Below are 56,507 nucleotides of genomic sequence, written 5' to 3' on the forward strand. Positions count from 1 at the left end.
ATCAACGGCAAGGTCGTCGGTGAGGCCACCGGCGCGGCGGTCGCCAAGGGCGCGGCGAGCACGTCTTCACCGCGGCGCAAGAACACCGAATCTTGACGCGCTGAACCGGCCGTGCGGGCCCGAACGAGGCCCGCACGGTCGCTAGCGTTGAGGCATGACCGACGACGTTCTCGCCCAGCGCGATGCCTGGAAGGCTCGCGAGACCCTCGCCGAGCAATTGATTCCGCTCATCGGACGCCTGTATCGCGAGCACGGCGTGATCACGTCGATTCACGGTCGCCGTCTCATCAACCAGTCGGCGATCGGCGTGATCAAGGCGCATCGCTATGCCCACCACGTCACGGGAGCAGCTCTGCCGCTCGAGCAGACGAAGCGGGTGCTCGATGCCCTGCTCACGCTCGACCACGGCCCCGCGTCGCTCGATATCGCGCGACTGCTGCTTGACTACGACGAGCACGGCGACGGGCGGTCGCTCGTCGACTACCTGCGCGACGCCCTCGCGTCCACGCAGCGGGCCCCGCGCAACGCGGGCGGCACCGACGTCGTGCTGTACGGCTTCGGGCGCATCGGGCGACTGCTCGCGCGCATCCTGATCGCTCACGCCGGCAACGGTGCCGGGCTGCACCTGCGGGCTATCGTCGTGCGCCGCGGCGGCGAGAACGACCTCGTCAAGCGGGCAAGTCTGCTGCGTCGTGACTCGGTGCACGGGCCTTTCGATGGTTCGATCTCGGTCGACCAGAAAGCGGGCACCATTCTCGCCAACGGCACGCTCATCCAGGTCATCTACGCCGACGACCCGGCCGCGATCGACTACACCGCCTACGGCATTCACGACGCGATCGTCGTCGACAACACGGGCCGCTGGCGCGACGAGGAGGGGCTCTCGCAGCACCTGCGGTCGACAGGAGTCGCGCGCGTGCTGCTGACAGCACCCGGCAAGGGTGCGCTGCCGAACGTCGTGCACGGCATCAACCACGAGTCGATCGAGCCCGAGCATCGCATCGTGACCGCAGCCTCCTGCACCACGAACGCGATCACGCCCGTGCTCAAGGTGCTCGACGACGAGTACGGCATCGTGCACGGGCACGTCGAGACGGTGCACTCGTTCACCAACGACCAGAACCTCATCGACAACTTCCACAAGGGCGACAGGCGTGGCCGCTCGGCCGCGCTCAACATGGTCATCACCGAGACGGGGGCCGCGAAGGCGGTGGCCAAGGCACTGCCTGCGCTCGAGGGCAAGCTGACGGGCAACGCCATCCGCGTGCCAACGCCTGACGTCTCGATGGCGATTCTCAACCTGCGGCTCGAGCGCCCGACGACGCGCGACGCGGTCAACCATTTCTTGCGCGAGACGTCGCTGCACTCAGAGCTTCGCCAGCAAATCGACTACATCGAGTCGCCCGAGGTCGTGTCGACCGACTTCATCGGCTCGCACCGTGCCGGCATCGTCGACGGGCTCGCGACCATCTGCACGGGCGACAATCTCATCGTTTACGTCTGGTACGACAACGAGTACGGGTACAGCTCGCAGGTCGTGCGCGTGCTCGAGACGATGGCGGGCAGTCACCCGACCGTCGTGCCGGAGCGCGTCGGCGCCTAGCGCTCACGCCGAGTGTGCCTGTTGCGCGCGAGTGAGCCCCGGCTGGGCAGGCACAGTGGAGCGCAACGGGTACCTTCGCGCCCCGGTCAGCGAAAGGCAGCGATTCCCGTGATCGCGTTGCCGAGAATGAGCGTGTGCACGTCGTCGGTGCCCTCGTAGGTGCGCACCGACTCGAGGTTGTTGGCGTGCCGCAGCGGCGAGTGCTCGAGCGTGATGCCGTTGCCGCCGAGCATCGCCCGTGCCTCGCGCGCGATGGCAATCGCCTCGCGCGTGTTGTTGAGCTTGCCGACTGAGATCTGGTGCGGCTGCAGCTGGCCGGCATCTTTCAACCGCCCGAGCTGCAGCGCGAGCAAGAAGCCCTTGTCGATCTCGAGGGCCATGTCGACGAGCTTTTGCTGCGTGAGTTGATATGCGGCGACGGGCTTGCCGAATACTTCGCGCTGCTGCACGTAGGCGAGGGCGGCGCGGTAGCTGTCGAGCGCCGCACCCATGACCCCCCACATGATGCCGTACCGCGCTTGGTTGAGGCACGTGAAGGGGCCGCGCAGTCCCTCCGCTCCCGGCAGCTGGGCGTCGGCGGGCACGCGCACCTCGTCGAGCACGATGTCGCACTGGATCGACGCCCGCATCGACAGCTTCTGCCCGATCGGCGTGGCGGTGAAGCCTGAGCTGTCGGTGGGCACGATGAAGCCGCGGATGCCCGCCTCGGTCTGCGCCCAGATCACAGCGATGTCGGCGATCGACGCGAGGCCGATCCAGCGCTTCGACCCCGAGATGACCCAGTCGTCGCCATCGCGGCGTGCGACGGTCTGCATCGAGGCCGGGTCGCTGCCTGCATTCGGCTCAGTGAGGCCGAAGCATCCGATGATCTCGCCCGCCGCCATGCCGGGCAGCCACTGCTGCTTGTGCTCCTCCGAGCCGAAGGTGTGGATCGCGGTCATGGCGAGCGAGCCCTGCACCGACACGAAGGTGCGAATGCCGCTGTCGCCGGCCTCGAGCTCGGCGGCCGCGAGGCCGTACTCGACCGCGGAACGACCGCCGCCGCCGTAGCCCTGCAGGTGCATGCCGAGCAAGCCGGCCTCGCCCATGGGCGCGATCAGTTCACGAGGGAACTCGCCGCGGTCGTACCATTCGGCGATGCCCGGGCGCACGTGGCTCTCGACGAACGCCCGCACGCGGTCGCGCGTCGCGCGCTCGTCGTCGCTCAGCAGTGCATCGAAGCCGATGAGATCGAGGGGCGAGTCGGTCATGAAGGTCCTCTCTGACGTGCACTCATCGTGGCGCACCGCCTCGTCTTTGTCCACTTGGATAAGAGGCGCGCGGTCACGGTGCCGGGGGCGGCGCAGCGGCTCGCGCGACGGCATCGCGCGCGAGCAATGTGGAACCGACGACGGCGGCCGGCATCACGAACACGGCCCCGCCCGGCACGAGGTAGAGCAGTTGCGTCGCGATGCCGAAGCCCAGCGCGCGAGCACGTGAGCCGCGCATGACGCTCGAGCGTGCGGTGCCGTCGATGCCCCGCGCCTCGAGCGGGCGGGTCGTTAGCTCGCGTTGAATGAGGTGCCCGCCGAGCAGCACGCCCGTGACCGGACCCGCCACGGCACCGATGAGGGGGATCAGCCCGGCCACAAAGGTCAGCAGGCCGTAGGCCATCGCTCGTAGCACGAGCAGCAGGCCGTCGCCGAACGAGCGCCAGAACCGCACGGGGTTCGGGGCGAAGTCGCCGAGGTCTTCTTCGGTGCGGCGCCAGACGCGCTCGTAGAAGGGGTCGCCGATGAGCAGGGTGAGCGTCGTGAAGCCGTAGATCGCGCCGATGAGCACCCCGGCGACGAGGGTGATCGCCACGGCCGTGCGCAGGGCATCACGCCAATCGCTCTGCCACCCCTCGGCGAAGCCCGTGATGGCCGTCGCCCACTGCTCGGCGTTCAGCCCGAGGGTGACCAGCAGAGCGATGATGACCGCCGCCGCGATGGCGGCCGGCAGCATGCCGAAGAGCATGAGGCCGGGGCGGCGTCGCCAGGTCGCGAACCCGCGCAGCACGAAGAGGGCGCCCGTGGCGAGATCGCGCGCGACTGCGGTCACGCGGGATGCGCGAGGGTGCGTGCGGGTGCGCCGGGCCATGCGACCAGCGTAGGCGCGCCCGATGGCTGACGGCCCTGGCGTTGCGCGCGCGTCTACAGTGGCACTCGTGACGCACCCCTCCGCACCGACGGCCGGGCCGAGCGATGTCATCGACGTGCTGACCGCGCTCGTGGCCATCGACTCGGTCAACAGCGATCTCGTGCCCGAAGCGTCGGGTGAGACCGCGATCGTCGACTGGTGCGCCGCCTGGCTGACGCAGCGCGGGTTCGAGGTGACGCGCCTCGAGGGCCGCACCGGGCATCCGTCGATCATCGCGATCGCTCGCGGTAGCGGGGGAGGCCCCGCGCTGCTGCTCAACGCCCACCTCGACACCGTCGGCGTCGAGAGCTACGAGGGCGACCCGTTCTCGGCCAGCATCGAGGGCGACCGCCTCTACGGGCGCGGAGCCTTCGACACGAAGAGCGGGGTGGCGGCGGCCATGGTCGCCGCGGCCCGCGCGCAGGCCGAGCTCTCACTGCGCGGAGACATCGTGTTGGCACTTGTCGCTGACGAAGAGTTCGGCAGCACGGGCACGGTCGAGACGCTCGCCCACCTGGCTGCGACGGGTGTCATGCCGACCGCGGGTCTCGTCATTGAGCCCTCGGCGCTCGAGCTCACCGTGGCGCACCGGGGCTTTGCGTGGTTCGAAGTGGTCTTCAGCGGGCTCGCGGCGCACGGCTCGATGCCCGAGCAGGGCGTCGATGCCCTCGTTGCCGCCAGCAGCTTCGTGCACAGCCTCGGCGAGGTGCGCGCGCGACTGCTGAACGACGCACCGCACCCGCTGCTCGGGCACGGCACCGTGCGGGTGTCGACCATCAACGGGGGAACCGACGCCGCGACCGTCGCCGACCGCTGCGTCATCACCGTCGAACGTCGCACCCTGCCCAACGACGACCTCGACGACGTCGAGCGCGAGCTGCACGAGCTCGTCGAGCACGCGGCCGGCGCGGTGCCCGGAGCTCTCGGTGCGCTGCGCCGACTGGTCGCGCGAGCCGCCTTCGAGGCCCAGCCGAAGAGCGCGATCGTCGAGCTCGTCGCGCAGCAGGTCGAGACGGTGCTCGCCACCCCGGCCCGACGTCGGGGCGAGCCGTTCTGGACAGACGCGCGACTGGTGCACGAGGCGGGCATACCGTGCCTCGTGATCGGCGCCGATGGCGGAGGAGCCCACGCCGATGTCGAGTGGGCCAGCATCCGCTCGGTGCGAGAGCTCGAGGCCGTGCTGCTCGGGGTGATCGAGGCGCACGTCGGCCGCGGCTGAGCGCAGTGCTTCACGGTGCCCGCGCGGCACCATAAACTGGTGCCCACGGGTGCACCGCCGCCACCGTCTCGCCCACCGGCGCGATGCGAGGTGCCCAGCGCGAATTCACGAGGAGCCTCATGAGCAAGTACGCAGTGACCAACCCCGCGACCGGGGAGACGATCACCACGTATCCGACGGCGACCGACGCCGAGATCGCGTCGGCGGTCGATGGAGCCGACAAGGCCTACCGCGAGTGGGCCCGCACGACTACGGTCGAGCAGCGCGCCGCGCTCATCGCGAAGGTCGCCGACTTGCACCGCGAGCGCCGCCAACACCTCGCCGAGACGATCGTGCGCGAGATGGGCAAGCCCATCGGCGACGCTTTGGGCGAGGTCGACTTCTCGGCCGACATCTACCAGTACTACGCCGACAATGGCCCCGCCCTGCTGAAAGACGAGCCGATCGAGCTCGCCGAGGGCAGCGAGGGCTCGGCCTTTATCCGCAAGAGCCCCATGGGCGTGCTCATCGGCATCATGCCCTGGAACTTTCCGTACTACCAGGTCGCCCGCTTTGCCGGCCCAAACCTCATTCTCGGCAACACGATCCTGCTCAAGCACGCAGCCCAGTGCCCCGCCTCGGCCGAAGCCATTCACCAGATCTTCGCCGACGCCGGTTTCCCGGTCGGCGCGTACACGAACATCTATGCGACGACCGACCAGATCGCCACGATGATCGCCGACCCGCGCGTGCAGGGCGTCTCGCTCACCGGTTCAGAGCGCGCCGGTGCGGCCGTCGCCGAGCAGGCCGGCCGGCACCTCAAGAAGGTCGTGCTTGAGCTCGGCGGCAGCGACCCCTTCATCCTGCTCAGCACCGACGACCTCGACGCCACGGTCGAGATGGCCACGAACGCGCGTCTCGACAACAGCGGCCAGTCGTGCAACGGTGCCAAGCGCTTCATCGTCATCGACGATCTCTACGACGCCTTCCTCGAGAAGTTCGTCGCGCAGATGTCGGGCACCCAGGCGAGCGACCCGATGGTCGAAGGCGGCGCTTACGGTCCGCTGTCGTCGTCGTCGGCCGCCGAAGGCCTCGAAGACCAGGTCAAGCGCGCCGTCTCAGGCGGTGCGACCGTGCTCACGGGCGGCACGCGCGACGGCAACTTCTTCTCGTCGACCGTGCTTGCCGACGTGAAGCCGGGCAACGACGCCTACTACGAAGAGTTCTTCGGCCCCGTCGCCCAGGTGTTCAAGGTGGCGAACGAGGCCGAGGCCGTGCAGCTCGCCAACGACACGCCGTTCGGTCTCGGCTCGTACCTCTTCACGACCGATTCTGAGCAGGCGGCCCGCGTCGCCGACCAGATCGAGGCCGGCATGGTCTACGTCAACTGCGTGCTCGCCGACAGCCCTGAGCTGCCCTTCGGCGGCATCAAGCGCTCGGGCTCGGGCCGCGAACTCGGCACGCTCGGCATCGACGAGTTCGTCAACAAGAAGATGATCCGCATCGCCTGATGCTCCGCTTCGAAGAGCTCGCCCATGAGCAGACGCCCATGGGCGAGCTCTCGTTGCGGCGTCGGCACGAGCCCGTCGTCGGCGTCGACGTCTATGAGGTGAAGCTCGGCGATGAGTACCTCATGTCGAGCCTCTTCACCGTGGCTGAAGAAGAACTGGCCCGGCTCGGTCTGGCTGCCGTGGCCGGCACGGCACCGCTCAGCGTCGTGGTCGGCGGGCTCGGGCTCGGCTACACGGCCGTCACGGCGCTCGACGACCCTCGCATTCGTTCGCTCGCGATCGTGGATGCACTGCCCGAGGTCATCGGCTGGCACGACCGTCGACTGCTGCCGGTGAGCGACCGACTCGTTGACGACCCTCGCACCACCCTCGTGCAGGCCGACTTCTTCGCCATCATGCGGGGCGAGCCGGGTGACGTCGATGCCGTGGCGCGCGATCTCGACGCGATTCTGCTCGATGTCGACCACACGCCAACCTTCACGCTCGACGCGAGCCACGCCGATCTGTATACCGTCGAAGGAATGCGTCGGCTCTCTCGCCACCTCGCGCCCGGTGGCGTCTTCGCACTGTGGTCAGACGAGGTGCCCGACGAGTCGTTCCTCGCGGTGCTGCGAGAGGTGTTCGCGTCGGTCGAGGGTCACACCGTCGAGTTCGCCAACCCTCTGACCGAGGGTGTCTCGCGCAATGGTGTGTACGTTGCGACTCTTGCGCAGCGGGGTGCCGGCTCGTAGCCTCGAGGCGCCGAGAGGAGCCACGATGTTCCGCGATCGCATCGACGCCGGTGAGCAGGTGGCGAGACTGGTGGCCGATCTGCGCGACGAGAATCCCGTGGTGCTTGGTCTGCCGCGAGGCGGGGTGCCGGTGGCCGCCGTCGTGGCGCAGGCGCTGGATGCTCCGCTCGACGTCATCATTGTGCGCAAGATCGGCGTGCCAGGCGAACCCGAGTACGCGCTGGGCGCGCTGGGTGAGGGCGGAGTGCGCGTGCTTGACGAGCGGCTCGTCGACCGACTGCGGCTTGACCCCCTCCAGGTCGCGCGGGTCGAAGATGAGGAGCGCAGCGAACTCGCCCGACGGGTCACCGCGCTGCGGGGCGAGCACCCCATGGTGGAACTCTCGGGGCGCACCGCGCTCATTGTCGACGACGGTCTCGCCACGGGGGCCACCGCGCGTGCGGCGAGCCAGGTGGCGCTCGCCCGCGGTGCGTCGCGGGTAGTGGTGGCCGTGCCGTGCGCGCCCCGCGATGCCGCGCTTGGCCTGCCCGAGGCGGACGAGCTGCGCTCGGTCATCCTGTCGGAGGCATTCGGCGCCGTCGGGCAGTTCTACGCGCACTTCGATCAGGTGAGCGACACCGAGGTGGTCGACCTGCTGCGTCGGGCGCGCGAGTCGTGACGGGCTAGAAGACCTTGCCGGGGTTGAGAATGCCCCGTGGGTCGAACGCGGCCTTGATGCGCCGTTGCAGTGCGACTTGCTCGTCGCCCAGTTCGTCAGCGAGCCATCGACGCTTGAGGGTGCCGATACCGTGCTCGCCGGTGAGCGTGCCCCCGAGTGCGAGTGCTGCCTCGAACAGCTCGCCCGCCGCGGCCCAGATCACCTCGGGAACCTCGTCGCCCGTGTAGATCAAGTTGGGGTGCAGGTTGCCGTCGCCCGCGTGCGCCACGGTCGGTATCGCCACGCCATAGCGCTCGCTGATGCGACGGATCGCGGCGAACATCGCGACGAGCTGCGAGCGCGGTACCGCGATGTCTTCGATGAGCACTTGCCCCTGCGCCTCCATGGCGGGGTGCATCGCGCGGCGCACGGCGAGCAGGCGTTCGCCCTCCTCAGGGTCGGTTGTCACACTCGCCGTTCCTCCGAGCCGGGAGATGATCGCGAGCGCGTCCCGCCCCTCCTCTTCTGCCGCATCGCCGTCAGTCTGCACGAGGAGATGCGCGCTGCCGGCCTGCCGCTGAGGAAGGCCCAGATACTGCAGGATGCCCGCGAGCGCCTGCGGATCGACAAGCTCCATCGCGGCGGGGCGGAGGCGGGCCGCAGTGATCGCCGCCGACGCGGCGGCCGCCTGCTCGATGGTCGAGAAGTACGCGGCGATCGTCGCGACGGCTCCCGTCGGCAGGGGCGTCAGCTTGAGGGTTGCCCCGACGATGACGCCGAGCGTTCCCTCTGATCCGATCATGAGGGCGGTGAGATCGAGGCCAGTCACGCCCTTCACGGTGCGATGCCCAAGCCGCAGGAGCGTGCCGTCGGCGAGCACGACCTCGAGGCCCAGCACCGCCTCACGGGTGACGCCGTACTTCGCGCACAGCAGGCCGCCGGCATTCGTCGCGATGTTGCCCCCGACGGTCGAGATCTCGCGGCTCGCCGGGTCGGGGGCCCAACGCAGGCCGAGCGGTTCGAGCGTGCGGTTGAGATCGGCGTTGAGGATGCCCGGTTCGACCACGGCCACCTGGTCAGCCTCGTCGATCTCGAGCACGCGAGTCATGCCGGCCGTCGAGAGCACGAGCTCGCCGCCACGTGCCATGGCGCCACCCGTGAGCCCCGTGCCGGCACCGCGGGGCACGACGGGGATGCGGTGCTCGTGGGCGATGCGCATCACCGCCTGCACCTGCTCGACACTGCGCGCCGTCACGACGGCGAGCGGTGGAGAAACGCTGCGCTGGCCCGACTTGTCGCTGCGGGCAGACTCGAGCATGACCGGCTCGATCGACAGCGAGCCACCGACGGCAGACTGCAGCTGGGCGAGAACGTCGGTCATGACCGGATCGACGTGCCGAGAAGAGTCTCGAGAAACAGCCGTCGGTACGGCTCGGCGTCGACGTCGAGCACGACCGTCGCGGGCGCAATCGCGCGAGCAGCCGTGATGTCGGCGCCGACCATGGTGCGCAGGTCGACGACCGTCTGCCCGCGGGTCGGGCCCGGAGAGAGGGCGACTTCGACGGGGGCGAGTCGCGTCACGAGCGGGCTCGGATCGATGGCGGCGCAGACGGCGCCCGCGTCGCCGATCGCGACTCGCTCGTCGGCCACGCGATCTTCGGTCGCGTCGATGCCGATCAGGTGGGTCAGCAGGGCGCCCGCGAGGCGAGCACCAGCGTCGGCGGAGTCGGAGAGGCGACGTGCGTCGTCGTGCGTGACCGAGACGCGGTAGAACGGCTCGAGACCGTACATGAGCACGTCGAGCCCATCGCCGAGCACGATCGCCGCCGCTTCGGGGTCGTGCCAGACGTTGAATTCGGCGGCGGCCGTCGCGTTGCCCGAGCCGACGGCCCCGCCCATCATGACCACGCGCGCGATGCGCTCGGTCACGTCGGGGTGCAGTCGCAGCAGCATCGCGATATTTGTCAGGGGTGCGAGGCTGATGATCGTCACGGGTTCAGCGCTGTCGGCGAGAGTGCGCCGCAGCAGCTCGACCGCGTGACCATGCTCGGGTGCGCGGGCAGAGCGGGCCAGGGCGAGGTCGGCGAGGCCGTCGGCTCCGTGGATGGCGGCCGCGTGCTGCGGTGCTTCGAGCAGGGGCCGGTGCGCCCCGGCGGCCACAGGGATGTTGCCAGCATCGGCCGCATCCAGCACCGCCAGCGTGTTTGCGACGACCTGGGCGAGCGGCGCATTGCCGCCCGTGCACGTGATCGCCCGCACGTCGAGGGCGGGGTGGCGCACGGCGAGCAGAATCGCAAGGGCATCGTCGACCCCGGTGTCGACGTCGAGAATCACCGGCTGGGCGGTCATCGGTTGCGGGTGCGGTCGGCGAACCAGAACAGCGCGGCGACCATGATGAGTGTCGCGGCGATCAGCAATCCGGTCGTCGGGTCGAACTCGACATATCGCGACACAGCGCCAGGCGGCACGGGCGGCCCGGCGAGAGCGACCCGCACCGAGCCCAGGGCGACTCCGGCTCCGACGACGGCGAAGCCGAGCGCGATGCCCGTCAGGGTGATGCCGGCGTCGGTGCCGCGGGCGAGGCGGCGTACGCGTGTGCGGGTGAAGCCGATGGCGGCCGCGGTCACGACGATGAAGCCTGTGGTAAAGGGTTCGAGCATCGCTTCGACCCACGACTGGCCGAGCACGAGCACGCGGAATAGCAGCGAGATGACGACGGCCATGACGCCGGCGAGTGCCACCCAGCGGAAGCGCTGATCGATGGTCTGCCAGCGGAACACGCTGAGCAGCACGGCGGCAGCAGCGAACCAGAGCACCGGAGCGACATCGACGAAGAGCAGGGCGAGTTCGCCCGGCCGGTTGAAGACGGTGTCACCGATGCCGAACTGGAAGGCGAGAGCCATGAGCGCCGTTGCGACGAGCGCGGCGAGCAGCAGGGTGCGCGCCACCGAGCCCGACCGGGTCGGCATGCCTCCCACCGGAATCTCGTCAGCTGCCGAGTGGCCTGCCTCGCTCATGCCCCGATGCTAGATCACCCGCGCTAGATGAACAGTGTGGTGGTCGACTCAGACGCCTCGCCGAGGAAGGTGGCGACTCCACCGAGCTCGACACCGTCAATGAGGTCGCTGTGCGCGATGCCCAGCAGATCCATCGTCATCGTGCAGCCGATGAGCCGGGCACCGCCAGCCTGCGCCGAGGCGATGAGCTCGGGCAAACTCGGCACGTTGTGCTGCTTCATGACGTTCTTGATCATGACCGGGCCCATACCCGCCATGTTCATGGTCGAGAGCGGCAGGTCGTTCGCACCGGAGGGCATCATCATGCCGAACATGCGGTCCATCATCTTCTTCTGACGCTTCGGCGGTTGCTCGCGACGCAGCGCGTTGAGCCCCCAGAAGGTGAAGAACATCGAGACCTGCTCGCCCATGGCGAGAGCCCCGTTGGCGATGATCATCGAGGCGAGCACCTTGTCGAGATCGCCCGAGAAGACGACGAACGAGTTCTTGCCCGGGCCTGAGACGGTCGCGCCGCCGACCGGACGCGCCGAGGCCATCGCGCCTGCTCCGCCCTTGCGGATCACCGCCACGTAGCCGGGGCCTTCCGGCTCGATCGAGACGAGCTCGTGGCCATTGCGCTTGACCCAGGCGGGAGCATCCGCCGCGAATCCGGGGTCGCTGACGTGAATGGTGATCTCGTCGCCCGCGTCGGCCGCGGTCGCCGCCTCGGCGAGCTTCATGATCGGGCCAGGGCACGCGAGGCCGGTGACGTCGAGGTCGATGGATGCGCCGATTCCCGTCGGGGCGAGCGCGAACAGCGAGTGTGTCTCGGCGTAGTTCTCCATCGGTGCGCGCTGCACGGGTGCGTCGGCCTCGTCGAGCTGGTGCCACGCCCGGAAGGTTGTCGAGCCGCCCGAGAGCGTCTTGAGGTCGGTGAAGCCGCGCTGCCGCAGAGCGCGGTACGCCAGGTAGGAGCGGAATCCGACGGCGCAGTACAGCCGAATCGGTGTGCTCGTGTTCCACTCGACGCAGGCCGTGCGCAGCGTGTCGAGCGGCACGTTCTCGGCGCCGGGCAGGTGCCAGATGCCGAACTCTTCTGCCGTGCGCACATCGATGATGCGTGCGCCCTCGACGGCCGCCGGGTAGTCCTCGGCGTACCAGAGCGAGAGATCGCCGCGCACGACGTTCGCCGCGACGAAACCGGCCATGTTCATGGGGTCTTTCGCCGAGCCGAACGGGGGAGCGTAGGCGAGTTCGAGCTCTTCGAGGTCGAAGACCGTCATGCCCATGCGCACCGCCGTGGCCAGCACGTCAATACGCTTGTCGACGCCGTCGAAGCCGGCCGCCTGGCCACCGAGCACCCGGCCCGTCTCGGGGTCGAAGACGACCTTGAGGTGCATCATCGCGGTGCCCGGATAGTAGCCCGCGTGACCCGAGGGGTGCACGTGGATGGCCCGGTGCGGAACACCAGCCGCGATCAGCTGCCGCTGGGTGGCCCCGGTGCCGCCCGCGACCATGTCGAAGACCTTGACGATCGAGGTGCCCTGGGTCGAGCGGTATTCGGTGTCGCGACCGCAGATGTTCTCGGCGGCGACGCGCGCCTGCCGGTTTGCGGGCCCGGCGAGCGGGGCGAGCCACGAGCCGGGCAGCACCGTGTTCGGGGTCTCGACGGCGTCGCCCGCCGCCCAGATGTGCGGGTCAGAGGTACGCATGTGGGTGTCGACGACGATGCCGCCGCGCTCGCCAAGCTCGAGACCCGCGTCACGGGCCAGCTGGGTGTTCGGTCGCACACCTGCCGAAAGAATCACGAGATCGGCGTGCAGCACGGTGTGATTGGTCAGCTCGACGTCGAGGCCGCCCGAGGCTTCTCGCAGCGCGGCAGCCCCCGTCTCGAGATGCACGGCCACGCCGCGGCTACGCAGGTGCGACTCGACCGGCACCGAGAGCTCGTGGTCGATGGGCGGCAGAATCTGGTCGGCGAGCTCGACAACATCGACCTCGGCACCGCGGTGCCTCAGGTTCTCAGCCATCTCAAGACCGATGTACCCGGCTCCGATGACCACCGCGCGAACCGGGCCACGTCGCCCGGCCGCGGCGTCGGCGAGCAGCGCATCCAATTGCGTCTTGATCTGGTCCATGTCGCCCATGCGGCGCAGCACGTGCACGCCTGGCAGGTCAATTCCAGGTATCGGCGGGCGAAGTGCTTCAGCGCCGGGCGTGAGCGCGAGCGCATCGTACGACTCGGTGTACTCGGTACCGTCGTCGACCCGGCGAACGGTCACGCTCTTCGCCGCGCGGTCGATGGAGACGACCTCCTGGCCGATGCGCACGTCGAGGTCGAGAGCTTCGCGCAGGCTCTGCGGGGTCTGCACGAGCAACCGACTGCGATCGGTGATGACACCGCCGATGTGGTACGGCAACCCGCAGTTCGCGAACGAGACGTGGTGACCGCGCTCGAGAACGATGATCTCGGCGAACTCGTCGAGGCGACGGGCGCGAGCGGCGATGGATGCTCCAGCGGCGACTCCGCCGACGACGACAAGCTTCATGGGTGTACTCCTGACAGGGGTGATGGCTCCACGCTGACAGCGGCGGGCGCGGCCGACTAGGGGAGAAAGGCCCGGAATCGCGAGGCGCGAACCTGGCAATCACCGCAAAGCCCCGGCGGTGAGGTTGAATCGAGCGCCGAGGTTCGGCATCGTGGCCGGTTCATCCGATCGCCCCTGCCCTCTTCAGGCCCGAACACTCAGCCGGGTCGCGGTGAGGGCACAGGAAAGGAGAGCACACCATGCTCGTACTGACCGAGACCGCCAGCACCGTCATCGAGAACCTCGTCGCTCGCGAGGCCGACCCGCAGAGCGCCGGCCTGCGCATCGACAGCGGAGGCCCGCAGTCGACCGAGTTCGCCGTTGCCGTGCTCCCCGCCCCACAGCCCGGCGACCAGGTCGTCGAATCGGGGGGTGCCCGGGTCTTCCTCGAGGCGAACGCCTCTGTGGCACTCGAGAGCAAGGTGCTCGACGCGCAGGTGACCGAGCAAGGCGCCGTCACGTTCGCGATCGGCGACCAGCCCGCCTAGCACCGCAGCACCTCCGGGCCGAACGGCCCTGGCGCCGCACAGCGACATCGACCAGGCTGACGGCATGACCGTTATTGAGAACTCCCGCCTGGCCATCATCGGCGCTGGGGCCGTCGGCTCCTCCCTCGCCTACGCCTCCCTCATCCGGGGCTCCGCTCGCGAAGTCGTGCTCTACGACATCGACGCCGCGCGCGTCGAGGCCGAAGTGCTCGACCTCGCTCACGGCACCCCGTTCACCGGGTCGAGCGCGATCAGCGGCGGTGCCGATCTCGACGTCGTCGAAGGCGCCAACATCGTGGTCGTGACGGCAGGCGCCAAGCAGCACCCCGGTCAGAGCCGCCTCGACCTCGCCGGCGTCAACGTCGGCATTCTCGAGAAGCTCATGCCTGAGCTCATCGAACGAGCTCCCAACGCCGTCTACGTGCTCGTGACGAACCCGTGCGACGTGCTCGCGGTCGCCGCACAGCGGTTCAGCGGACTGCCCGCCGGGCGAGTCTTCTCGAGCGGCACCGTGCTCGACAGCTCACGCCTCAAGTGGCGCCTGGCCGAGCGGGTCGGAGTGACGGCCTCGAGCGTGCACGCCATGATCGTCGGCGAGCACGGCGACAGTGAGTTTCCGCTCTGGTCGCAAAGCCGCATCGGCCCGATCCCGATTCGCGAGTGGGTCGATGACCACGGTGACGTGCTGAGCGTCGAAGAGCTCGATCAGATCGCCCACGAGGTCAAGACCGCGGCCTACAAGGTCATCGCCGGCAAGGGCGCGACCAACTACGCCATCGGGCTCTCGGGCGCGCGCATCGTCGAGGCGGTGCTCAATGACGAGGGCGCCGTACTGCCGGTGAGCTCGGTGCTTACCGACTATCGCGGTGTGAGCGGCGTGGCGCTCTCCGTGCCGAGCATCATCGACGCCGAGGGAGTCTCACGCGTGATCGATGTGCCGTTTTCGGCCGACGAAGAGCGACTGCTGCACGCCTCCGCCGAGACCATTCGCGAGTCGCTCGCGGCGCTCGACCTGGCCTAGATGTCGTCGCGGCCCCGCAGCCGCTCGATGAGCCGCCGATCGCGCTTCGTCGGCCGACCTGCTCCGCGCTCACGCAGTACGGTCGCCGGGCGCTCCTCGCGCGGAGGCGGCAGGGGAGTCAGATCGTCGTAGTTCTGAGCCGCGAGCGCAGCGCTCGTGCGCTTCGTGATGAGGCCCGTCACCACGACGATGCGCTCGCCCCCCGGTGTCAGGGCACGCACGCGGTCGCCGACGCGCACGACCTGGGCGGGCTTGGCCGACGCGTCGTTCACTTTGACGTGACCTGCTTTGCAGGCGGCTGTCGCGGCAGAGCGCGTCGAGTAGAGCCTGATCGCCCAGGTGTAGGCGTCAACCCGTACTCCGGTGTGCGTCATGCGGCCGTCGTGCCGCGCGCCAGGGCTATCGCGTCGGCAGCCCGCACGAGAGAGAGGTGTGAGAGCGCCTGCGGGGTGTTGCCCATGTGCCGATGATGCTCGACGTCGAACTCCTCTGACAGCAGGCCGACATCGTTCGTGAGTCCGACTAGGCGATCCATGAGGGCGGTGGCGTCGTCGAGGCGCCCTGACCGTGCGTACTGCTCGACCAGCCAGAAGGCGCAGGTGAGGAACGGATGCTCGTCGCCGGCGATCCCGTCGACTCCGCTCTCGGTGCGGTAGCGCAGGGGCAGACCGTCGCGCAGCAGTGTGCGCTCGATCTCGGCGACGGTGCCGAGCATGCGCGGGTCGTCGTAGGCGACGAAACCGATCTGCGCGAGCTGCAGCAGCGAGGCATCGACCTCGGTTGTCTCGTAGTGCTGCACGAAGTGCCCGCGCTCGGCGTCGTAACCGTGCTCGTCGATCTCTGCCCGCAGTTGGTCGCGCACGCGCTCCCAGCGCTCGGCGGGGCCCGGCAGCCCGAACGCGCGCACGCCGCGGATCCCGCGGTCGAACGCGGCCCACAGCATCGCTCGCGAGTGGGTGAAGACGCGCAGGGGCCCGCGAATCTCCCAGATGCCGTTGTCGTGGCGGTCGAGCTGCGTCTCGACATACTCGAGTAGCTTCACCTGCAGCGACCACGAGAAGTCGTCTTCGTCGACCCCGAGCTCGCGCGCATCTTCGAGGGCGATCATCACTTCGCCGAAAATGTCGCCCTGAAACTGGTCGAACGCGCCGTTGCCGATGCGCACCGGAGCTGATCCCCGGTAGCCCGGCAAGCTCGTGAGCTCGCGCTCTTCGAGCCGGCGCTCTCCCGAAAGCCCGTACATGATCTGCACGTCTTCCGGGTCACCGGCGATCGCGCGCAGCAGCCAGTCACGCCACTCGCTCGCCTCCTGCTCGTAGCCGTGAATCATGAGCGATTCGAGCGTGAGCGCAGCATCCCTCAGCCAGACATAGCGGTAGTCCCAGTTGCGCCCTCCGCCCATCTCCTCGGGAAGGCTCGTGGTCGGCGCGGCGACGATGCCGCCCGTCGACTCGTGGGTGAGAGCGCGCAGCACGAGCAGCGAGCGCCGCACATGGTGGTCGTAGGCGCCCGGGGGAGTGCAGGCCTGCGCCCAAGCGCGCCACCATGCCCGCGTGTCGGCCAGCATGGCGTCGACGCTCTGGAGGGGGCGCTGCGGCTTGTGCGACGGAAACCAGGTCATGACCGTGTCGACGGTGTCACCGGCACGAACGACGAACTCAGCCCGGTGCGCGTGATCGACCGGCTCGAAGCGCACACCCTGCACGACGATGCCGTCGGGCCCGGCGATCGCGGTGAGCGCCGGAGCATCATCGGTGCCGGTCTGACGCACCCACGGCATGGCGTCGGCGTAGTCGAAGCGGATGCGCAGCAGCTGCTCCATCGTGACCTCGCCGCTGATGCCGACCACGCGCCGGGCGAGATCAGACTCGCCGTTGCCGTGCGGCATCCAGTCAATGACGTCGACGACGCCCGACTCGGTCTCCCATCGCGTCGTCAGAATGAAGGTGTCGTCGTCGTACGACCGGCTGGTGCACTCTGTCTCACCCACAGGGTTGAGCGACCAGTGACCGTGGTTCTCGTCGCCGAGTATGCGGGCAAACATCGACGCGGAATCGAAGCGCGGCAGGCACAGCCAGTCGATCGAGCCCGTTCTGCCGACGAGGGCCGCGCTGCGGCAGTCGCCGATCAGGGCATAGTTCTCGAGTGGTTCAGGCATGGGATCCAGTCAATCAGACACCTCTGCCAGGCTCGCTGGGTAGCGTGGGGTGATGTCTTCTCGCAGCCTCATCATTCTCGGAGCGACCGGCGACCTCACCCGCAGACTGCTGCTGCCCGCCCTCGACGGCGTGCTCGCGAGCCTCGAGTCGCAGGCCGATCAGGGTGAGCTCGAGCTCATCGGTACGGGTCACGACCCCGACGCGGGCCGCGAGTGGGCGAGCACCGTCGCCGGTGCGCTCGGCGCAGGAGTGCTGCGTGATGTAGTCGCCGCGACCACACGATTCGAGCAGGTTGACGCGACTTCGCCCGCCGACCTGCGTCGTGTCATCGGTGCGGCAGAGCATCCGCCGATCCTGTACTTCGCGCTGCCGCCCGCGGTCACCGAGCGCGCGATCGACGCACTCGCGACGATCGAGCTTCCTGCCGAGACCCGCCTCGCTCTCGAGAAGCCGTTCGCCCGAGACGAGACCACGGCGAGAGCGCTCAACGCCCTCCTCGGCGCGCTCGTGCCCGAGTCGCGCATCCACCGCATCGATCACTTTCTCGCGAAGTCGACCGTGATCAACCTGCTCGGCCTGCGCTTCGCCAACCGCGTGTTCGAAGCGCTCTGGAACGCAGAGCACATCGACTCGATCGACATCGTCTACGACGAGACGCTCGCGCTCGAGGGCCGCGCCGGCTACTACGACCGTGCCGGAGCACTCGTCGACATGATTCAGAGCCACCTGCTGCTCGTGCACGCCCTCGTCACCATGGAGCGGCCGGCCAGCCTGGAGGCCGACGACCTGCACGACGCGATGCTCGGCGCACTCACCGCGACCGGACCGTTCGGCGGCGAGCCCGCCACGTCGAGCCGTCGCGCTCGCTACACCGCCGGCACGATCGACGCCCGGCAGATTCCTGATTATGTCGCCGAGCCCGATGTCGACCCGGCACGAGACACCGAGACCCTCGCCGAGGTGACGGTCGAGGTGCAGACACCGCGGTGGCGAGGCGTGCCGATCACGCTGCGCAGCGGCAAGGCCATCGGGCGGCCCGCGACCGAGATTCGGCTCACGATGCGACCGGTGCACGACCGGCTCGACGGGCTTCTCGGCGACGCGCCGCCCGCCGCGATCAGGGTCTCGCTCTCGCCCGAGCACCTGTCGATCGACCTCGACATCAATGGCGCAGGCGACCCCTTCGATCTCGATCGCGTCACGCTCGAGACCGACTTCGGCGACGGGCAGTTGAGTGCGTACGGCGAAGTTCTCGCCGGAATTCTCGCCGGCGACGACACGCTGTCGGTGCGCGGCGACCTCGCTGAGCAGTGCTGGCGCATCACGGATGCTGTGCTCGCGTCGTGGCGCACCGGCGAGGTGCCCCTCGACGAGTACCCGGCCGGCAGCAGCGGGCCCTCGAACTGGTCCTCTCGGCGCACGACCTCCTGACGGGCGATTATGGTGGCGGAATGACCACCGCTCTCATCACCGGGGCCACCGCCGGCATCGGCGCCGAGTTCGCCCGCCAACTCGCGGCGCGCGGCGACGACCTCGTCATCGTCGCGCGTGACGCTGATCGGCTCGCCCGCTCGGCGGCGGCCCTGCAGCACGAGTTCAGCGTGAAGGTCGAAGCGATCCCGGCCGACCTGCTCAGCGCAGAGGGGCTCGCCGCGGTCGACGCACGGCTGGCCGACCGGCGCCGGCCGATCGACCTGCTGGTGAACAATGCCGGGTACGGCATCCGCGGAGAACTCGACGAGAACGCATTCGATGACGAGAAGCGCCATCTCGACATCCACGTCACCGTGCCGCTGCAACTCACGCAGACCGCCCTGCGCGGCATGCTCGAGCGGGGTCGCGGCCGCATCGTGCTGATCTCGAGCGTCGCCGCGTTCACGCCACGTGGCACCTACTCGGCGGCGAAGGCCTGGGGCGTCATGTTCGCGCGCGGGGCGAATATCGTCTACCGCGATCGCGGAGTGAGCGTCACCGCTGTGTGCCCTGGCTTCGTGCGCACCGAGTTCCACGACCGCATGAAGGTCGGCACCGCAGGTATCCCCACGTTTTTGTGGCTGCAGGCGCCGACTCTCGTGCGCCTCGCCCTGCGCGGCATCGATCGAGGCCGCTCGGTCGTGATTCCGACGCTGCGCTACCGCGTGATCGCGGCTCTCGCCCGAGTGCTGCCTGATCGGCTCGGCACTGCCGGGCGATTCAGTTCGCGCGACGGAGACTGAGCACCGCCGATGCCCCTATGGCGCGCCGGCTCCGACGAGGTGCGTGTCGTGGGCCTCGGCCGCGAGCCGAGCCTTCCAGTCGACGAGGCCCCGCACCACGAGGCTGGGGTCGTCGGCCAGGCGCTGCATGGCGTCGGCGGGCACGAAGAAGTTGATCGCCACGAAACCGCGCACGCGCTCGTCAGGATCATCGGCGAGCCGGCGCAAGATGTCGCACGAGACGTGTTCGTTCTTCGCGATGCAGGCGCGCACACCCGGGTCGGGGTCGCGCGACAGCACCTCGTAGACCTCGTCAGGCGCGTGGTACGACGATGCCGCACTCTCGCGGATCTTCGGATTCGGGTCGGTGGCGAGTTTCCGGATGCGCGCGATCTTCGACGCCGTCACGGCTGGGGAGAGGAACTGCGCCACGGGGCCATCGAGGTCGGATGCTCCCCGCATGGTCGGCGCATCGGTCGCGAGCTGACGACGCTGAGCAGGAGTGTTGAAGCGGATGCACGACATGCGCGCGAGGCTACTCAGCCCGCCGCGGCATCAGCGGCAGCGGCACGCCGCTGTCGGGGAATCCACGGGATCAGCATCGACGTGCTGCGCTGGTAGTCGACGTACTCGGGGTACCGCTCGCGCGTGATCGACTCGGTGAAGATCGTCGAGCCGATGAAGAGCGCCGTGAGCAGCACGGGGCCGACGAGGGTCCAGTGCAGGGCAGAGCCGAGCGCGACCGCGCCGATCGCGTAGAACACCCACCACTGCGCCTGCTCGAAGAAGAAGTTCGGGTGGCGGCTGAAGCGCCAGAGGCCCGTCGTCACGAAGCGCGCGACGGGCTCTTCGCCCGCCGCGATCGCCGCGGCCTTGTTCTTCTGGAACTCCCACTGCTGCTGGTCGGCGACGAACTCTCCGATGAGCAGGGCGAGAAAGAGCGCGGCGAGTGCCAGATCGAGCATCCCGACCGGCACCGCCTGATTCTGGAATGCCACGAGCGCGGGCAGCGAGATGAGCAGCAGTAGGGCGTTCTGGAAGATCACGATGAAGAGCAGGTTGAAGACCTGGAACTGGGCGGGTGACATGCGCTCGCGCAGAATTGGCCAGCGGTAGTCCTCGACCCCGCGGTAGCCGCCCTTGCGCGCGAAGTTGAAGGTCAGCCGCGCGCCCCACAGTGCCACGAGCACGGTCATGATCGTCAGCCGCGGTTCACTGAATCCGGTCGCGGCCCAGAACGCCGCCACATACACGATCGGCACGATCGACCAGATGCGATCGACCCACGAGTAGTCGCGGGTGAGGAGCGAGGCGATCCAGGTGAACAGGCTGACGGCGACGGCGATGCCGAGCACGATGACGACGATGTCCATGGCGATGAGAGTACTCTGATGCACCCCGCTCGCTGCGACACTGCGTCACTAGACTGACGCTGTGTCAGCCGCGTCGAACGAGCCCCGCCCCGCCGAACCGGTGGTGAGCGACCGCGTGCTGACGGTGCCCAATGCGCTGAGCGCGCTCCGCATTCTGCTCGTGCCAGTGTTCCTCGTGCTGGTACTCGTCGGAGAAGATCTCGCCGCGTTCATCGTCATCGTCGTCTCGAGCCTGAGCGACTTTCTCGACGGCATCATCGCTCGTCGGTTCGGGCAGATCACCAAGCTCGGGCAGCTGCTCGACCCGGCCGCTGATCGGCTCTTCATCTTCGCGGCCGTGATCGCCCTCGCTGTGCGCGAGGTCGTGCCCTGGTGGGTCGTCGTCGTGATCGTCGGGCGTGACGTGTTCCTGGCCGTTCTCGGGCTCGTGCTAGCGCAGCGCGGTTACGGACCCCTGCCCGTGCACCACCTCGGCAAGGTCGCGACCTTCGCACTGTTCTATGCGCTGCCGATTCTCGTGCTTGGCGAGGCCTTCCCCGAGCTGCAGGTTGTCACCAGTCCGATCGGCTGGGCATTCACGCTGTGGGGTGCCTTCCTCTATTGGTGGGCAGGTCTGCTCTACCTGCGTCAGACTCGTGAACTGACCGCGAATCGGCCGCAAGTCTCGAGCGATGCATCGGATACGCTGAGTGACCGAAGGAGGCCACCGGATGCCTGATACCCCGCCGACCGGCGCTGAGAGCCCGAGCGAGTACCGCCCGCACGAGACGACCGTGCACTACGGCCCCGAGTTCGCCGCCCAGCTTGCCGCTCTCGAAGCGGGCGTTAGCCCTGACGAGCAAGAGGTCATCGGTGCACTGCCCTCCGGTTCAGCGCTGCTCATCGTGCGACGGGGCCCGAACACGGGCGCTCGCTTCCTGCTCGACGCTGACGTGACCGTCGCGGGGCGGCATCCTGAGGCAGACATCTTCCTCGACGACGTGACGGTCTCGCGCAAGCACGCCGCGTTCCTGCGTCACGGCACCTCCTTCTCGGTGCGCGACCTCGGCTCGCTCAACGGCACTTTCATGGGCGGCGACCGCATCGACGACACGGTCGCACTCAGCGACGGCACCGAGGTGCAGGTCGGCAAGTTCCACCTCACCTTCTACGCGTCGCGCCTCGATCTCTCGCCGAGCGCCTGATGGCGGCACGGTCCGCTGCCACCGCGGCCCGGTCGAGCGCGCCCGCGGGTCTGCTCAGCATCGGTCAGGTTCTCGCAAAACTGAGCCCGGAGTTTCCCGACCTCACGCCCTCGAAACTGCGGTTCCTCGAAGAGCGGCACCTGGTGTCGCCCTCGCGAACCGAGTCGGGCTACCGCAAGTTCTCGGCGGCTGACGTCGATCGGCTGCGCTTCATCCTCTCGATGCAGCGCGACCACTACCTGCCGCTCAAGGTGATCCGCGGCTACCTCGACGACATCGAGGCAGGCCGCACCCCCTCCTTGCCCGCTGGCGGTTCGGTGCCGAAGTCGATCTTGGCGACCGAGCGGCGCTACACCCGGGCCGAGCTCGTGCGCGAGGCCGGCGCTTCGCCCGCGCTGCTCACCGATGCGGTGTCGGCATCGCTGATCGCGGCTGCCGACACCTATGGCGATGACGCCGTTCAGGTGCTGCGTGCGCTCGTCGAACTGCAGCGCTCGGGTATCGAGCCTCGGCACCTGCGGGGGTTCCGCGCCGCGGCCGAGAGTGAGCTGGGCCTCATCGAGAGCGCCCTGATTCCGGTGTCTCGCCGCAACGACCCCTCGAGCCGGGCGAAGGCCGCCGAACTCGCCCGCGAGATCGCCGGCCAGCTCGAAGTCGTGCGGTCGAGCCTGATCCGTTCGGCGCTCGGCAGGCTACAGTCGTAGCAGCGGCCCGACACGCCGAGGCGTCGATGCGGATGTCTGCGGAGGTCGTGCACCGGATCGCTAGGGTGAAGGGCGTGACAGCAACTGTCACGTTCAACGTGAAGGTTAGGTAGGGGCCATGACCGACAATCGTCGAGGCGATGATCGCTACGATCTCGGGCTGCTCTTCACCGACGGCATGCCCGACCTCGACGACGAGGCGGGCTACCGCGGCGCCGTCGCGGCACGCGCGGCGGGCATCTCGTATCGCCAGCTCGACTACTGGGCCCGCACCGAGCTCGTCGAACCCACGGTTCGGGGCGCCGCCGGTTCCGGCACGCAGCGTCTCTACGGCTTTCGCGACATCCTCGTGCTCAAGCTCGTCAAGCGGCTGCTCGACACCGGCATCTCGCTGCAGCAGATCCGCACCGCCGTCACGCAGCTACGCGAGGCGGGAGTCAGCGACCTCGCTCAGACCACCCTCATGAGCGATGGAGCGAGCGTCTATCTCTGCACCAGCGACGACGAGGTCATCGACCTCGTCAGCCGCGGCCAGGGCGTCTTCGGCATCGCTGTCGGCAAGGTGTTGCGCGAAGTCGAGAGCTCGCTCGTCGAACTCGACTCGACGCCCGCTGCCGACCCGAGCGATGAGCTCGCGGCACGGCGGGCCACCCGGGCTTCCTAGAGGTTCGCGTACTCGCCCATCTTGGCCGTGCGCATGATGCGGTCGAGCAGCTGATCGAAGTTGCGGGCCATCTCTTGGGCAGAGTCTCCGGGCCACACGTGCAGGGGTTTCGCGGCGCCCTGAGCCTGCTGCAACGACGTGCGCTCCGGCAGTTGCGGCGCGAGCACGAGCGGCCCGAACATGTCACGCAGCTCTTTGATGCGGAACTGGTGCTCGAGCGACTGCACGCGCGCCCGGTTGACGATAATGCCGAGCGGCTGCAGTCGAGGCGACAGGCCGCGGCGAATCTCCTCGATCGCGCGGAGCGCGCGGTCGGCGGCCGCCACCGAGAAGAGGCCGGGCTCGGTCACGACGACGACGCGGTCGCTCGCCGCCCACGCGGTGCGCGTGAGGGCGTTGAGCGAGGGAGCGCAGTCGACGAGCACGAGGTCGTAATCGGCCTCGACGTGTGCGAGTGCTTCTTCGAGCTTCCAGATCTCGCGGATGCTCGGGTGCGGTCCGTCAAAATTGATCGCACTCGGGCTGCCGATGAGCACGTCGACCGTGCCGGGGCGACCCCTCGTCCATCCACTGGGTGCGATCGCCTGACGCACGGTGCGCTCTTTGGGTGCGGCGAGCACATCGGCGACCGTGAGGTGACCGGCCACCTGGATGTCCATGCCCGTCGAGGCGTCGGATTGCGGGTCGAGATCGACCACGAGCGTGCGCAGACCGCGCGAGAAGGCCGCCGACGCCAGACCCAGCGTCACGGTCGTCTTCCCCACGCCCCCCTTGAGAGAGCTGATGCTCAGTACGTGCACGAGTAACGACCCTACCTTCACTAGTCTGGAAAGGCGCGCACGCGCACCGACCTCGGCCCGCCACCACCGGAGCGTTGTCGACCCCCACCTGGGCCGATTCCGAGAGGACACGATGTTCCGCAAGATTCTTGTTGCCAACCGCGGTGAAATCGCGATCAGGGCTTTCCGCGCCGCCTATGAGCTCGGGGCGAAGACCGTCGCCGTCTTCCCCTACGAAGATCGCAATTCGATGCACCGCTTGAAGGCCGACGAGGCCTACCAGATCGGTGAGCCCGGGCACCCTGTGCGGGCGTATCTCGACGTGGACGAGATCATCCGGGTGGCGAAGCTCTCGGGAGCCGACGCGATCTACCCGGGCTACGGCTTCTTGAGCGAAAACCCCGATCTGGCCCAAGCCGCAGCCGACGCCGGTATTGCCTTCGTCGGCCCGCCTCGCTCGGTGCTCGAGATGGCGGGCAACAAGGTGACGGCGAAAGAGAAGGCGATCGCTGCCGGAGTGCCCGTGCTGCAGTCGAGCCCCGCGACGACCGACCTGAAGGTACTCATCGACGCCGCCGACGAGATCGGCTTCCCGGTGTTCGCCAAGGCGGTCGCGGGCGGCGGCGGGCGCGGCATGCGTCGAGTCGAGAATCGCGACGATCTTCCGGCCGCGCTCGAGGCGGCCATGCGCGAAGCAGACAGCGCATTCGGTGATCCGACCATGTTCATCGAGCAGGCCGTCGTGCGCCCGCGTCACATCGAGGTGCAGATTCTCGCGGACGCGACCGGAGAAACGGTGCACCTGTTCGAGCGCGACTGCTCGGTGCAGCGTCGCCACCAGAAGGTCGTCGAAATCGCACCGGCTCCGAATCTCGATGACGATGTGCGGCAGGCGATGTTCCGCGATGCCGTCGCGTTCGCGAAGTCGATCGGATATGTCAACGCGGGAACCGTCGAGTTCTTGCTCGACACGGCGGGGGAGCGCAAGGGCCAGCACGTCTTCATCGAGATGAACCCGCGCATTCAGGTCGAGCACACCGTGACTGAAGAGGTCACCGATGTCGACCTCGTGCAGTCGCAGATGCGCATCGCCTACGGTCAGACCCTCGCCGAGCTCGGGCTGCGGCAAGAGCAGATCCACCTGCGCGGGGCTGCGCTGCAGTGCCGCATCACCACTGAAGATCCCGCGAGCGGCTTCCGACCTGACACCGGCAAGATCACCACCTACCGCTCGCCGGGCGGCGCAGGCGTGCGACTCGATGGCGGAACGATCGCGTCGGGCGCGCAGATCTCGCCCCACTTCGACTCGATGCTCGCCAAGATGACCTGCCGAGGTCGCGACTTCGCCGCCGCCGTATCGCGCTCGCGGCGCGGCCTCGCAGAGTTCCGCATCCGCGGCGTGACGACGAACATCCCGTTCTTGCAGGCAGTGCTCGACGACCCCGCCTTCCAGGCCGGCGATCTGAGCACCTCCTTCATCGACGAGCGACCGCACCTCGTGCAGGCGAACCCCTCGAAAGACCGCGGTACCAAAGTGCTGGCCTGGCTCGCCGACGTGACGGTGAACCAGCCGCACGGCGATGGCGAGGGCATCATCGACCCGGCGATCAAGCTGCCTCAGGTCGACCTAGAGGCTCCTGCCCCCGAGGGCTCGCGCCAGCGGCTGCTCACGCTCGGTCCTGAGGGCTTCGCGACGGCGCTGCGGCAGCAGACGTCGCTCGCGGTGACCGAGACCACCTTCCGGGATGCTCACCAGTCGCTGCTCGCCACCCGCGTGCGCACGACCGATCTGGTGCAGGTCATGCCGCACGTCGCCCGACTGACTCCCGGCCTGCTGAGCGTGGAAGCCTGGGGCGGTGCCACCTACGACGTCGCCCTGCGCTTCTTGGGCGAAGACCCGTGGCAGCGCCTTGCGGCGATGCGCGACGCTCTGCCCAATGTGGCCATCCAGATGCTGCTCCGCGGCCGCAACACCGTCGGGTACACCCCGTATCCGACCGAGGTGACCGATGCGTTCGTGGCTGAGGCCGCGGCAACCGGCATCGACATCTTCCGCATCTTCGACGCACTCAACGACGTCGACCAGATGCGCCCGGCGATCGACGCGGTGCTCGCAACGGGCACGACAGTCGCCGAGGTTGCCATGTGCTACTCGGGCGACCTGCTCGACCCCGCCGAAGATCTCTACACTCTCGACTACTACTTGGGCCTGGCCGAGCAGATCGTCGAATCGGGTGCTCACATTCTCGCGATCAAAGACATGGCGGGTCTGCTGCGAGCGGGTGCCGCCGAGACGCTGGTCTCGGCACTGCGCGAGCGCTTCGACCTCCCGGTGCACGTGCACACGCACGACACCGCCGGCGGTCAGCTGGCGACCCTGCTGGCGGCCGCGCGCGCGGGAGCCGACGCCGTCGACGCCGCGAGCGCCCCGATGGCGGGCACGACCTCGCAACCGTCGCTCTCGGCGCTCGTCGCCGCTCTCGAGCACACCGAGCGCGACACGGGCCTCGGTCTGCGTCCCGTCGCCGACCTCGAGCCTTACTGGGAGGCCGTGCGTCGTGCCTACGCCCCGTTCGAGTCGGGTCTGCCTGGTCCGACCGGTCGCGTCTACACGCACGAGATCCCGGGTGGTCAGCTCTCGAATCTGCGGCAGCAGGCCATCGCGCTAGGGCTCGGCGACCGCTTCGAGATCATCGAAGACTGGTACGCCGCGGCCAACCGCATGCTCGGCCGGCCCACGAAGGTGACGCCGTCGTCGAAGGTCGTCGGCGATCTCGCCCTGCAGATGGCGGCGGCCGGCGCCGACCCAGCCGACTTCGAAGAGAATCCGCAGAACTACGACATTCCCGACTCGGTCATCGGGTTCATGGCGGGTGAACTGGGCGATTTGCCGGGCGGCTGGCCTGAGCCGTTCCGCAGCAAGGTGCTCGCGGGGCGCACGGTGAAGATCGGCACGACGCCTCTGACCGACGAGCAGCGCGAGAAGCTCGCGGGCGGCACCGACGATCGACGGCTCATGCTCAATCAGCTGCTCTTCCCGCAACCGACCCAGCAGTTCTTGCAGGTGCGAGACCAGTACGGCGATCTCTCGGTGCTCGCGACGCCCGACTATCTCTACGGCCTGCGCACGGGCGTCGAGCACACGGTCGAGATCGAGCAGGGTGTGAGCCTGCTCGTGAGTCTCGAGGCCATCGGCGAACCCGACGAGAAGGGCATGCGCAACGTCATGGCCACGCTCAACGGTCAGCTGCGCCCCATCACCGTGCGTGATCGATCGATCGCGGTCGACGCCGTGAGCGCTGAGAAGGCCGATGCCGCGCAGCCGGGGCAGATCGCCGCACCGTTCATGGGCGTCGTCACGCTGCAGGTGGCCGAGGGCGACCGCGTCGACGCCGGTCAGGCGGTGGCGACGATCGAGGCCATGAAGATGGAGGCCGCGATCACCACACCCGTCGCCGGCATCGTGCGGCGCCGAGCGATCCCCGAGACGCAGCAGGTGGAGGCCGGCGATCTGCTCGTCGTCATCGAGTAGGTCACGCAGCGGGTGAGGCTAGACTGAGCAGTCGTCTGATCTCAGGGAGTCTCTACCGTGGCTGTGAAACGTGGCAAGCCGTCGAGCGACGAGATCGCAGCCTCGACCTCGGTCGAGGAGGGTCTTGAGCCGATCGCCGATGCCCAGCTCGCGTCGGCTATCCCGGCGAATCTCACCATCGACGTCGAGTTGCCGGCGCGCGTTCACGAGCAGCCCGACGACGAGAAAGCTGTTGCGCTGATCGAGTCGGGCGCTGACCCATCGATCGTGGAGAGCGCCGAGGCGTCGACCACGGTGATCGAGTTCGCTGGCGACGACCTGCACGCCATCGCCACCACCGCGGTCGAGGCCGACGACGACGAATCGGCCGCCGTCGAGGTTCCTCCACTGCCGCGCGCCGAAGGCGTCTACACGCGCCGTGATGTGCTCGACGGTGCGCACCAGGGCCCCGAGTCGGCAGCGATGCTGACCGCCGATCGCCTCATCGAACCGCGTCGGCGCTCGCACTCTGCGCCTGAGGGCTGGTGGCCGGCGTTCGTCTACGCAGTGACCTTCCACCTCGTGAACCTGGGCGACTCGCCTCGCGTGCGCGCGCGCAAAGAGCTCGACGCCCGTATCGCGACCCCCTTCGAGGGCGGCGCCCGCTTCGTGCCGGTGTTGACCCGCAAGGGGGGAGTGGGCAAGACCACGATCACGACCCTCATGGGCATGGCTCTTGCTTCGGTGCGGGATGACCGCGTGATCGCCATCGATGCGAACCCCGATCGCGGCACCCTGTCTGAGCGGGTGGCCCGCCAGACCCGCGCGACGGTGCGCGACGTCGTGAACCGTGCGGCGAGCATCCAGGGCTTCACCGATTTCACGACGCTCATCTCGCGCGACGCGACCCGTCTCGACATTCTCGCTTCTGACACCGACCCGATGCTCTCTGAAGCGTTCGACGAGAACGACTACAACGTCGTCGCCGACCTGGCCGCACGGTACTACTCGATCGTGCTGACCGACTGCGGCACCGGCATCGTGCACTCGGTCATGCGCGCGACGCTGCAGCGCGCCGACGCGATCGTCATCGTGTCGGGAGGCAGCGTCGACGAGGCACGGCTCGCGTCAGAGACGCTGACTTGGCTCGAGGCGAACGGGTACGGCGAACTAGTACGTCAGTCGGTCGTCGCGATCAACACGGCGACCCAGGGCACGAACCTCGTGAAGCTCGAAGAGATCGAGGCCCACTTCAGCTCGCGCGTGCGGGAGGTCGTGCGCATTCCCTACGACGAGCACCTTGCCGCCGGCTCGGTCATTTCGTGGGACGAACTGCGGCCGCTGACCCGACAGTCGGCACGAGAGCTGGCAGCGCTCGTCGCCGAGAGCATGCCCGCGCGTCGAGGCGTCTGAGAGCATGGCCGTTCGACCGATTCGCCTCTTCGGCGACCCCGTACTACGCAGTCGGGCTGACGAGATCACTCGCTTCGACTCATCGCTCGCCGCGCTCGTGACCGACCTTCTCGACACCGTCGCCGAGCCGGGCCGGGCGGGTGTCGCCGCACCTCAGATCGGCGTCTCGCTGAGGGCCTTCAGCTATAACGTCGACGGCGTGATCGGCTACGTGCTGAATCCGACGCTGGTCGAGGTGCGGGGCGAGCGCGAGCCCGTTGACGAAGGCTGCCTCTCGGTGCCGGGCTTCGGGTTCGCCCGACTGCGCCACCCGTGGGCGCGTGTCACGGGCATAGACCTCGACCAACAGCCTGTCGAGCTCAGCGGCGACGGACTCATGGCACAAGCCCTTCAGCACGAGTGCGACCACCTCGACGGCGCGCTGTATCTCGAGGGCCTCGAGCCCGAGGTGAAGCGCGAGGCCATGCGCGCCGTGCGGCAGGCGGAGTGGTTCGCGCGCACCTGAAACCGGTGCGCGCGAACCCTACGCGCTACTGCAACGAAATGCCCTGCGTCTCGGGGGCGCCGGAGTACATGCCCTCGATCACGTCGGCGAAGTCGGTCGTGATCACGTGACGCTTAATGCTCATCTTCGGCGTCAGGTGACCGCTCGACTCGGTGAACTCGGTGGCCAGGATGGTGAACTTGCGAATCGACTCGGCGCGCGACACGCGGGCGTTCGCGGCGTCGATCGCCCGCTGCACCTCGGCGATGACCTTCGGATGCGAGGCGGCTTCGGTCAGCGACATCTGCGCGTCGAGCTCGTTGTTGTTGAGCCAGACGGGCAGCATCTCGCTGTCGAGGGTCACCAAGGCCGCAATGAAGGGCTTCTGGTCTCCGACCACGACGACCTGACCGACGATCGGGTTCGAACGGATCGGGTCTTCGAGGCCGGCTGGAGCGACGTTCTTGCCGCCCGCCGTGACGATGATCTCTTTCTTGCGGCCCGTGATCGTGAGATAGCCGTCATCATCGAGCGCGCCGATGTCGCCGGTGCGGAACCACTCGCCTTCCATGACCTCTGCAGTGGCTTCAGGCTTCTTCCAATAGCCGTCGAAGACGTTGATGCCCTTGACGAGGATCTCGCCGTCTTCGGCGATCTTGATGCCCACGCCGGGCAAAGCGGGGCCCGTCGTGCCGATCTTGAACTTGTCGATGAGGTTGATCGTCGCCGGTGCGGTGGTCTCAGTGAGGCCGTAGCCCTCGAGAATGCGAATGTCGAGGCTGCGGAAGAAGTGCGCGAGCCGCAAGCCCAGCGGTGCCGAACCGGAGACGGCGTAGACCACGCGACCGCCCATCGCCGTCTTGAGCTTGCTGTAGACGAGCCTGTCGAACAGGGCGAACTGTAGCTTGAGCCCGAGCGGAACCTTGCCGGCATCGAGCGCCTTCGAGTGCTCGATCGCGACGTCGGCCGCCTTGCGGAAGATCTTGCCCTTGCCGCCGGCTTCTGCCTTCTGCTCGGCCGAGTTGTAGACCTTCTCGAAGACGCGGGGAACAGCGAGCAAGAAGGTGGGCTTGAACGAGCCGAGCGACGGCAGCAGCTGCTTGGTGTCGGCCTGGTGGCCGATCTTGACGCCGCCGTGCACGCCGAGCACCGAGATGAAGCGCGCGAAGATGTGCGCCGTGGTGATGAACAGCAGTGTCGACGACTGCGGGTTGACGACCTGGCTCATCGACACGGCGGCATTGCGGCAGAGCTCAACGAAGTTCGAGTGGGTCAAGATGCAGCCCTTGGGCACACCCGTCGAGCCCGAGGTGTAGATGAGGGTCGCGAGATCTTTGCCCTTCGCCATGGTGCGCCGCGCCTCGAGATCGTCGTCGCTCACGCCCTCGCCCGTCGAGGCGAGCTTCTCGAGGTCGCCCAGGTGCATCTGCCAGACATGCCCGATGCTCGGCAGGTCGCCGGCGACCTCATCGAATCGCGCGAAGTGATCGGCGGTCTCGACGATCATGTGGTGTGCTTCGGAATCATCGAGGATGTACTGCACCTGGCTGGGCGAGCTCGTTTCGTAGATCGGCACGAGCACCGCGCCCGCGAACCAGGTCGCGAAGTCGACGAGAGTCCACTCGTAGCGCGTCTTGCACATGAAGCCGATCTTGTCGCCGGGTTCGACACCCGCCGCGATAAACCCCTTGGCGAGGGCCTTCACCTGGCGGTGGAACTCGGCAGCGGTGAGGTCGGACCACCCGCCGTCAGACGTCGGCAACGAGAAGAGGGCGCCGTTGGGCGTCAGGCGGACCCGGTCGACGAGCAGGTCGCTGGCGTTCGCGTCGGGGTCGGGCGTGACGACCGCCGGGACGAAGAATTCTTTCACGGCATCTCCTTTGGTACCGAATGGTGCAGATGGATGCCCACACTCTAGTGCGGCCGCCTCTGTGCCCGTCGGGCGCACCGCCGTCACTAGACTCGACGCTCGTGCACTCCATCGGAATCGACATCGGCGGAACGAAGATTGCCGGCGCCCTCGTCAGTGACGCGGGCGAGATCGTGGCAGACCTGCGCGAGCCGACGCCCGCAGGCGACCCGGCCGCGATCACCGACGTGGTCGTCTCGATGATCGAGCGGCTGCGCGAAGGCCACGGCGTCATCGCCGCGGGAGTCGCGGCGGCTGGCTTCATCGACGCAGCCCAGTCGACGGTCTACTACGCGCCGAACATCGCGTGGCGCCATGAGCCGTTTCGGGATCGACTGCGCGAGCGCCTCGATCTCGACGTGACCATCGATAACGACGCCAACGCCGCGGGTTGGGCCGAGTTCCGGTTCGGCGCTGCGCGCGACGTGCACGACATGACGATGCTCACGATCGGCACCGGTGTCGGCGGCGCCATCGTGACGGGTGACCGGCTGCTGCGCGGCGGGTTCGGCACGGCCGGAGAGCTCGGCCACCTGCGCGTCGTGCCCGACGGGCTGCCGTGCGGGTGCGGAGCGCGGGGCTGCATCGAGCAGTACGGCTCGGGTCGAGCCCTCTTGCGCATGGCCAACGAGATCGCCGATGCCGGGGGTATCGGGCTGCACCTCGCGGCCGAGCGCGATCGCGCCGGAGGGCTGACCGGTGACATCGTTGCGCGCCTTCTCGTCGATGGCGACCCGGGCGCTCGTCACGCCCTGCGTCAGCTTGGCACGTGGCTCGGCCAGGCCTGCGCGAGCCTGAGCGCCGTGCTCGACCCCGAGCTCTTCGTCTTCGGCGGGGGAGTCTCTATTGCCGGCGACCTGCTGCTCGACCCCGTGCGCGAGTCATACCTCGCGCACCTGCCGGCACGCGGTTACCACCCCGAGCCGCGCTTCGCGGTGGCCGAGCTCGTGAATGACGCGGGCGTCGTGGGGGCGGCCGACCTGGCACGTATCCACGCCGCGAACGCCTCCTGAGTCTGTTCCCGACTCCTCACCGCGCAGCGCGAGCAGACTAGGCTGAACCCCGGCAGCACGAGAGGAGCGGCGATGTTCTACTGGCTGATGAAGAACCTCGTGATCGGTCCGATCCTGTTGACGGCATTCCGTCCGTGGGTGCGCGGCGTCGAGAATGTTCCTCGCACGGGTGCGGTGATTCTCGCGAGCAACCACCTGTCGTTCACCGACTCGGTCTTCCTTCCGCTCGTGCTCGACCGACGCGTCGTCTTCCTTGCAAAAAGCGACTACTTCACCGGCCGCGGCATCAAGGGCTGGCTCATCAAGATGTTCTTCGAGGCGAGCGGGCAACTACCGATCGACCGCTCGGGCGGCAAGGCTAGCGAGGCCTCGCTGAACACCGGTCTGCGCGTGCTGGCCGAAGGCTACGCGCTCGGCATCTACCCCGAAGGCACGCGCAGTCCTGACGGTGTCATGTACCGCGGTCGCACAGGAGTCGCACGCATGATCCTCGAGTCGGGAGCCCCGGTCGTGCCGGTGGCGATGATCGACACCGAGAAGGTCATGCCCATCGGCACCAAGATTCCGAAGGTCGTGCGTCCAGGCGTGATCTTCGGTGAGCCCCTCGACTTCACGCGGTTCCAGGGGCTGGAGGGCGACCGATTCGTCTTGAGGTCGATCACTGACGAGATCATGTACGAACTCGGCCGGCTCAGTGGGCAGGAGTACCTCGACGTCTACGCCACCACGGTGAAGGACAAGCGCCCCGCGAACGCCCGGTAGGCTGGAAAGTCGGGGCACTCTCGCGCCGAACATCCCCGCTCGCAGCCCATAAAGGACGTCAAGAAGTGGTCGACCCCTTCGAAACTGTTGTGCACGCCGACCCCGCAGTGATCGCGGGCCTCGATCACTGGCGCACCCTGCCGATCAAGCAGCAGCCGCCGTGGCCCGATGCGACCGAGGCCGCCGCCGCAGCCGCCGAGCTCTCGACCATGCCGCCGCTGGTCTTCGCGGGCGAGGTCGACATGCTGCGCGATCGGCTCGCCCGTGCAGCCCGCGGCGACGCTTTCCTCCTGCAGGGCGGCGACTGCGCTGAGACGTTCGCTGGCGCGACGGCCGACCAGATCCGCAACCGGGTCAAGACGATTCTGCAGATGGCGGTCGTGCTCACCTACGGCGCCTCGATGCCCGTCATCAAGATGGGCCGCATGGCGGGTCAGTTCGCCAAGCCGCGCTCGAGCGACACCGAGACCCGGGGCGACGTGACGCTGCCTGCCTACCGTGGCGACATCGTCAACGGCTACGACTTCACACCCGAGTCGCGCGAGCCCGACCCCCGCCGCATCGTGCGCGGCTACCACACGGCCGCATCGACGCTGAACCTGATCCGGGCGTTCACCCAGGGTGGTTTCGCCGATCTGCGCATGGTGCACAGCTGGAACAAGGGCTTCGCGGCGAATCCCGCCAACCAGCGCTACGAGGGTCTGGCGAAAGAGATCGACCGCGCGGTGAAGTTCATGGAGGCAGCAGGAGCCGACTTCGACGAACTCAAGCGCGTCGAGTTCTACTCGAGCCACGAGGGCTTGCTCATGGAGTACGAGCGCCCCATGACGCGCATCGACTCCCGCACGGGTACGCCCTACAACACGTCGGCGCACTTCCTCTGGATCGGCGAGCGCACGCGCGAGCTCGACGGGGCGCACGTCGACTTCTTCAAGCGCATCCGCAACCCCATCGGCGTCAAGCTCGGGCCCTCGACGAGCCCCGAGATGATGGAGAAGCTCATTGACGTGCTCGATCCCGACCGCGAACCAGGACGCCTCACTTTCATCACGCGCATGGGCGCCGGCACGATTCGGGATGCTCTTCCGCCGCTGCTCGAAGCCGTCAAGACTCTCGACGCGAACCCGTTGTGGGTCACCGACCCCATGCACGGCAATGGCCTCACGACCCCGACCGGCTACAAGACGCGCCGCTTCGACGATGTCGTCGACGAGGTGAAGGGCTTCTTCGAGGCGCACCGCGCGGCGGGCACGCACCCCGGCGGCATCCACGTCGAGCTCACGGGCGACGACGTCACGGAGTGCCTCGGCGGCTCGGAGCACATCGACGAGGAGACGCTCGCGACGCGTTACGAGTCGCTGTGCGATCCGCGGCTCAACCACATGCAGTCGCTCGAACTGGCCTTCCTCGTCGCCGAGGAGCTCGGCCGCAGCTAGGCAGCGTCGCTAGTACTGCGCAACGACTGTCACCTCAGCGTTGCGCAAGACCCGCTGACCTCCGGCGGGGTCGGTCGACTGCACGGGCGCGAGCTCAGAGTCACGGAACGGCGGGGGCACGTTGGTGTCGAGCCTGACCCGGAATCCTGCCGCCTCGAGCGCGGCGACCGCGTCGTTGATCGAGCGACCGACGACATTCGGCACCTCGACGAGGTCGGGCCCGCGCGAGACGATGATCGTGAGCGTCGCCCCCGGTCGAATCGGTCCCTCGGCGGTCGCTTCGACGCGCAGCACGTCGCCGAGGGCTACGTCGTTGTCGAACTCCGACGTGCCTCCGACGATGCCGGTCAGCTCGCGCGCACTCAGCGCTTCTTGAGCCGCTTCGACCGTCAGACCGCGCACGTCGGGGATCGGCCCGACCGACACTAGCGGTATCACCGGCGTGCCCTTGAACGAGTCAGTACCCGGCGCGAGCGTCTGCTCGTCGGCATCGAGCACGGCGATCACGGAGCCCTCAGGCACTCCGTTGTCGAATTGCCTGATGCTGTCGCCCACGTCGAAGCCCGAGGTGGCGAGCGCGGCGCGGGCATCGGCCTCTGGCTGCCCGACCACGTCGGGCACCGTCGTCGGTTCCGGTCCGAGCGAGACTACGATCGTGATCTCGGTCTCGCGGTCGATCGTGGTTCCGGCCTCGGGGTCGGTACCGACGACGAGACCGGCTTCGATCTCGAGGTCGTAGCGCTCGCCAAGGGCCTCGGAGACCAGCGCGCCCTGCTCGTCGAGGATCACGCGTGCGGCCTCGACCGTCTGACCGCGCACGTCGGCGATCGTGACGGTCGCGCCGGGTCCGGCGCCGAACCACCAGCCGATGCCGACCGCGAGCCCGGCGAGGGCCATGACGGCCGCGAACAAGATCCACCCGCGGCGGCGGTTTGAGGCTCCGCGGCGGGTGAGTTCGCCCGTCGCCGACGGGCCCGACGGTGCATCCGTCCCTCCGCGCGTGCCGAGCACCTGCGTCTCGCCTGTCGGGGGAGCGGTGGGAATCGGCGAGGTGAGCAGCATCGTGCGCTGCGTCTCGGTCGCGGGCAGAGCCGTCTGCAACGAGCGGCCGGTCTCGCTCAACTGGTCGAGCAGAGCGCGAGCATCCGCCGGTCTGTCTTGCGGATCGCGCGCCGTCGCCCACAGCACGATCTCGTCCCACTCGGCCGGCACGCGCGCATTGAACGAGCTCGGGGCCGGCACGGTGTCGTTCGCGTGCTGGTAAGCGATCTGCATGGGCTGCTCGCCCTTGTAGGGCTGCTCGCCCGTGAGCATCTCGAACATCATGATGCCGACGGCGTAGATGTCGCTGCGGGTGTCGGCGATGCCACGGGTGACGAGCTCGGGCGAGAGGTAGGCGATCGTGCCGAGCAGCGCCTTGCCGGTCGCGGTGTTCGCGCTCGCGGCGCGGGCGAGCCCGAAGTCGCCGATCTTGATGCGGCCGTCGTCGGCGAGCAGCACATTCTCGGGCTTGAGGTCGCGGTGAACGATGCCGGCTCGATGCGCGGCGGCGAGCCCCGCGAGCACCGCCTCGGTGATGTCCATCGTCTGCTCGGGCGTGAGCGCGCCGTACTCTTGCAGCAGTTCGCGCAGCGTGATGCCCGGCAGGTACTCCATGACGAGATAGGCCGATTCGGCATCCTGGCCCTGATCGAAGACGTTGACGACGTTGGGGTGAGCGAGACGCGCGGCCGAGCGTGCCTCTTGAATGAACCGCTCTTTGAATTGGCTGTCATCGGCGAGGTGGCCGTGCATGATCTTCACCGCGACGAGGCGGTCGAGACGCTGGTCGGTGGCGAGGTACACGGTGGCCATGCCCCCGCGTGCGATGCGTGAGCGCACCTGGTACCGGCCGTCGATCAGGCGGCCGATGAGGGGATCGGTCGTCGAGGTGCTCACCTTGCGAGTCTAGGTCGACGGCCTGGCGGCGAGCCGGAGGCGCACCCGGAGACGCGGGCTCAGGTCAACTCGTAGTACCACGCCCACGCGCTCGCCTCCCACTTGGCGTAGTGGTTCGGGTAAGCCGAGATCTGCACGGCCTGCGCTGCCTGGGTGAGGGTCATGCTCTGCCAGCCGGGAATGTCGAGCAGGCCGCGCGTGTAGCCCGAGCGGCCTACGTAGAAGAGCCGGGCGGCGTGACTCGGAATCTGCAGGTCGGCGGCGGTGCCCCACCCTGAACTGGGGCGCTGCTGGAAGAGGCCGACGCTGTCGCGGTCGCCCCACGAGAGGTTGCGCAGCGTCGACTCTTGCATGGCCGTCGCGAGGGCGATGACGATGCCGTACTGCGGCACCCCGAGCTCGCGCCCGACGCGCACGATGGTCGCGGCGTGGGCGCGCATCTCGGCGGTCAGGGGAGTCACGCTACCCCCGCTCGGTGGTCCGGTCGGGGCGCCGGGGGCCGAGGGAGTGCTGGGGCGCGTAGCGAAGCTCACGGGCAAGGCCGGGCGCTCGGCGATCGGCAACGCGGCGACCGCGGCGGCCGTCGACGCGGGCTGCTGGCGCGCCGCCGTCTGAACCTCGACGGTCGCGGGCTTCGGCGCGTCGATGGCCACGCCGACCACGGGCGCCGGCAGTGGCTGTGCGATCGGCTCGCGACCCGGGATGGCCAGGGCCTGCCCTGGGTAGATGATGCTGGCGCTGTCGAGACCGTTCGCCGAGAGGATCGAGCGCGTCGAGACGCCGAATCGTGTGGCGATCGACGAGATCGTGTCGCCTTTGACGATCGTGTAGCGGCCCGCCTGCGTGCGGGCGGGCGGGGGAGCGGTGGTCTTGACCGGAGCGGTGGTCAGGCTCAGCACCTGCCCGGGGAAGATCGTCGATCTCCACGAGAGCCCATTGAGAGCAAGCACAGACGCAGTGGATAGCCCGAATCGCTGGGCGACGCTGCTGACCGTGTCGCCCGGTTCGACCACGTACACGGCCGGCGCCGAGGTCGCGGCGACCGTCGATGCGGCCAGGGCGCCCGGCACGATCGCCGCACTGAGCTGCGTCAGCGCTGCCCGCAGCCCGAAGGGTGTGGGCGCCTGCTCCGGCTTGGGCGGTGCGGGCTTGCGAGCATGGGCCGGATCGATCGGACCGGTGAGGCCCATGCCAAGTGCAATGGCGCCGGTGAGCACCACGGGCACTGCCGTGAAGGCGGCCGACCGCGCTCGCACGGCGACAGACGGCCGAGGGCGAACGGGCGCCGTGGCGATCGCCGGAGACAGACCGGCGAAGACAGCGTGCGCGCGGTTGTCGATGGCGTCACGACCGCCGAGACTCTGCGCAGTGTCAGCAGCGCCGCGAGTGTCGGTCATGTGATCCGGCCCTTCACACGTCATCAGGAATGCACCTGCTCCGTCGCGCCCGAGTGGGCGCTCGCGAGCCCCCCAGCCCGCTGCCTCACAGTACAACGAAAGTCAACAGAAGGGGAAGAAGTGATTACAGTTTACATGTTTGTAACATAAGCCCGTGTCGCCGAGGACCGCTGCGGCATGGCACGCTAGAGCTGTGGCCGCAGAATCCGCTCGCTGGTTGACCATCCCTGATCTGGTCGAACGCCTCGGCCTGAGCCCGGGCAAGGTGCATCGTCTTCTCGAAGACCGTCAGCTGCTCGCTGTGCGCCGCGAGTCGGTGCTCATGGTGCCCGACGAGTTCCTCGACGAGAACGAGCCGTTGAAAGACCTGCGCGGCACGCTCATGTTGCTGGCCGACGACGGCTTCAGCGATGACGAGGCAATGCGGTGGATGCTCGAGGTCGACGACATGCTAGGCACGAGCCCGATCGCAGCGCTGCGGGCGGGCCGCAAGGCCGAGGTTCGCCGCGTGGCACAGGCCCTCGCGTTCTAAAGATTCTTGGGTCAGTACGCTCTCGGGTCAGTGGGCCCGACGCGTCACGAGATCACTGAGGCCCACCAGTTCGGCGCGCGCCGAGCGGCTCAGGGGAGCGTCGTCGAGGGCGGCAATGGCCGTGGCGACCGACCGCGCGATCATCTGCTCGACTGTCTCGACCGCGCCGCTGTCGCGGATCGTCGCCTGCAGTGTCGCGATCTGGTGGTCTGAGAGCGTCGCATCGCCGAGCAGTTCATCGATGAGCGCCACGGCGCCGGCGGGAAGCGCGGCGCGCGCGAGCGCGATGATGACGGTGCGCTTGCCTTCGCGCAGGTCGTCGCCGGCCGGCTTGCCCGTCACCTCGGGGTCGCCGAAGACGCCGAGCAGGTCGTCGCGCAACTGGAAGGCGACGCCGAGCGGCAGACCGAAAGCGCGCAGGGCCGACACTTGTTCAAGACTGCCGCCGGCCATCAGCGCGCCGAGCGCGAGGGGCGCTTCGATGGAGTACTTCGCCGACTTGTACGTCAGTACCCGGTGGGCGCGAGGCAGCAGCTCCGACTCGTCGGCATCGCGCCACGCGACCTCTTCGAGAATGTCGAGGTACTGACCCACGGTGACCTCGGTGCGCATGGTGTGAAACTCCCGCCGCGCAGCGCGCGCACTCACGACATCATCGAGGCGCGACAGGCCGGCGTCGAGCAACTCGTCGCTCCAGCCGAGCAGGAGGTCGCCGAGCAGCAGGGCAGACGACGTGCCGTACCCCGGGGCGTTGCCGGCCCAGTGGTGCTCTCGGTGCTCTCGCTCGAACCGCCGGTGGGCGGCAGGCATGCCCCGTCGTGTGTCGGAGTTGTCCATGATGTCGTCGTGCACGAGGGCTGCGGCATGGAAGAGCTCGAGGGCGGCCGCCGCGTCGATGATGCTCGACAAGTCGGGGTGCGAGTCGATCTCGGCCAGCAGGTCGTCAGGGTTGACCGTGCCCGCCACCGCATGCCATCCCCAGTAGCAGAAGAGGGCTCTGAAACGCTTGCCGCCACTCAGCAGCTCGCTGCTGGCGTCGGTGAACACGGCCAGTTCGTCGGCGATGCCCGACACATGCGAGGCCCGTTGCTCGAGGAACTGCTCCAGTCGAGCGTTGACCAGGTCGACTAACCGCAATCTCTCAGGCACTCTCCTAGCCTATCCAGCACGGCAGTCCTACAATGAAGCCGCGGGGAAGACCTCCGCGATTGTGGGTGAAAGGGTAGCCATGCCGCTCTCGGAGCACGAGCAGCGTCTTCTGGAAGAGATGGAGCGCAATCTCTACCAGAACGATGCAGATTTCGTCGCGACCGTATCCGGTCGCCGCGGGAAGCCTAATTATCGACTCATCGTGATCGGCGCTCTGCTGGCGGTGGCAGGCGTGGCAGCTCTCGTCGCCGGAGTCATCGTGCAGCAGCCACTTATTGGCGTTGTCGGCTTCGGCCTCATGCTGGGCGGGGTGCTCATGGTGCTCTCGCCCGGTCGCGCCCCCGCCGATGCGACGAGCGCGCCAGCGCCGGGCGCGTCGGCGCGCAAGCCCGCTCGTGCGTCGTGGATGGACACCATGACCGAGCGCTGGGAACGCCGCCAGGACGAGCGCGGCGAGTAGCCCTCCACTTCTCTCCCTCTTTCGGGGCCGACCGTCGGGTCGGCCCCTTTTTCGTGCGCTCTACTTCTGGGGCCGTCTGATCTCCTCCACCAGGGTCACTGGTGTCGAGGCCCGTATTTCCGCACCTTTTGGGGTGCAGTGGAGACGAATCTGCCCTAGAGTGCACAGAGTCCTTTACTCGGTGGAGGAAAGTGGAGTAAAGTGGAGAACATCACCTGATCTCGGGCCGGAGATGAGAGGGGGGCCAGGACGATGCTTCTCGGCACGCACACCCCCAAGCTCGACGACAAAGGGCGCATCATCCTTCCGGCGAAGTTCCGCAGCGAGCTCGCCGGGGGCGTCGTGCTCACGCGCGGCCAGGAGCACTGCATCTATGTGTTCAGCGGAGCGAAGTTCCAAGAACAGCTCGACAAGCTGCGCACCGCGCCGCTCACGAGCAAGCAAGGTCGAGAGTTTCAGCGACTCTTCCTCTCCGGCGCGAGTGAGCAAGAACCCGACTCGCAGCACCGCCTGACGATTCCCACCGTGCTGCGCGAGTACGCGGGCCTCGACCGCGAGCTCACCGTCATCGGCGCTGGCGATCGCGCCGAGATTTGGTCGACCGAGGCTTGGAACGCCTACTACTCCGAGCGCGAAGAAGCGTTCGCCAACACCGAGGAGGAGGTGATCCCCGGGCTCTTCTGATCGCGTGACCCCGACTCCCAGCCGTGAGCCGCCCTGGCACACCTTCCCCGGTGCCAGGTCGCAACGGATGGGGATCAGGGCCCCGCGCTCGATCCGGCAACGATGATGACGAACTCCGACCTGCACGTTCCCGTGATGCTCGAGCGCACGCTCGAGCTGCTCGCTCCCGCTCTCGACGTTGACGGGGCAGTGCTTGTCGACGCCACCCTCGGCCTCGGCGGACACGCGGCCGCAGCGCTGGAGCGGCACCCCGGGCTCACTCTTGTGGGGCTCGACCGCGACACTGACGCGCTCGCGAAGGCCGCTGTGCGCCTGCAGCCCTTCGCCGACCGCATCCACCTCGTCCACACCGTGTATTCCGGCGTGCGCGGCGCTCTGGACGAGCTGGGCATCGACCGTGCAACCGCCGTCCTGTTCGATCTGGGCGTCTCGTCGATGCAGCTCGACGAGGCCGAGCGCGGCTTTGCCTATGCGCAGGATGCTCCGCTCGACATGCGCATGGACCGCACAAGCGGCATCACCGCGGCCACGATCGTCGCTGAGTACTCGGAGTCGGAGCTGCGCCGCATCTTCTACGAGTACGGCGAAGAGAAGCTCGCGCCGCGGTACGCGAGCCGCATTGTCGCCGCTCGCGCCGTGCAGCCCCTCGAGCGTTCGGCGCAGTTGGTCGAGGTGATCGTCGACGCGACCCCTCGCGCGGTGCAGCGCACGGGGCATCCGGCGAAGCGCGTTTTCCAGGCTCTGCGCATCGAGGTCAACCGCGAGCTCGAGGCGCTCGAACTCGCCCTGCCTGCGGCGCTCGACGCGCTCGCGATTGGGGGCCGCATCGTCGTCCTCGCATATCAGTCGCTCGAAGACCGCATCGTCAAGCGCGAGCTCGCCCGCCGTACGCGGTCGACGGCGCCCGCCGGCCTTCCGATCGAGCTTCCTGAGCACCGCCCCGAGTTCGGCCTGCTGGTGCGCGGTGCCGAGCTCGCCGACGACGAGGAGCGAGCGCGCAACTCCCGATCGATTCCCGTTCGACTGCGCGCCGCTGAGCGACTGAAGGAGGCCGCATGAGTGCGCTCGCGACGGCGCCGCTGCGCAACCCGCGTCCGTCTCCTCAGCGCGCTCCGCTCGAGATCGTCACGTCGAGGCCTCAGCGCCGCGCCCGCCCGCGGGCCGCTCACGCGGTCGTCACGATCGTCGGGGTCTTCGCGATTCTGCTGACGCAGCTCATGCTGAGCATCGTGCTCTCCGACGGCGCGTACCGCATCACAGCGCTCGAGTCGCAGCGCATCGAGCTCGACCGCTCTGCGCAGGTTCTCACCGAATCGATCGAAGCGCTGCGGTCGCCCCAGCACCTCGCGGCGAACGCCGAATCACTCGGCATGGTCGCAAACTCGAGCCCCGCCTACCTGCGGCTCGCCGACGGCCGAGTGCTCGGCGCACCCGTGGCCGCAGGCTCCGGCGCCGGCCTGCTCGAGGGAACGGGGCCCGCAGTCGGCAATGTGCTGCTCGCTGACGTGACCCTGACCGGGCCGGCACTGGCAGCGGCCGCACCCGGCACAGCCGAATCGGCGAGTGATGCTGCGGGCGTGGCGGCGGCCCCCGGCGCGCTCGCATCGGTACCGTCGACCGCGGGAGCTATCCCGTCACCGGTGACCCGGTGACCGCGCACGCGATCGAGGAGTCGACGCCAGCATGACCGCAGAACGACGCGCCCGCCGCAGAGTCGCCGCTGCCGTACTCGTCATTTCGATGGTGCTCGGAGGCTTCGTCGTACGCCTCGTCGACATTCAGGTCGTGCGTGCCGAGCAGCTGTCTGATGAATCGGAGGCGCGGCGGTCGATTCCCTCGCCTCTCTACGGCGCCCGTGGAGACATCGTCGACGCCAGCGGCGTCGTACTCGCCGACTCGGTCTACCGGTATGACATCGCGGTCTCGCCTCGATTCGTCGAGGACTACCGGCTCGCCGACCCGGAGACCGGAGAGAAGACTCAGCACACCGTGGCCGAGGCGCTCGCCTCGATCGCTGAGCTCATCGGTGCTGATCCGCTCGAGCTGCGGGCGGGCATCGACGCTGAGCTCGCCCTCGATCCCGCCGACGACCACTCCTACCTCGCGCGCCGGGTGACGACCGAGACCTTCCAGGCGATCCGCGCCCTGCGGGTGCCGTGGGTCTACTTCGAGCGCCAACCCAGCCGCACGTATCCGAACGGGCAGGTGGCGGGCAATCTGGTCGGCTTCCTGGGAACAGATGGTCCCCAGACGGGCCTCGAGTTCCGGCTCAACGATTGTCTGGAAGCGACACACGGGTCGTCGACCTACGAGCGCGGTGCCGATGGCGTGAAGCTGCCGGGCACCACCGTCGTGCAGCAGGAGGCCGTCGACGGTGGCACGCTGCGGCTCACGATCGATGCCGACGTGCAGTGGTTCGCCCAGCAGACGATCGCCGAGCAGGCAATGGCGATCGGTGCCGACTGGGCGACGGCCTGGGTCGTGCGCGTCGATGACGGCCATGTGATTGCCGCGGCAGACTGGCCGACAGTCGACCCCAATGACGTCAACGGCACCGCCCCCGAGAACCTTGGCTCGCGCAGCTTCAGCGAGCCGTTCGAGCCGGGCTCGATCTTCAAGGCAATGACGTTCGCGGGCCTGCTCGACGCGGGCGTCACGACGCCCAGCGAGCAACTCGTCGTGCCGGGTCGTCTGCCGACCATCGCGAACTACTCGATCACTGACGCCTGGGCCCACGACGACCTGCGGCTCACCTCCACAGGCGTGCTCATGCGCTCATCGAACGTCGGTACCTCGATTCTCAGCTCGCGGCTCAGCGCTCAGCAGCGCCACGACTACCTGTCGGCCTTCGGCATCGGCGAGCAGACTGCCGTCGATTTCCTCGGCGAGTCGAATGGGCGACTGCGATCGGCCGAGAGCATCGACGGTCACGGCACGCTCACGCAGATGTTCGGCCAGGGCGTCACGGCGACGAGCGCTCAAATCGCGAGTGCGTACCAGGCGCTCGCCAACGGGGGAGTACGGCAGCCGCTGACGCTCGTCACCGGCTGCGAGCACGCCGACGGCACCGTGACGCACACGCCGCCCACAGAGGGAGTTCGGGCGGTCTCGGAGGCAGCCGCCGATACGACAGTGGCGATGCTCGAGAGCGTGGCGACCGATAGCGCCATCGCCTCGCTCGTGAGCATTCCCGGCTACCGTGTGGCGGCGAAGACGGGAACCGCGGAGGTTGCCGAGAACGGCCGCTACACCGACGAGCGCATCATCTCGGTGGCGGGCCTCGCCCCGGCCGACGACCCGCAGTTCGTCGTTGTCGTGACCTACGGAAGGCCCGATACGATGAAGACGTCGGCAACGGCGGCTCCCACCTTCAGGTCGATCATGACCCAGGTGCTCAAGACCTTCCGGGTCGAGCCGTCGACGCAGCCGGCCCCGCGTCTTCCGATCACCTGGTAGACGCGCCCACGAAGAGAGGTCGCGTTGTCTGCTCAGGCCCCCCGCGTGCTTCGGCCCGAGCGCCTCTCTCCTCAGTCGTTGCTCGACCTCGCCGACACCTTCGATCTCACGGTCGTCGGCGATCTCGAGGGCGCGTCGGTGACGGGTGTCGCTGTCGCGGCCTCGCATGTGCACGCCGGCGATCTCTACGTCGGCATGCGCGGTGCGCACGCGCACGGCGCCTCTTTCGCGGGCGAGGCGCGTGAACGCGGAGCGGTCGCACTGCTCACCGATGCCGAGGGCCTCGCCCTGGCGAGCGGCAGCGGCCTGCCCGTGCTGGTCACGCCGACTCCGCGGGAATCGCTCGGGGCCGTCTCGGCGGCCGTGTACGGCACGACGGATGCTCCTCTCACCCTGTTCGGCGTGACGGGCACGAACGGAAAGACCTCTACCGCCTACCTGCTCGACGCCGTGCTGCGGCACCTGGGCCGGCGAACGGGCCTGAGCACGACGGCGGAGCGCATCATCGACGGCACCGCCTACTCGAGCCGGCTGACGACTCCTGAAGCCCCCGAGATCCACGCCATGCTCGCGCTCATGCGCGAGATCGGAATCGATGCCGCAACCCTCGAGGTCAGCGCGCAGGCGCTCGCGCGCCACCGGGTCGACGGAGTGATGTTCGATGTCGTCGGTTTCACCAACCTCAGCCACGACCACCTTGACGACTTCGGCACCATGCCCGACTACCTCGCGGCCAAGGCGGCGCTGTTCTCGAGCGAGCGCGCGAAGCGGGGCGTCGTCTCGCTCGACTCGAGCTGGGGGAGCGCTGTCGTCGAGGCTGCCGAGATCGACGTCGTGACGATCTCGACCCGTGCCGATACCAGCGCCGACTGGCAGCTCGCGGTCACCGACGAGCAGCCCGATCGCACCTACTTCAGCCTCACCTCGCCCGAGGGCGAGCGCATCAAGACGTCGGTGCCGATCATCGGAGCGCACATGGCCGCGAACGCGGGCCTGGCGATCGCCATGCTCGTCTCCTCGGGCGTTCCGCTCTCCGAGATTGCGGCAGCGCTAGGTGGCGACCCGATCTCGGTCTATCTGCCGGGTCGAGCCGAGCGGGTGTCGGGCGATCGCGGTCCCAGTGTCTACGTCGACTTCGGCCACAGCGCCGACGCCTACGCGACGACGCTCGCGGCCGTGCGCCGATTCACGAGCGGCCGACTCTTCATCCTGTGCGCGGCGAACGGCAACCGCGATGCGACGAAACGTTCCGAGATGGGTCGCGTCGCTGCGCTCGGCGCCGATGTCGTCATCGTCACCGACCACCACCCTCGCCTCGAAGACCCCGCACTGATCCGTGCCGCGCTGCTCGAGGGAGCGCGATCGGCAGGCTCAGCGGCCGAGATTCTCGAGATCGCGTCGCCCGAGCACGCCATCATCGAAGCGGTGCAGAGGGCGCACGAGGGTGACACGATTCTGTGGGCAGGGCCCGGCCACCTAGACTACCGAGATGTTGGCGGCACCAAGGTGCCCTTCTTCGCTCGAGATCTGGCGCGAGCGGCGCTGAAGGATGCGGGGTGGTAAGCCGATGAGCACGAGCACGCTCACGCTCGACGACGTCGTGCACACGCCCGACGGAACGACCGTGATGGTGTCGGCCGGGGGTGTCGAACGCACGATCGCCCTGGGTGGTCTGGGTCCGCTCGTCGTTCAGCAGGCCGTCGATAGGTTGCACGCCGCTCTCGAAGCGGGCATGAGCCTCGATGACGTAGCCCTTGAGCTTCCGTTCGTCGACGTGCCCTGCCGTACGCAGCGACTCGCCGGCCTCGACGGAGCCCTCTTGCTCGACGACACACATGCGGCCTCGCCCGACGAGGTGCGGGGGTCGTTACGCGTGCTCGCTGATCTCGGGCGCTGCGGGCTGCGGACCGTCGCGGTCATCGGGCCGCTGCAGGTCGACGAGCACGATCGTCTCGATGAGCACGACGCGCTCGGCCGTATCGTCGTGCGTCTCGACGTCTCGCAACTGGTCGTGATCGGGGTAGCGGCGCGTCATCTTTATATGGCGGCAAGCCTCGAAGGTTCGTGGAACGGCGAGTCAGTGCTCTTCGACGACGCGGCGAGCGCGTACGATTTCGTGCGTGCGACGACTGGGCCGAACACCGTGATCCTCGTCAGCGGCGGCACCCACCGAGCCGAGCTGGCCGAACTCGTGGCCCGATTGCGCGAGGGCGCCTCGTGATCGCGCTGCTCATGGCGGGCGCGTTTTCGCTCGCCTTCACACTGTTCATGACGCCCCTTTTTATTCGGCTGTTCGAGCGCATCGGCTGGGGCCAGTTCATTCGCGATGACGGCCCGCAGTCGCACCACACCAAGCGGGGCACGCCGACGATGGGTGGCATCGTCTTTCTGCTCGGGGCCGTACTTGGTTACTTCTTTGGCCACGTGGTCACGGGCGAGCGCATCACCGCGAGCGCCCTGCTCGTACTGCTGCTCATGGTCGGGCTCGGCATCATCGGCTTCATCGATGACTTCACCAAGACCCGCAAGCAGCGCAGTCTCGGGCTCGGCGGCTGGGCGAAGATCGCGGGTCAGGCGATCGTCGCGACGGGTTTCGCGGCTCTCGCACTGTCGTTCCCCGACGAGAACGGACTCACTCCGGCATCGACCGCGATCTCGGCCGTGCGCGACATCGAATGGCTCGACTTCGCCGTGTTCGGCTCGATCGGCGCTGTGATCGCGTTCGCGATCTGGGTCAACATCATCGTCGTGAGCACCTCCAACGCCGTGAACGTGGCCGACGGCCTCGACGGTCTCGCGACCGGAGCGTCGATTCTCTCGGTCTCGGCATACATCTTCATCGCCTTCTGGCAGTTCAACCAGTCGTGCAGCAACATCGCCCTCGACCCTGCCAACGAGTTCCGGTGCTACGACGTGCGCGATTCGCTCGACCTCGCGATCGTCGCCGCGGCGATCGCCGCGAGTCTCATCGGCTTCTTGTGGTGGAACACCTCGCCCGCGCAGATCTTCATGGGCGATACCGGTTCGCTCGCGATCGGCGGCGGCCTCGCGGCGCTGGCCATCCTCACCCGTACTGAACTGCTGCTCGTGCTCATCGGGGGCCTCTTTCTGATCGTGACGGGCTCGGTCATCGTGCAGCGCGCCTACTTCAAGATCACCAAGGGCAAGCGCATCTTCCTGATGAGCCCCCTGCATCATCACTTCGAGCTGAAGGGCTGGGCCGAAGTGACGGTCGTCGTGCGCTTCTGGCTCATCGGCGGATTCTTCGTGGCGCTCGGGGTGGGCCTGTTCTACCTCGAGTGGGTCAGTCAGTAGCCGTGGGGCGCCCCGATGAGCTGACCAGCTGGCACGACGACTGGTCGGGCCTGCGAGTGCTCGTGCTCGGTCTGGGAGTCACCGGCTTCTCGGTCGCCGATACTCTCGCCGAGCTTGGGGCTCGAGTGCTGGTCGCGGCTCGCCAGCCCGACGAGGACCGGGCGCGTATTCTGCCCGTCATCGGTGTCGACCTGCTCGCGCTTGACGACGAACTGGCCGTGCCGCCAGATCTCGATGCGCTCGACCCGCAGCTCGTCGTGGTCTCACCGGGTTACCCGCCCGAACACGCGCTCATCACGTGGGCGCGTGACCGAGGCACGCCCGTGTGGGGGGACGTCGAACTCGCGTGGCGACTGCGCGACAAGGTGGCTCCCGCAGCCGAGTGGATTCTCATCACGGGCACGAACGGCAAGACCACGACCACGCAGTTGACCGCCACGATGCTGCTCGACGACGGCCGCCGCGTGGCGCCGTGCGGCAACATCGGCGTTCCGGTTCTCGATGCGATTCGCGACCCGGCCGGCTTCGACGTGCTGGTGGTCGAGCTCTCGAGCTTTCAATTGCACTGGATGCCCGTCTCGGGCCCCGGCGCCGTGCATCCGCTCGCGAGCGCCTGCTTGAACCTGGCCGACGACCACTACGACTGGCACGGCAGCGCTGCCGCCTACGCCGCGGCGAAAGCCAAGGTGTACGCCAATACGCGCGTCGCCTGCGTGTACAACCTCGGCGACGAGGCGACCATGCGCATGGTGGAAGAGGCCGAGGTCGCGGAGGGATGCCGAGCTATCGGCTTCGGCGCTGCGGTGCCCACGCCGAGCAATGTGGGAGTGGTCGACGAGTTCATCGTCGACCGGGCGTTTCTCGACGACCGGCAACGCAGCGCGCTCGAGCTCGCGTCGCTCGACGACGTCATGACGGCGGGCCTCGCCACGCCCCACGGTCTTGCCAATGTGCTCGCGGCGGCGGCGCTCGCTCGCGCTGCGGGCGCCGAGCCCCGCGCCGTGCGCGACGCTCTGCGCCACTTCACTGTCGACGCGCATCGCACGCAGCTGGTGCTGACGGAAGGGGAGATCGCCTGGGTCGATGACTCGAAGGCGACCAACCCGCACGCTGCCGCGTCGGCGCTCAGCGCCTATCGATCGGTGGTGTGGATCGTCGGCGGGCTGCTCAAGGGCGTCGATGTCGCGCCGCTCGTGCAGTCGCACCGCGACCGACTGCGGGCGGTCATCGTCATCGGTTCCGACCGTGCGGCGGTGCGCGCGGCATTCGAGCGACACGCCCCCGAGCTGCCGCTTTTCGAGGTCGAGCAGGAACAGACTGACGGTGTGATGCCTGCCGCTGTACGGCTGGCAGCCGGAGTCGCGCACGCAGGCGACACCGTGTTGCTCGCACCGGCTGCGGCATCGATGGACCAGTTCGCCGACTACGCCGATCGAGGCAACCGATTTGCCGCAGCGGTCAGGCAGCACGTGAAGGGAGAGTCGGATGACTACCGTCCGACCCCCGCGCCGCGGGGCGACTGAGCCTACTCCCGAGCATCGGCCGCGCGCCGTCGTCGTCGCTGTGCGGCGACTCTTCGGTGCCGACCGCTCTGACGTCATGCTCGTGCAGGGCACGACGATCTTCCTCGTGCTCTTCGGCCTCGTCATGGTGCTCTCGTCGTCGGCGGTGACGTCGAGTCAGAACAACGAGGGCGATTTCTTCGCCGTCTTCGCCCGACAAGGACTCTTCGCGCTCATCGGCATTCCGCTCATGCTCATGGTTGCGCGCCTGCCCGCGGTGTTCTGGCGTCGCTGGGCGCGCATCGCGGTCATGGTCGCACTCGCCCTCCAGTTGCTCGTCTTCACCGGTCTGGGCTACGACTACGGCGGCAACCAAAACTGGATCTCGATCGGCGGGCTCACCGCTCAACCGAGCGAGTTCTTGAAGTTCGCTCTCGTGATCTGGCTCGCGACCGTGTTGGCCGACCGGGCAGACGGCTTCAGTGACTGGCGCAGCGTGCTCGTGCCCGCGATACCCGTTTCGGGCCTCGCGATCGCGATGGTGCTCGCGGGTCAAGACCTCGGCACAGCATCCATCATGGTGGTCATCGTGCTGGCCGCCCTGTTCTTCGCAGGCGCACCGCTCGGCAAGCTCGCGGTCATGGTGATCGTGCTCGCCGCGGGCGCCGTGGCCTTCGCCTTCTCGAGCACGTCGCGCTCGAACCGCATCGACGTATGGCTCAACGGCTGCACGCCCGAAGACTACGAACTCACCTGCTGGCAGTCGATCCACGCGCTCTGGGCGATGGGCTCGGGGGGCATCTTCGGCCAGGGGCTGGGCAATTCGGCAGCGAAGTGGCGTTGGCTGCCGCACGCCGAGAGCGACTTCATCTTCGCGATCATCGGCGAAGAACTCGGGCTGGTGGGCGCGCTTGTGGTGCTCGCCCTCTACGCCGTGCTGGCCGTCGGACTGATCCGTCTCGTGCGCGGCCACACTGATCCGTTCCGGCGAATCGCAACCGGCGCCGTTCTCGCCTGGATCATCGGCCAGGCATTCGTGAACATCGCCGTGGTGCTCGGTCTACTGCCGGTTCTCGGGGTGCCGCTGCCCTTCATCTCGGCGGGCGGCACCGCGCTCGTCTCGTCGCTCGTCGGCATCGGCATGGTGCTCTCGCTCGCGCGAAGCCGACCGAGCGCCCCGCGCACCGCCGGAGTATCGTGACGACCGCCCTGCTCGCAGGAGGGGGCACAGCCGGTCATGTGAACCCGTTGCTCGCCCTGGCTGAGCACTGGAAGGCCGTCGAGCCCGAGGTCTCGATCATCGTGCTGGGCACCGCCGAAGGCCTCGAGTCGCGGCTGGTACCCGATCGCGGTTTCGAGCTGCAGACGATCGAGCGCGTGCCGTTTCCGAGGCGCCTGAATCGGGATGCGCTGAGGTTTCCGAGTCGTTTTCGCGGCGCGGTGCGTCGCGCTCGGGCGATCATCCGCGATCGGGGCGTCGACGTCGTCGTGGGGTTCGGCGGCTACGCCTCGGCGCCGGCGTACCTGGCGGCTCGTCTCGAGCGCGTGCCGATGATCGCTCACGAGGCCAACGCGCGCCCGGGCATCGCCAACAAGCTGGCGGCGCGCCTCGGTGCCGCCGTCGGCACGACCTTCGCCGGCACCCCGGTGCGCGGCGCGCGCGTCGTCGGCATGCCGTTGCGCCGCGAGATCGTCGAGCTTAATCGCGTCGCGACGCGCCCTGAGGCGCTGCAGCATTTCGGTCTCGACCCCGCGCACCCCGTGCTGCTCGTCACCGGCGGCTCGACCGGCGCTCGTCGCCTGAATGAGACGATCAGCGACGCAGCGGCTCGCATTCTCGGTGCGGGATGGCAGGTCGTGCACCTGACGGGAACCGGCAGAGGCGGTACGGATCCTGACCTGCCGGGGTTCGTGAGCCTGCCGTACTGCGATCGCATGGATCTGGCGTTCGCCGCCGCTGACCTCGTGCTGTGCCGGGCGGGCTCGGCCACGGTGAGCGAGCTCACCGTGCTCGCGCTGCCGGCCGTGCTCGTGCCCTATGCCGCGGGCAATGGCGAGCAACGGCTCAACGCCCGCGGCATGGTGGCAGCAGGAGCCGCGAGACTCGTCAATGACGCCGCGGTCTCGCCGCAGTGGGTGGCGGACGACCTCGTGCCGCTACTCATGGATCGGGCGGCCATCGCGCGCATGGCCGCGGCAGCGCAATCGCTTGACCGGCTTGATGGCGCAGCCGAGCTGCTCGCGCTCGTGCGCGAGCACCAGTCGCCGTCGAAGCGCGTAGGGTGATCGGCGATGATCAAGCCTGACCCTGCACTCGTTCTTCCTGCCTCGCTCGGGCGGGTTCACTTCGTCGGCATCGGCGGCTCGGGCATGAGCGGCATCGCCCGCATGATGCATGCGCGGGGCATGGCAGTGACGGGCTCTGACCGTTCGGAGTCGGCGGCGGTGACGACCTTGCGCGAGCTGGGAATCGAGGTGCAGATCGGCCACGACGCGCGCAACGTCGGCGATGCCGACACCCTCGTGGTGACCGGTGCGCTCTGGCTCGACAACCCCGAGTACCAGGAGGCGCTGAGTCGAGGCATGCCCGTGCTGCACCGGGCCCACGCGCTCGCCTGGCTCGTGCGCGAGGAGCGGTTGATCGCTGTTGCTGGCGCGCACGGCAAGTCGACGACGACCGCGATGCTGGTGACGGCACTGCGCGCGCTCGATCTCGACCCGAGCTTCGTGAACGGGGCGGTCATTCAGGCGGCGGGCACGAGCGCCGCGTGGGGCGAGGGCGAGCTCTTCGTCGTCGAGGCCGATGAGTCAGACGGTTCCTTCTTGCTCTACGACACCGCAGTCGGCATTGTGACGAACATCGACACCGATCATCTCGATCATTACGGCAGCGCGGATGCTCTCGCCGACGCCTTCGTCGAGTTCGCGTCGCGCGTGCACGAGTTCGTGGTGCTCTCTGCCGACGACGAGGGCACGGTGCGCGTGCGCGAGCGCCTCGACGGCGCGGTACGAGTGCTCTCTTTCGGCGAGGCCCCTGGCGCCGACGTGCGACTCGCCGCCGTGTCAGACGAAGGCCCCGTCGCCTACACCGTTGAGGTGAGCGGTGTCAGCTACGACGGAGCGCTCGGCGTGCCTGGCCGTCACAACGCGCTCAATGCCGCGGGTGTCGTCGCGATTCTCGTCGGCCTCGGCATCGAGCCCGCCGCGGCTGTCGGCGCCCTCGACGGCTTCTCAGGCACGCAGCGCCGATTCGAGTCGCATGGGCTCGCTGACGGTGTGCGACTCTACGACGACTATGCGCATCACCCCACCGAGGTGGCAGCCGCTCTGCAGACAGCGCGCTCCGTGGTGGGCGCCGGTCGCGTGATCGCCATCCATCAGCCGCATCTCTACAGCCGAACGCAGGCGATGGCCGCCGAATTCGCCGCTGTCTACGAGCGCGATGCCGATCACACGGTCGTGCTCGATGTGCACGGTGCGCGAGAAGACCCCATACCGGGTGTCACCGGAGCCCTCGTGGTCGACCGCTTCGCCGACGCGTCGAAGGTCGACTACCGGCCCGAGTGGTCGCAGGCCGCGCAGCGCATCGCAGAGATCGCCCGACCGGGCGACATCGTCATGACACTCAGCTGCGGCGATGTCTACCGCATCATCCCGCTCGTGCGGGAGGCGCTCGATCACCGCGCCACCGGAGCCGTCACGCCGTGAAGCGGCCCGAAGGGCACGATCGCGCGCCGCGCAGGGAGCCCCCGGCACCCGCACCGCGACAGACACGTGCCCCGCGGTCGTCGACGCCTCGGTCGAGCGGTGCCGAGTCGACACCGCCGCGTGCCCGCGCCGAAACGGCTCGCGCACCGCGCCAGCGCGCGTCAGACCAGCGAAACCCTGACGTCGACCAGAGTGATCGCGCTGCCCGCGCCGCCGCGCGCGCTGCCGCTCGAGAGCGCCGCGCCGCCGAGCGCGCCGAGCGTCGTCGATTCACTCGCCGCGGTCGACGGCGCCGCCTGATCGGCGCGGGAGTCGTGCTCGCGCTGCTCGGACTCATCGGGGGCGTGGCCCTCGTGACCCTCTCTCCGCTCATGGCGCTCACGACGATCGTGGTCGCCGGCACAGAGCGTCTCGACGCGAATGTGGTGCAGTCGGCCCTCGACGATCATCGGGGCACGCCACTGGCGCTGCTCGACGAGGGCGGCATTCGCAACGATCTGGCCCAGTTCGCGCTCATCAGGTCGTACTCGACCGAGGTCGTCCCTCCGCACACTCTCGTCGTGAGGGTGGTCGAGCGGCAACCCATCGGTGCGGTCGCGCGCGGCGCTGTCTGGGATCTGGTCGACGCGGCGGGCGTGGTGGTCGAGTCGTCGCCAGAACGCCCCGCGGGCATCCCGTCGCTCGCCGTCGATGCCGCTGATCCGGATGCCCTGCCGTTCCGCAGTGTCGCTGCCGTGCTGCTCGCACTCCCGAGCGAGTTGCGCGAACGCGTCGACGTGATCTCGGCGACCACCCGCGATGACGTGAGCTTCAGCATGATCGGGGCGGGGCACCGCGTGATCTGGGGGAGCGGGGAGCGCTCGGAGTACAAGGCGCGGGTGCTCGCGGCGGCGATCGGCGCGACCGATCAGGGGGTCGCCTGGGAGTACGACGTCTCGGCGCCCGACAGCCTGGTCGTGCGGCGGCTCTGAACGCACTGTGAGCGGCGGCCGTGTGCGCGCGACACGCGGCGTGCCTGCGGGGCCCCGCTCGCTGTGAGCCCTACCGTCGTCTCAGCAGTACATACTGAGCATAACTTTAGCCTTCAACTCGAAGGTTAATGTTTACCGCGGAAGGCTCCGACGTGACCTCGAACCAGAACTACCTCGCCGTGATCAAGGTCGTCGGCATTGGCGGCGGCGGCGTCAACGCCGTCAACCGCATGATCGAGCTCGGGCTGCGCGGGGTTGAGTTCATCGCGATCAACACCGATGCCCAGGCGTTGCTCATGAGCGATGCCGACGTCAAGCTCGACGTCGGTCGCGACCTGACGCGCGGACTCGGCGCCGGTGCCGACCCCGAGGTCGGTCGTCGCGCGACGGAGGACCACGCCGAAGAGATCGAGGAGGCGCTCGCGGGCGCCGACATGGTATTCGTGACGGCGGGTGAGGGAGGTGGCACCGGAACCGGCGGCGCCCCCGTCGTCGCGCGCATCGCGAAGTCGATCGGCGCACTCACGATCGGCGTGGTCACCAAGCCATTCGAGTTTGAGGGCAAGCGGCGCCAGGCGCAGGCCGACTCGGGCGTGGCCTCGCTGAAGAACGAGGTCGACACCCTCATCGTCGTGCCCAACGACCGACTGCTCGAGATCTCTGATCGCGGCATCTCGATGCTCGAAGCCTTCGCGACGGCCGACCAGGTGCTGCTCGCCGGCGTGCAGGGCATCACCGACCTCATCACGACCCCGGGCCTCATCAACCTCGACTTCGCCGACGTCAAGAGCGTCATGCAAGGAGCGGGCTCGGCCCTCATGGGCATCGGCTCGGCTCGCGGCGCCGATCGCGCCATCAAGGCGGCCGAGCTCGCCGTCGCGAGTCCGCTGCTCGAAGCGAGCATCGACGGCGCCCACGGCGTGCTGCTGTCGATCCAGGGCGGCTCGAACCTCGGCATCTTCGAGATCAACGACGCCGCCCGGCTCGTGCAAGAGGCCGTGCACCCCGAGGCCAACATCATCTTCGGCGCGGTCATCGACGACACCCTCGGCGATGAAGTGATGACCGCGCCGAAGATGATGTTGGCCTCGGGGTGCACGGCCTCTTGCACGAGCCGGGCGGCGTCGTTGATCTCGAAGATGCCGAGGTTCGAGCCGCCCTGGATCGACAGCAGCACGCCGTGGGCGCCGTCGATGCTCGCTTCGAGCAGCGGACTCGCGACGGCGAGCTCGGCCGCCTTGATGGCGCGATCGGCGCCGCGAGCCGAGCCGATGCCCATGAGGGCCGAGCCCGCTCCTTGCATGACGCTCTTGACGTCGGCGAAGTCGAGGTTGATGAGGCCCGGGGTCGTGATGAGGTCGGTGATGCCCTGCACGCCGGCGAGCAGCACCTGGTCGGCCGTCGCGAAGGCTTCGAGCATCGAGATGCCGCGATCAGAGATCTCGAGCAGTCGGTCGTTGGGCACGACGATGAGGGTGTCGACCTCGTTCTTCAGCGAGGCCACGCCCGAGTCGGCCTGCGCCTGGCGCCGCTTGCCCTCAAACTCGAATGGCTTGGTGACCACGCCGATCGTGAGTGCGCCGATCGACTTCGCGATGCGCGCGACGACGGGGGCGCCGCCGGTTCCGGTGCCACCTCCCTCACCCGCCGTCACGAATACCATGTCGGCGCCCGCGAGCGCCTCCTCGATCTCTTCGGCGTGGTCCTCCGTCGCGCGACGACCGACCTCGGGGTCGGCACCGGCGCCGAGTCCGCGCGTCAGGTCGCGACCGACGTCGAGCTTGACGTCGGCATCGCTCATGAGCAACGCCTGGGCATCGGTGTTGATCGCGATGAACTCAACCCCGCGCAGCCCGAGCTCGATCATGCGGTTGACGGCGTTGACGCCGCCGCCGCCAATGCCGACGACCTTGATCACGGCGAGGTAGTTCTGGTTCGAGGTCACGTCGGAGCCTTCCGCGGTAAACATTAACCTTCGAGTTGAAGGCTAAAGTTATGCTCAGTATGTACTGCTGAGACGACGGTAGGGCTCACAGCGAGCGGGGCCCCGCAGGCACGCCGCGTGTCGCGCGCACACGGCCGCCGCTCACAGTGCGTTCAGAGCCGCCGCACGACCAGGCTGTCGGGCGCCGAGACGTCGTACTCCCAGGCGACCCCCTGATCGGTCGCGCCGATCGCCGCCGCGAGCACCCGCGCCTTGTACTCCGAGCGCTCCCCGCTCCCCCAGATCACGCGGTGCCCCGCCCCGATCATGCTGAAGCTCACGTCATCGCGGGTGGTCGCCGAGATCACGTCGACGCGTTCGCGCAACTCGCTCGGGAGTGCGAGCAGCACGGCAGCGACACTGCGGAACGGCAGGGCATCCGGATCAGCGGCATCGACGGCGAGCGACGGGATGCCCGCGGGGCGTTCTGGCGACGACTCGACCACCACGCCCGCCGCGTCGACCAGATCCCAGACAGCGCCGCGCGCGACCGCACCGATGGGTTGCCGCTCGACCACCCTCACGACGAGAGTGTGCGGAGGGACGACCTCGGTCGAGTACGACCTGATGAGCGCGAACTGGGCCAGATCGTTGCGAATGCCGCCCTCGTCGAGCAGCGCCAGTGGCGTGCCCCGATGATCGTCGAGGGCCGACTGCACCACATTCGCGTCGAGACGCTCTGTGCCGGCGACCACGATCGTCGTGAGCGCCATGAGCGGAGAGAGGGTCACGAGGGCCACGCCCCCGATGAGTCCGAGCAGCGCGAGCACGACTCCCGCGCCGATCAGGCGGCGCCGTCGACCGCGGCGAGTGAATCGACGACGCTCGGCGCGCTCGGCGGCGCGGCGCTCTCGAGCGGCAGCGCGCGCGGCGGCGCGGGCAGCGCGATCAC

Annotated in this window: 52 protein-coding genes and 2 pseudogenes (2 of these 54 running past the window's edge); 36 read left to right on the forward strand and 18 right to left on the reverse strand. The window is 68.4% G+C overall.

Features of this window, described 5'->3' with window-relative positions; genetic code table 11:
* Positions 1 to 96, forward strand: the final stretch of a protein-coding gene (locus KL788_RS00315) for an SPFH domain-containing protein (RefSeq protein ID WP_293167454.1). Its footprint begins 1,440 nt before the window's first position; 96 of the gene's 1,536 nt are visible here — the last part of the coding sequence; its start codon lies beyond the left edge, outside the window; it ends in the stop codon at positions 94 to 96.
* A gap of 58 nt (positions 97 to 154) precedes the next feature.
* On the forward strand, positions 155 to 1,603 hold the full coding sequence (locus KL788_RS00320) for a glyceraldehyde-3-phosphate dehydrogenase (RefSeq protein WP_293167456.1): 1,449 nt from the start codon (positions 155 to 157) through the stop codon (positions 1,601 to 1,603).
* Between the two features lie 86 nt (positions 1,604 to 1,689).
* Here the strand turns inward: KL788_RS00320 and KL788_RS00325 are convergent, their stop codons facing one another.
* Positions 1,690 to 2,853, reverse strand: coding sequence for an acyl-CoA dehydrogenase family protein (locus KL788_RS00325; protein ID WP_293167458.1), 1,164 nt, complete (start codon positions 2,851 to 2,853; stop codon positions 1,690 to 1,692).
* A gap of 73 nt (positions 2,854 to 2,926) precedes the next feature.
* Positions 2,927 to 3,724, reverse strand: coding sequence for an EI24 domain-containing protein (locus KL788_RS00330; protein ID WP_293167460.1), 798 nt, complete (start codon positions 3,722 to 3,724; stop codon positions 2,927 to 2,929).
* Between the two features lie 67 nt (positions 3,725 to 3,791).
* Here KL788_RS00330 and KL788_RS00335 point away from each other — a divergent pair, with 67 nt between their 5' ends.
* The 4 genes from KL788_RS00335 (at position 3,792) to KL788_RS00350 (ending at position 7,861) form a co-directional block, all read left to right on the forward strand.
* Positions 3,792 to 4,982 (forward strand): M20/M25/M40 family metallo-hydrolase, encoded by a 1,191-nt coding sequence (locus KL788_RS00335; RefSeq protein ID WP_293167462.1) that lies wholly within the window; start codon positions 3,792 to 3,794, stop codon positions 4,980 to 4,982.
* Positions 4,983 to 5,101: 119 nt separating this feature from the next.
* Positions 5,102 to 6,472, forward strand: a complete 1,371-nt coding sequence (locus KL788_RS00340; RefSeq protein WP_293167464.1) for an NAD-dependent succinate-semialdehyde dehydrogenase — start codon at positions 5,102 to 5,104, stop codon at positions 6,470 to 6,472.
* Positions 6,472 to 7,203, forward strand: coding sequence for a spermidine synthase (locus tag KL788_RS00345; RefSeq protein WP_293167466.1), 732 nt, complete (start codon positions 6,472 to 6,474; stop codon positions 7,201 to 7,203). The genes KL788_RS00340 and KL788_RS00345 overlap by 1 nt, the downstream gene beginning before the upstream one ends.
* 25 nt (positions 7,204 to 7,228) lie before the next feature.
* Positions 7,229 to 7,861 carry a phosphoribosyltransferase gene (locus KL788_RS00350; RefSeq protein WP_293167468.1) on the forward strand — a complete coding sequence of 211 codons (633 nt, stop codon included), beginning with the start codon at positions 7,229 to 7,231 and terminating at the stop codon, positions 7,859 to 7,861.
* A gap of 4 nt (positions 7,862 to 7,865) precedes the next feature.
* Here KL788_RS00350 and KL788_RS00355 read toward each other — a convergent pair whose 3' ends face one another.
* Genes KL788_RS00355 through KL788_RS00370 form a run of 4 tightly spaced genes read right to left on the reverse strand, consistent with a single transcriptional unit; the run spans position 7,866 to position 13,385 of the window.
* Positions 7,866 to 9,221 carry an FAD-binding oxidoreductase gene (locus tag KL788_RS00355; protein ID WP_293167470.1) on the reverse strand — a complete coding sequence of 452 codons (1,356 nt, stop codon included), beginning with the start codon at positions 9,219 to 9,221 and terminating at the stop codon, positions 7,866 to 7,868.
* A complete protein-coding gene (locus tag KL788_RS00360) occupies positions 9,218 to 10,189 on the reverse strand; it encodes a nucleoside hydrolase (RefSeq protein WP_293167472.1) in 972 nt (323 codons plus the stop codon). Before KL788_RS00360 ends, KL788_RS00355 begins: the two co-directional genes overlap by 4 nt.
* On the reverse strand, positions 10,186 to 10,857 hold the full coding sequence (locus tag KL788_RS00365) for a hypothetical protein (protein WP_293167474.1): 672 nt from the start codon (positions 10,855 to 10,857) through the stop codon (positions 10,186 to 10,188). Before KL788_RS00365 ends, KL788_RS00360 begins: the two co-directional genes overlap by 4 nt.
* A gap of 23 nt (positions 10,858 to 10,880) precedes the next feature.
* On the reverse strand, positions 10,881 to 13,385 hold the full coding sequence (locus KL788_RS00370) for an FAD-dependent oxidoreductase (protein WP_293167476.1): 2,505 nt from the start codon (positions 13,383 to 13,385) through the stop codon (positions 10,881 to 10,883).
* A 239-nt stretch (positions 13,386 to 13,624) separates the two neighbouring features.
* On the opposite strand from KL788_RS00370, the gene KL788_RS00375 reads away from it, so the two are divergent.
* Positions 13,625 to 13,912, forward strand: a complete 288-nt coding sequence (locus KL788_RS00375) for a Fe-S cluster assembly protein HesB (RefSeq protein ID WP_293167478.1) — start codon at positions 13,625 to 13,627, stop codon at positions 13,910 to 13,912.
* Between the two features lie 64 nt (positions 13,913 to 13,976).
* Positions 13,977 to 14,933, forward strand: a complete 957-nt coding sequence (locus KL788_RS00380) for an L-lactate dehydrogenase (protein WP_293167479.1) — start codon at positions 13,977 to 13,979, stop codon at positions 14,931 to 14,933.
* Here KL788_RS00380 and KL788_RS00385 read toward each other — a convergent pair.
* Positions 14,930 to 15,307 carry an RNA-binding S4 domain-containing protein gene (locus KL788_RS00385; RefSeq protein WP_293167480.1) on the reverse strand — a complete coding sequence of 126 codons (378 nt, stop codon included), beginning with the start codon at positions 15,305 to 15,307 and terminating at the stop codon, positions 14,930 to 14,932. The two genes, KL788_RS00380 and KL788_RS00385, sit on opposite strands and share 4 nt — an antisense overlap.
* Entirely contained in the window at positions 15,304 to 17,091 is a 1,788-nt protein-coding gene (locus KL788_RS00390) for a glycoside hydrolase family 15 protein (protein ID WP_293167482.1), read from the reverse strand. The genes KL788_RS00385 and KL788_RS00390 overlap by 4 nt, the downstream gene beginning before the upstream one ends.
* Before the next feature lie 52 nt (positions 17,092 to 17,143).
* Between KL788_RS00390 and KL788_RS00395 the strand changes: the two genes are divergently transcribed.
* Together KL788_RS00395 and KL788_RS00400 are read left to right on the forward strand one after the other, a co-directional pair.
* Complete coding sequence (locus tag KL788_RS00395) at positions 17,144 to 18,523, forward strand: glucose-6-phosphate dehydrogenase (protein WP_293167484.1); 1,380 nt, start codon at positions 17,144 to 17,146, stop codon at positions 18,521 to 18,523.
* 20 nt (positions 18,524 to 18,543) lie between these two features.
* Positions 18,544 to 19,308 carry an SDR family NAD(P)-dependent oxidoreductase gene (locus KL788_RS00400; RefSeq protein ID WP_293167486.1) on the forward strand — a complete coding sequence of 255 codons (765 nt, stop codon included), beginning with the start codon at positions 18,544 to 18,546 and terminating at the stop codon, positions 19,306 to 19,308.
* 15 nt (positions 19,309 to 19,323) lie between these two features.
* On the opposite strand, the gene KL788_RS00405 is transcribed toward KL788_RS00400, so the two are convergent.
* Positions 19,324 to 19,812, reverse strand: a complete 489-nt coding sequence (locus KL788_RS00405; protein ID WP_293167488.1) for a hypothetical protein — start codon at positions 19,810 to 19,812, stop codon at positions 19,324 to 19,326.
* Positions 19,813 to 19,826: 14 nt separating this feature from the next.
* Positions 19,827 to 20,660: a DUF1295 domain-containing protein gene (locus KL788_RS00410; protein WP_293167490.1), complete on the reverse strand. Its 834-nt coding sequence runs from the start codon at positions 20,658 to 20,660 to the stop codon at positions 19,827 to 19,829.
* A 61-nt stretch (positions 20,661 to 20,721) separates the two neighbouring features.
* Between KL788_RS00410 and KL788_RS00415 the strand changes: the two genes are divergently transcribed.
* The 4 genes from KL788_RS00415 to KL788_RS00430 all read left to right on the forward strand — a co-directional run bounded on the left by KL788_RS00415 (position 20,722) and on the right by KL788_RS00430 (position 23,212).
* Complete coding sequence (locus KL788_RS00415; protein ID WP_293167492.1) at positions 20,722 to 21,378, forward strand: CDP-alcohol phosphatidyltransferase family protein; 657 nt, start codon at positions 20,722 to 20,724, stop codon at positions 21,376 to 21,378.
* Entirely contained in the window at positions 21,371 to 21,844 is a 474-nt protein-coding gene (locus KL788_RS00420; protein WP_293167494.1) for an FHA domain-containing protein, read from the forward strand. The genes KL788_RS00415 and KL788_RS00420 overlap by 8 nt, the downstream gene beginning before the upstream one ends.
* Positions 21,844 to 22,548, forward strand: a complete 705-nt coding sequence (locus KL788_RS00425; RefSeq protein WP_293167496.1) for a MerR family transcriptional regulator — start codon at positions 21,844 to 21,846, stop codon at positions 22,546 to 22,548. Before KL788_RS00420 ends, KL788_RS00425 begins: the two co-directional genes overlap by 1 nt.
* A gap of 118 nt (positions 22,549 to 22,666) precedes the next feature.
* Positions 22,667 to 23,212 carry a MerR family transcriptional regulator gene (locus KL788_RS00430; RefSeq protein WP_293167498.1) on the forward strand — a complete coding sequence of 182 codons (546 nt, stop codon included), beginning with the start codon at positions 22,667 to 22,669 and terminating at the stop codon, positions 23,210 to 23,212.
* On the opposite strand, the gene KL788_RS00435 is transcribed toward KL788_RS00430, so the two are convergent.
* Positions 23,209 to 24,012, reverse strand: coding sequence for a ParA family protein (locus KL788_RS00435; protein WP_293167499.1), 804 nt, complete (start codon positions 24,010 to 24,012; stop codon positions 23,209 to 23,211). The genes KL788_RS00430 and KL788_RS00435 overlap by 4 nt on opposite strands.
* 112 nt (positions 24,013 to 24,124) lie before the next feature.
* Here KL788_RS00435 and KL788_RS00440 point away from each other — a divergent pair, with 112 nt between their 5' ends.
* The 3 genes from KL788_RS00440 to KL788_RS00450 are packed head-to-tail and all read left to right on the forward strand — an operon-like array spanning position 24,125 to position 29,420.
* Entirely contained in the window at positions 24,125 to 27,523 is a 3,399-nt protein-coding gene (locus KL788_RS00440) for a pyruvate carboxylase (protein WP_293167501.1), read from the forward strand.
* Between the two features lie 57 nt (positions 27,524 to 27,580).
* The gene (locus KL788_RS00445; protein WP_293167503.1) at positions 27,581 to 28,915 is read left to right on the forward strand and encodes a MinD/ParA family ATP-binding protein; all 1,335 of its coding nucleotides are present in this window, start codon (positions 27,581 to 27,583) and stop codon (positions 28,913 to 28,915) included.
* A 4-nt stretch (positions 28,916 to 28,919) separates the two neighbouring features.
* On the forward strand, positions 28,920 to 29,420 hold the full coding sequence (locus tag KL788_RS00450) for a peptide deformylase (protein ID WP_293167505.1): 501 nt from the start codon (positions 28,920 to 28,922) through the stop codon (positions 29,418 to 29,420).
* 25 nt (positions 29,421 to 29,445) lie between these two features.
* Here the strand turns inward: KL788_RS00450 and KL788_RS00455 are convergent, their stop codons facing one another.
* Positions 29,446 to 31,269: an AMP-dependent synthetase/ligase gene (locus KL788_RS00455; protein WP_293167507.1), complete on the reverse strand. Its 1,824-nt coding sequence runs from the start codon at positions 31,267 to 31,269 to the stop codon at positions 29,446 to 29,448.
* Between the two features lie 101 nt (positions 31,270 to 31,370).
* Here KL788_RS00455 and KL788_RS00460 point away from each other — a divergent pair, with 101 nt between their 5' ends.
* The 3 genes from KL788_RS00460 to KL788_RS00470 all read left to right on the forward strand — a co-directional run bounded on the left by KL788_RS00460 (position 31,371) and on the right by KL788_RS00470 (position 34,519).
* On the forward strand, positions 31,371 to 32,321 hold the full coding sequence (locus KL788_RS00460) for an ROK family protein (protein ID WP_293167509.1): 951 nt from the start codon (positions 31,371 to 31,373) through the stop codon (positions 32,319 to 32,321).
* Between the two features lie 72 nt (positions 32,322 to 32,393).
* Positions 32,394 to 33,083: a lysophospholipid acyltransferase family protein gene (locus KL788_RS00465; RefSeq protein ID WP_293167511.1), complete on the forward strand. Its 690-nt coding sequence runs from the start codon at positions 32,394 to 32,396 to the stop codon at positions 33,081 to 33,083.
* A gap of 65 nt (positions 33,084 to 33,148) precedes the next feature.
* Positions 33,149 to 34,519, forward strand: a complete 1,371-nt coding sequence (locus tag KL788_RS00470; RefSeq protein ID WP_428846094.1) for a class II 3-deoxy-7-phosphoheptulonate synthase — start codon at positions 33,149 to 33,151, stop codon at positions 34,517 to 34,519.
* A 9-nt stretch (positions 34,520 to 34,528) separates the two neighbouring features.
* Here the strand turns inward: KL788_RS00470 and pknB are convergent, their stop codons facing one another.
* Together pknB and KL788_RS00480 are read right to left on the reverse strand one after the other, a co-directional pair.
* A complete protein-coding gene (gene pknB / locus KL788_RS00475; RefSeq protein ID WP_293167513.1) occupies positions 34,529 to 36,457 on the reverse strand; it encodes a Stk1 family PASTA domain-containing Ser/Thr kinase in 1,929 nt (642 codons plus the stop codon).
* Between the two features lie 59 nt (positions 36,458 to 36,516).
* The gene (locus KL788_RS00480; RefSeq protein WP_293167515.1) at positions 36,517 to 37,854 is read right to left on the reverse strand and encodes a LysM peptidoglycan-binding domain-containing protein; all 1,338 of its coding nucleotides are present in this window, start codon (positions 37,852 to 37,854) and stop codon (positions 36,517 to 36,519) included.
* 193 nt (positions 37,855 to 38,047) lie between these two features.
* Between KL788_RS00480 and KL788_RS00485 the strand changes: the two genes are divergently transcribed.
* Entirely contained in the window at positions 38,048 to 38,386 is a 339-nt protein-coding gene (locus KL788_RS00485; protein WP_293167517.1) for an Rv2175c family DNA-binding protein, read from the forward strand.
* A 27-nt stretch (positions 38,387 to 38,413) separates the two neighbouring features.
* On the opposite strand, the gene KL788_RS00490 is transcribed toward KL788_RS00485, so the two are convergent.
* Positions 38,414 to 39,535 carry a polyprenyl synthetase family protein gene (locus KL788_RS00490; RefSeq protein ID WP_293167519.1) on the reverse strand — a complete coding sequence of 374 codons (1,122 nt, stop codon included), beginning with the start codon at positions 39,533 to 39,535 and terminating at the stop codon, positions 38,414 to 38,416.
* A gap of 79 nt (positions 39,536 to 39,614) precedes the next feature.
* On the opposite strand from KL788_RS00490, the gene KL788_RS00495 reads away from it, so the two are divergent.
* From KL788_RS00495 to ftsZ (KL788_RS00565), 15 genes and pseudogenes are all read left to right on the forward strand, one after another.
* The gene (locus KL788_RS00495) at positions 39,615 to 39,995 is read left to right on the forward strand and encodes a DUF3040 domain-containing protein (RefSeq protein ID WP_293167521.1); all 381 of its coding nucleotides are present in this window, start codon (positions 39,615 to 39,617) and stop codon (positions 39,993 to 39,995) included.
* Positions 39,996 to 40,247: 252 nt separating this feature from the next.
* Positions 40,248 to 40,679: a division/cell wall cluster transcriptional repressor MraZ gene (gene mraZ / locus KL788_RS00500; protein WP_293167523.1), complete on the forward strand. Its 432-nt coding sequence runs from the start codon at positions 40,248 to 40,250 to the stop codon at positions 40,677 to 40,679.
* A gap of 105 nt (positions 40,680 to 40,784) precedes the next feature.
* Positions 40,785 to 41,738 carry a 16S rRNA (cytosine(1402)-N(4))-methyltransferase RsmH gene (gene rsmH / locus KL788_RS00505; RefSeq protein ID WP_293167548.1) on the forward strand — a complete coding sequence of 318 codons (954 nt, stop codon included), beginning with the start codon at positions 40,785 to 40,787 and terminating at the stop codon, positions 41,736 to 41,738.
* Complete coding sequence (locus KL788_RS00510) at positions 41,735 to 42,331, forward strand: hypothetical protein (RefSeq protein ID WP_293167525.1); 597 nt, start codon at positions 41,735 to 41,737, stop codon at positions 42,329 to 42,331. Before rsmH ends, KL788_RS00510 begins: the two co-directional genes overlap by 4 nt.
* Before the next feature lie 31 nt (positions 42,332 to 42,362).
* Positions 42,363 to 44,135: a peptidoglycan D,D-transpeptidase FtsI family protein gene (locus tag KL788_RS00515; RefSeq protein ID WP_293167527.1), complete on the forward strand. Its 1,773-nt coding sequence runs from the start codon at positions 42,363 to 42,365 to the stop codon at positions 44,133 to 44,135.
* A 45-nt stretch (positions 44,136 to 44,180) separates the two neighbouring features.
* Positions 44,181 to 45,698 carry a Mur ligase family protein gene (locus tag KL788_RS00520; protein WP_293167529.1) on the forward strand — a complete coding sequence of 506 codons (1,518 nt, stop codon included), beginning with the start codon at positions 44,181 to 44,183 and terminating at the stop codon, positions 45,696 to 45,698.
* Between the two features lie 4 nt (positions 45,699 to 45,702).
* Positions 45,703 to 46,356 (forward strand): glutamate ligase domain-containing protein, encoded by a 654-nt coding sequence (locus tag KL788_RS00525; protein WP_293167531.1) that lies wholly within the window; start codon positions 45,703 to 45,705, stop codon positions 46,354 to 46,356.
* Positions 46,353 to 47,450, forward strand: coding sequence for a phospho-N-acetylmuramoyl-pentapeptide-transferase (mraY, locus tag KL788_RS00530; RefSeq protein ID WP_293167533.1), 1,098 nt, complete (start codon positions 46,353 to 46,355; stop codon positions 47,448 to 47,450). Before KL788_RS00525 ends, mraY begins: the two co-directional genes overlap by 4 nt.
* 2 nt (positions 47,451 to 47,452) lie before the next feature.
* Positions 47,453 to 48,973, forward strand: a complete 1,521-nt coding sequence (gene murD, locus KL788_RS00535; protein WP_293167535.1) for a UDP-N-acetylmuramoyl-L-alanine--D-glutamate ligase — start codon at positions 47,453 to 47,455, stop codon at positions 48,971 to 48,973.
* Positions 48,936 to 50,153 (forward strand): putative lipid II flippase FtsW, encoded by a 1,218-nt coding sequence (gene ftsW, locus KL788_RS00540; protein WP_293167537.1) that lies wholly within the window; start codon positions 48,936 to 48,938, stop codon positions 50,151 to 50,153. Before murD ends, ftsW begins: the two co-directional genes overlap by 38 nt.
* The gene (locus tag KL788_RS00545) at positions 50,150 to 51,238 is read left to right on the forward strand and encodes a UDP-N-acetylglucosamine--N-acetylmuramyl-(pentapeptide) pyrophosphoryl-undecaprenol N-acetylglucosamine transferase (RefSeq protein ID WP_293167538.1); all 1,089 of its coding nucleotides are present in this window, start codon (positions 50,150 to 50,152) and stop codon (positions 51,236 to 51,238) included. The genes ftsW and KL788_RS00545 overlap by 4 nt, the downstream gene beginning before the upstream one ends.
* Before the next feature lie 6 nt (positions 51,239 to 51,244).
* Positions 51,245 to 52,660 carry a UDP-N-acetylmuramate--L-alanine ligase gene (murC, locus tag KL788_RS00550; protein WP_293167540.1) on the forward strand — a complete coding sequence of 472 codons (1,416 nt, stop codon included), beginning with the start codon at positions 51,245 to 51,247 and terminating at the stop codon, positions 52,658 to 52,660.
* Positions 52,661 to 52,780: 120 nt separating this feature from the next.
* Positions 52,781 to 52,960 carry a hypothetical protein gene (locus KL788_RS00555; RefSeq protein ID WP_293167542.1) on the forward strand — a complete coding sequence of 60 codons (180 nt, stop codon included), beginning with the start codon at positions 52,781 to 52,783 and terminating at the stop codon, positions 52,958 to 52,960.
* Between the two features lie 14 nt (positions 52,961 to 52,974).
* Positions 52,975 to 53,631: an FtsQ-type POTRA domain-containing protein gene (locus KL788_RS00560; protein WP_293167544.1), complete on the forward strand. Its 657-nt coding sequence runs from the start codon at positions 52,975 to 52,977 to the stop codon at positions 53,629 to 53,631.
* A 152-nt stretch (positions 53,632 to 53,783) separates the two neighbouring features.
* Positions 53,784 to 54,692: pseudogene (gene ftsZ, locus KL788_RS00565) on the forward strand (cell division protein FtsZ); the annotation flags it as partial.
* On the opposite strand, the pseudogene ftsZ (KL788_RS00570) reads toward ftsZ (KL788_RS00565), so the two are convergent.
* The 3 genes and pseudogenes from ftsZ (KL788_RS00570) to KL788_RS00580 form a co-directional block, all read right to left on the reverse strand.
* Positions 54,692 to 55,576: pseudogene (ftsZ, locus tag KL788_RS00570) on the reverse strand (cell division protein FtsZ); the annotation flags it as partial. The pseudogenes ftsZ (KL788_RS00565) and ftsZ (KL788_RS00570) sit on opposite strands and share 1 nt — an antisense overlap.
* A 152-nt stretch (positions 55,577 to 55,728) precedes the next feature.
* The gene (locus KL788_RS00575) at positions 55,729 to 56,385 is read right to left on the reverse strand and encodes an FtsQ-type POTRA domain-containing protein (RefSeq protein WP_293167544.1); all 657 of its coding nucleotides are present in this window, start codon (positions 56,383 to 56,385) and stop codon (positions 55,729 to 55,731) included.
* Positions 56,386 to 56,399: 14 nt separating this feature from the next.
* On the reverse strand, positions 56,400 to 56,507 hold the 3' portion of the coding sequence (locus KL788_RS00580) for a hypothetical protein (RefSeq protein ID WP_293167542.1). Its footprint extends 72 nt past the window's final position; only the last 108 of its 180 coding nucleotides appear in the window; its start codon lies beyond the right edge, outside the window; the stop codon is at positions 56,400 to 56,402.

The organism is Microcella sp. (assembly GCF_019739195.1).
Taxonomy (GTDB): Bacteria; Actinomycetota; Actinomycetes; order Actinomycetales; family Microbacteriaceae; genus Microcella.

What these genes read in the sequence shown, in the direction of transcription:
- KL788_RS00320 (WP_293167456.1), top strand. Translation starts at nt 155, where the DNA reads ATGACCGACGACGTTCTCGCCCAGCGCGATGCCTGGAAGGCTCGCGAG.
- KL788_RS00325 (WP_293167458.1), bottom strand. Translation starts at nt 2,853, where the DNA reads ATGACCGACTCGCCCCTCGATCTCATCGGCTTCGATGCACTGCTGAGC.
- KL788_RS00330 (WP_293167460.1), bottom strand. Translation starts at nt 3,724, where the DNA reads ATGGCCCGGCGCACCCGCACGCACCCTCGCGCATCCCGCGTGACCGCA.
- KL788_RS00340 (WP_293167464.1), top strand. Translation starts at nt 5,102, where the DNA reads ATGAGCAAGTACGCAGTGACCAACCCCGCGACCGGGGAGACGATCACC.
- KL788_RS00345 (WP_293167466.1), top strand. Translation starts at nt 6,472, where the DNA reads ATGCTCCGCTTCGAAGAGCTCGCCCATGAGCAGACGCCCATGGGCGAG.
- KL788_RS00350 (WP_293167468.1), top strand. Translation starts at nt 7,229, where the DNA reads ATGTTCCGCGATCGCATCGACGCCGGTGAGCAGGTGGCGAGACTGGTG.
- KL788_RS00355 (WP_293167470.1), bottom strand. Translation starts at nt 9,221, where the DNA reads ATGACCGACGTTCTCGCCCAGCTGCAGTCTGCCGTCGGTGGCTCGCTG.
- KL788_RS00360 (WP_293167472.1), bottom strand. Translation starts at nt 10,189, where the DNA reads ATGACCGCCCAGCCGGTGATTCTCGACGTCGACACCGGGGTCGACGAT.
- KL788_RS00365 (WP_293167474.1), bottom strand. Translation starts at nt 10,857, where the DNA reads ATGAGCGAGGCAGGCCACTCGGCAGCTGACGAGATTCCGGTGGGAGGC.
- KL788_RS00370 (WP_293167476.1), bottom strand. Translation starts at nt 13,385, where the DNA reads ATGAAGCTTGTCGTCGTCGGCGGAGTCGCCGCTGGAGCATCCATCGCC.
- KL788_RS00375 (WP_293167478.1), top strand. Translation starts at nt 13,625, where the DNA reads ATGCTCGTACTGACCGAGACCGCCAGCACCGTCATCGAGAACCTCGTC.
- KL788_RS00380 (WP_293167479.1), top strand. Translation starts at nt 13,977, where the DNA reads ATGACCGTTATTGAGAACTCCCGCCTGGCCATCATCGGCGCTGGGGCC.
- KL788_RS00385 (WP_293167480.1), bottom strand. Translation starts at nt 15,307, where the DNA reads ATGACGCACACCGGAGTACGGGTTGACGCCTACACCTGGGCGATCAGG.
- KL788_RS00390 (WP_293167482.1), bottom strand. Translation starts at nt 17,091, where the DNA reads ATGCCTGAACCACTCGAGAACTATGCCCTGATCGGCGACTGCCGCAGC.
- KL788_RS00395 (WP_293167484.1), top strand. Translation starts at nt 17,144, where the DNA reads ATGTCTTCTCGCAGCCTCATCATTCTCGGAGCGACCGGCGACCTCACC.
- KL788_RS00400 (WP_293167486.1), top strand. Translation starts at nt 18,544, where the DNA reads ATGACCACCGCTCTCATCACCGGGGCCACCGCCGGCATCGGCGCCGAG.
- KL788_RS00405 (WP_293167488.1), bottom strand. Translation starts at nt 19,812, where the DNA reads ATGTCGTGCATCCGCTTCAACACTCCTGCTCAGCGTCGTCAGCTCGCG.
- KL788_RS00410 (WP_293167490.1), bottom strand. Translation starts at nt 20,660, where the DNA reads ATGGACATCGTCGTCATCGTGCTCGGCATCGCCGTCGCCGTCAGCCTG.
- KL788_RS00420 (WP_293167494.1), top strand. Translation starts at nt 21,371, where the DNA reads ATGCCTGATACCCCGCCGACCGGCGCTGAGAGCCCGAGCGAGTACCGC.
- KL788_RS00425 (WP_293167496.1), top strand. Translation starts at nt 21,844, where the DNA reads ATGGCGGCACGGTCCGCTGCCACCGCGGCCCGGTCGAGCGCGCCCGCG.
- KL788_RS00430 (WP_293167498.1), top strand. Translation starts at nt 22,667, where the DNA reads ATGACCGACAATCGTCGAGGCGATGATCGCTACGATCTCGGGCTGCTC.
- KL788_RS00440 (WP_293167501.1), top strand. Translation starts at nt 24,125, where the DNA reads ATGTTCCGCAAGATTCTTGTTGCCAACCGCGGTGAAATCGCGATCAGG.
- KL788_RS00450 (WP_293167505.1), top strand. Translation starts at nt 28,920, where the DNA reads ATGGCCGTTCGACCGATTCGCCTCTTCGGCGACCCCGTACTACGCAGT.
- KL788_RS00465 (WP_293167511.1), top strand. Translation starts at nt 32,394, where the DNA reads ATGTTCTACTGGCTGATGAAGAACCTCGTGATCGGTCCGATCCTGTTG.
- KL788_RS00480 (WP_293167515.1), bottom strand. Translation starts at nt 37,854, where the DNA reads ATGACCGACACTCGCGGCGCTGCTGACACTGCGCAGAGTCTCGGCGGT.
- KL788_RS00495 (WP_293167521.1), top strand. Translation starts at nt 39,615, where the DNA reads ATGCCGCTCTCGGAGCACGAGCAGCGTCTTCTGGAAGAGATGGAGCGC.
- mraZ (WP_293167523.1), top strand. Translation starts at nt 40,248, where the DNA reads ATGCTTCTCGGCACGCACACCCCCAAGCTCGACGACAAAGGGCGCATC.
- rsmH (WP_293167548.1), top strand. Translation starts at nt 40,785, where the DNA reads ATGACGAACTCCGACCTGCACGTTCCCGTGATGCTCGAGCGCACGCTC.
- KL788_RS00510 (WP_293167525.1), top strand. Translation starts at nt 41,735, where the DNA reads ATGAGTGCGCTCGCGACGGCGCCGCTGCGCAACCCGCGTCCGTCTCCT.
- KL788_RS00515 (WP_293167527.1), top strand. Translation starts at nt 42,363, where the DNA reads ATGACCGCAGAACGACGCGCCCGCCGCAGAGTCGCCGCTGCCGTACTC.
- KL788_RS00525 (WP_293167531.1), top strand. Translation starts at nt 45,703, where the DNA reads ATGAGCACGAGCACGCTCACGCTCGACGACGTCGTGCACACGCCCGAC.
- ftsW (WP_293167537.1), top strand. Translation starts at nt 48,936, where the DNA reads ATGACTACCGTCCGACCCCCGCGCCGCGGGGCGACTGAGCCTACTCCC.
- murC (WP_293167540.1), top strand. Translation starts at nt 51,245, where the DNA reads ATGATCAAGCCTGACCCTGCACTCGTTCTTCCTGCCTCGCTCGGGCGG.